Here is a 50,075-nt window from a genome sequence, read left to right as displayed (position 1 = left end):
ACTGCGTTTTGCGCCCGTATCCATTGCACCTTCCTGATAAGAAGTCAGAAGGTGTAAACCTTATTCAGGACGAGACAGTTGAATGAAAAAAGCCCTGTCTCGAAAGAGATGGGGCTTTTTTTTGTCCGAAGGTTTTGTGGTGTCTGGTCGGGCCTCTTCGCGGGCAAGCCTCGCTCCTACAGGTTTTGTGTCGAACGCCGATTTTGTGGACACCCGCAATCCCTGTAGGAGCGAGGCTTGCCCGCGAAGAGGCCATCAGCCTCAGTACTGTAACGAGGTCTTTTATCTACAGATTATTCGCTGAAGTGAAGATCGATCACTTGGTAGAAGCAGTTTTCCGTGTTGGCTACTTCCCAGAGTGCCAGCAGAACGTGGTATCCCTCTCGGGGAGGGAGCGTCACCTGATGTATGTGCATGATAGGTGGGATGAGTTCCTTATCGGAATCCTCTCCCCAATGGGGCTGATATTCGTTCAGATAAGTCTTGATCGGTTCTGCCTCGAAATGGGCTCTGGCCAGAGGTTCTCTGTGGTTCCAGCCCGGCTTGGTGATCAAGTACTTCCATCGGCGTGTTTTATGCGTTTGGCTATATTCCCATCTGAGGTCCAGTATTTGACCGGATTTGACAGTGTGCTTTTTCCAATGGGCACCTGGGGCGTTCAGCAAGTTACGTTCATCATCCGTGTGCCCCCCGCTGGCAATGGTGCCATTGGCAGGCGGGGCACGGTTCCTTGAGTCCTGTGGTGCAAACGGATCCTTCAGGTTACCTTCGGTCTCGGGAAAGAACTTTCCGCCTTCCAGTGCATTGACCTGACCGGCGTCCAGCTTGCCCGCTTCGAAAAGAAATTGGGCACGGGATTCCGGCTTGCTGATTCGGCCATGTTTTGGCTTGGCCGCCTTTTTTTTTGCGATTTCCTTTCGTTTTTTTTCAGACAGGTGTTCGTTCGTAGAAGCCATGGTCTTGATACTCCATCTCATGAACCACAAGGATCATTCCGGTGCTTTTCCCGGCGATGAAGGTGCATTTGAGGCAGGTGATCAAGGTCTGTCTACTGCCATAGTTGACAGTAGACAGACTCTGAAAAATCAGCTCTCCAAAGGAATCAACACTTTCTCATCCGGCGCCAACACCATGAACACCAACAACTTGGCGGGTTGGGTGGCGCTGGCGTTTTTCGAGATTAGATGTTCAGAGCCGGCGGGCTCGTACCAGAATTCGCCGGCCTTGTAGGTGATCGCTTTTTCACCTTTGACTTGCGAAATGATCTCCCCCGAAAGCACATAGGCCATGGCCGTGCCCTGATGTTTATGGGCGATGGACGATTGGCCCGGCAGGTAGTCGACTTCGATCATCATGGCTTTTTTGTCGGGTACGTTTTTCAGCATCTGGTCCTGCAGGATGGTGACTTTTTCTGAAGGGGCTGCGGTGTCGTGGGCGAATGCCGGGGCTGAAACGCTCAGCGTCAGGGCGGCGAAAGGGGCAGCAAAAAAGCGAAGCGCATTCATGGTTGATTACCTGAGGTGATGAGTCGTCAGGGACCACGGTAAGCCGTGCTATCGGGCAATCAAACAGCCAATTTTCGGGAAGGTGAGGGGGCCAATCAACGACGGTACATTACCCGTAGCAGCTGTCGAGCCTGCGAGGCTGCGTTCGGCTGCGAAGCAGTCGTGAATCCGGCTGACGCGGTCCTTCTGACGCACCGCAAGTTCTGATTTGACGACTGCTGCGCAGCCGAACGCAGCCTCGCAGGCTCGGCAGCTGCTACAGCGAACGCAGGCTCGGCAGCTGCTACGGGGCTGCGATCTTTTGATCTTGTTTTAGACGATTGGAAAGCTGTTGAAGTCGACGGCGTTGGCCAGTCGGCTGTCGATCAGGCCAATAAAGCCTTGCACTTGGGGGCAGTTGAAATGCGCGTGCATGGCCGCTTCCGATTGCCAGCGGGCGCTGACTGTCCAGCGGGTATCGTCCTCGGGGCAGCGGTCGACCATATAGGAGTCACAGCCCGGTAGTTCGCGCAGGGTGTCGACAATCTTTTGCAGTTGCTTACCCAGTTCGTCCGAGCGGCCGGCGGCGGCCTGCACCTTTACGGTGTTGATCACTTCATTGGACATTGCTCACACTCCTGAATCAGGCCGGACGAATCCTGCTCATTGAGGGATAACGCCCAATCAGGATAGGCCTGCACCCCCAGACCGCCAATAGCCAATCACTGGATAAAGCCGCAGACCAATCTGTCAGGCGACCTGCTGCAATATGTCCCGCAAGCGGTCCAGGGCGATGTCGATGTCCAGGGTTTCGATCGCGCCGAACCCCAGGAAAAGCCCGGCCCGTGGCGCTTGCTGGTAAAAAAAGCTATCCAGGGCATAAAGCCCCACTTCGACTTTTTTTGCCAATTCGATCACCAATGGAATATCGACCGGCACCTTGCACAGCACCACCATGTGGAACCCGGCCGTGGTCGGCACCGCTTCGAACCACGGCGAAAGGTCGCCCGCCATGCGCGCCAGAATCCGTTCGCGGCGCCCGGCGTAAATCGTGTGGCAGCGCCGAATGTGTTTGAGCAGACAGCCTTCGGCGATGAACTTGGCGAGCGCCCATTGCGGCAGGGTGGAGGTATGCAAGTCGGTGAGCTGCTTGGCGCGGATCACCGCTTCGAGAATCGCTGGCGGCAAAATCGCGTACCCGAGCCGCAACTCCGGCAACAAGGTCTTCGAGAAGGTGCCGACGTAGGCGACGATACCGCGCTCATCCAGGCTTTGCAGCGAGTCGGTGGGTCGGCCTTCGTAGCGGAATTCGCTGTCGTAATCGTCCTCGATGATGATCGCCCCCAGCTCATAGGCCCTTGCGAGCAGGGCTTCGCGGCGAGCCTGGCTCATGGGCATGCCCAAGGGGAACTGGTGGGACGGGGTGACGTAAATCAGCCGGGTGCCATCGGGAATGTGCTCGACCTGAATGCCTTGCGCATCCACCGGCACGCCGACTACCGTTGCGCCATGGCTCCCGAACAACAGGCGCGCCGGCGGGTAGCCGGGGTCTTCCATGGCGACGAGGCTGCCCGGTTGGGTCAGCACCCGGGAAAGCAGGTCCAGCGCCTGCTGCGCGCCGTTGCACACCACCACGTCTTCGTCCTGACAATTGACTCCGCGCGAAAACGCGATATGCCGTGCGATCGCATTGCGCAGCGCCGGCAGGCCTTCGGGCAGGCTGTAGAAGCCCTTGGAACCGGCAATCTGGCGCAAGGCATGAGAGGTGCAGCGGCGCCAATCGTCCTGCGGAAACTGCCCCTTGCTGGTCGCGCCACCGATGAACTCGTAACGCAACGAGCCTTCCAGCGTCGGGTGGCGCAAGAACGTCGGCAGGTTGCGCCAGCGTTCGATGACCTCAAAGCTCGCCAGCTCCGAATGGCTCTGCTTGGGAACGGTTTTCGCTGCTCGGGCATTGACGTAGGTGCCTTTACCGATCACCCCAGTGAGGAAGTTCTCGTAGGTCAGTTGCGAATAAGTGTCGGAAATGGTCTTGCGCGAAATCCCCAGTTGTTCGGCCAGCAAGCGGCTGGGCGGCAGCTGTGTCCCGGCTGTCAGGCGGCCGGACTCGATGGCGTCGCGCAATTGCCGGTACAACTGGCCCGCCAGGTCCTTGCGGCCGTCGATGACAACATGAAGTTCCATACCGGCGGGGCTCTTGAGGCGACTGTACGTCGCGCCAGATTACCCGCATGAGCGACTGCGCAGAAGTTGCGTGGGTGAAAAACCGCCGATTGGCCTTCTGCGAGGCGGTCCACGGTTTTTTCGACAAATTGGAGCTGTGACGCCGGTGGGTCTGCCTCTACCTTGGAGTCATCTATCCGATCCCTGAGGTCGCCCCATGAACGCCCGTCTTGATTACTACAGCGCATCGCCCAAAGCGATGAAAGCCATGATCGCCCTGGAGGCCCTGACCAGCGACCTGAGCATCGAACCGGCCTTGTTGCACCTGATCAAAATCCGCGCCTCGCAGCTCAATGGCTGCGCCTTCTGCACCGACATGCACTCGGTGGACGCGCGCCGCTTCGGCGAGAGCGATCGTCGGCTGTACGCGATCGTGGTCTGGCGCGAAAGCAGCTTCTTCAACCCACGGGAGCGGGCGGCCCTGGCTTGGACCGAAGCAGTGACCCTGCTCTCGCAAAGCCATGTGCCGGATGACGTTTACGCATTGGCCCGGGAGCAATTCAGTGAAGGTGAACTGGTCGACCTGACAATGGCGGTCAGCACCATCAACAGCTGGAATCGTCTGGCGGTGAGCTTTCGGCAAACGCCCGGCGGTTAATTCAAGCGCAAACCTTGTAGGAGCGAGGCTTGCCCGCGAAGAACGATGACGCGTAATACCTGAAAAACCGCGGTGCATTCTTCGCGGGCAAGCCTCGCTCCTACAGGCAGTGCCTGATCACTTGCCAATCAGCAGCGGCGAAGTCGCGGGCGCCGGCGCCGGTCGCTGCGGTTTCACCGACGTGCCAAAGGTATTGCCCATGCGCGTGCTGGTGGCGGCCGGTGTCGCCAGGCCAAGCTGATGGGGCGGCCGTTTGTTGATCGGCACGTTCATCGCCTGCTGATTTTTCTGCGCAGCGACAGCCCCCTCGGGGTTGTTGCCCATTTGCTGACTGAGGCAGTTGTAGTCCGGCGCCTTGTAGCCACCGACCGTCACTTCGACGCAACCTAGCGGCTGTTCGGCGTAAGCCAGCGACAGCCCGCTCATCAGCAACACGCCCGTTACAAGGTTCGACAGATGTTTCATTGAAGGCCTCCTGGCCGGCCACAAAGGGGCCGCTCTGGAGCGTGAGTCTAGAGCAAAGCGCTTTAACGGCGCGTGATGGTTTTTTTGCACCAACCGTCACATCAGATTCATATACAGCCCTCAGGATGACGGTTTTCAGGGGTACGTCAGCCGTGCAGCGAGGCAGAGCCAGGGACGGGCGCCAGTTTTTAATGACTCACGTTCGCCAGGCTTGCCTGGCGTTGCTGTTTTGGTTGATGTCCTCGACGGCGTCCGCTGGTCCGGTCGATCCGCACACACCGCTGGAACTGGACATCCCGGCCCAGGCATTGGCCAGCGCGCTTGAACGGTTCAGTCGCTCCACCGGCATGGCTGTTCTGGTGGATCGCCAACTGACCCGCGGTCGTCGTTCGGTGGCCGTGAAAGGACACTTGAATGCAACCGATGCATTGAGCCTGATGCTCAGTGGCAGCGGGCTGATGGCGCGGTATGCCCGAGCGGATGCGTTCACTTTGCAGGTGGCGCAGGTCGCCGAGGTGTCCGTAAGTCCTGATGCGGTTGCAAACAATGCGCCGCTGGCGGGTGGCAGTTATGCGACGGCGATTCAAACGGCGCTCGAACGTCGCTTGTGTCGCTCGCCGTTGACCCGGCCGGGCAGTTTTCGGGCGTTGTTGCAACTGTGGATCGGTCGTGACGGCGTGGTGCAGTACAGCCGCCTGGTCCGTTCCACAGGTGATGTTCAGCGCGACTCGGCGCTGGTGGAAAGTTTACGCAACCTCAGAATAGAACGCCCGGCGCCCAGCTCCTTAGGCCAGCCGGTCACGCTGCTCTTGCTACCGCAATCGTCAGGAACACGCATGGAATGCACACAATGGGAAGGAGTTTCCGGGGGATGAAAGACACCGGGCAAAGTTCGATGGTCAGGCTGTTCCTGACGTCCTATGACGATTTCAAGGTGCGCTTGCGCAGGCGCCTCGGTTCGGAGGATCTGGCCAACGACGTCCTGCACGAAACCTACCTGCGGGTCGACCGCATGGAAGCCCCGCCGAACATCGCGCAACCCAATGCCTACCTCTATCGCATGGCCCTGAACATTGCTGCCGACCGGCGCCAGTCGGATGCCCGGTTGCTGACCGGCAGTGAGGTGGAGGAGCTGTTGCAGGTGTCCGACGAAGCGCTCGACCCGGCGCGGGTGGTGGGCGGTCAGAAGGAAATTCAGTCGCTGCTCAAAGCGCTGTACGAACTGCCGGCGCGGCGGCGCAAGATCTTTATCGCCGCGCGTCTGGAAGAGGCGCCGCACCTGGAAATCTCCCGGCGTTTTGGTATTTCGACACGGATGGTCGAGAAGGAAATCAAAGCCGCCTTGGGCCATTGCGCCGCTCGCCTGGAAAGAAAAGTCATTCAGCGGTTCGGTCCCGGCGCGGGAAAACCGTCTTGATAGAAGAGTCCAGATTAATCCGTGAGTACCCCCGCGCTTGAACATCTTCCGTATGTCATTCCCTGAGGCGACACCCCAGGATCGGCTGCAAAGCGAAGCCCAGGACTGGTTGATCCTTTTGACCTCGGGCCGGGCGACCGTCGCCGATGCGCGTGCCTTGCGCGAGTGGTGCGCGCAAAGCCCCGAACACGCCCGTGCATTCGAGCAAAGCAAGCTGTTGTGGCAGCAGTTGCAACCCGCCGCCGAAGGTTTGCGGGCGCCGCGGCATCTGGGGCGTCGGGCATTTCTTGGCGGCGCCATCGCGGCGTCCGCGGCGTTTTTTATGATTCGTGGCACCGTGCCGGGTGGTTTTTCGGGATTGGGCGCGGACTACATCACGCAAGTCGGCGAGCAGCGACGGGTCGATCTGGCGGACGGCGTGAGCCTGGAGCTCAATACCCAGACGCGGATCAACCGCCGTGACAGTGCCAATTTCGAACTGGTCAGTGGCGAAGTCGAGGTTCTGACCCGTGCTCAGGCGCCGCTCAAGGTTCAGGCCGGGGCAGGGTGGTTGAGTGCGAGCCAGGCCCGTTTCAATCTGCGCAATACCGATCAGAGCGTGTGTGTCACTTGTCTGGATGGCGCATTGCAAATCGATGTGCAGGGTCGCAGCATTCGCCTGGAATCAGGCCAGCAATTGACCTATGACGCCCAGCAAGTCGGCACGCCGCAAGCGGTCGACACCTCGGCGGTGATTGCCTGGCGCCAACAGGTATTGGTGTTCAACGACGCCACGCTGTCGACGGTGATCGACGAGATCAACCGCTACCGTCCCGGGATGTTGCTGTTGCTCAACAGCGAGTTAGGCAAGCGCAAGGTTCAGGCACGTTTCAGCCTGGATCAACTGGCGGGCGTGGCGTTGTTGATTCGCGATGCGTATGGGGCCAAATGCACAGAGTTGCCGGGTGGGGTGGTGGTGCTCAGTTGATGTGAGGGTGTCTGTGCTGATGCCATCGCGAGCAGGCTCGCTCCCACATTGGATCTCATGGATACACAAAATCCATATGTACTGAAGAACCCTGTGGGAGCGGGCTTGCCCGCGATGAACGATAACGCGGTCCCCCCTGACTCACTCCAACGGCCCCAACACCTGCCGATATCGCTCAACCCCTTGAGGCGTCTGCCGCTTCAGGCTGATCTCGATCCCCAGCGGATTCTCCCGCCGGTTACCGCTCAGTTTCCTCCAGCCCTTATCCACCTCCCACACCCGCAACGCGGCTTCGCTGACGTCATTGAGCACGGCGACTCCACCGGTGGGGGCCGGCAGCGGATAGTGACTGCGCGATGGCGCCTGAGCCCGGTAGAGCGTGTCGCCCTTGAGCCACCAGCGCACGCGCTGCAACTCGCTATTGTGGTTGGGCGCGACGCGGATTACGTCCAGACGAAAGCCTTGGCCATCGGTGCTGCGCACGATCAGCGCAGGCGGGGCGCTGGAGGGTTCGTCGTCCACGCCAGGCTTTGCCGGCTCGGACAGCTCGATGCTGGCGCGCATCGCGACGTCACGCTCCAACTGGTTCAGCGCCCGCAGCAGGGCTTCGGTCTGTTCGGTGCTGGCCTGCAAATGAGCATCGGCGCGGGTGACGCTGTCCAGCCCGCGCCAGGCGATCAAGCTGACCACGGCCATCAGCATGATCGCGACCATCACTTCGATCAGGGTAAAACCTTGTTGAGCCTTCATTGGACGCTCACCTGGCCGGCGGCGTTGCGTTGCACGCTGATGCTGTTGAGCCCGTCCGACAGCTTCAACTGCAAGGGCGGGTTGATCCACTCTGCGTTCAACACGACTTTTTGCCTGGGCTCTATGCGCACTTCCATCCCCGGCGTCTGCCAGGGGCGGGGGCGCAGTTGTGGGTCGTTGTTGAAGTGATCGAAACCTTTGTCCTGGTCATTGCGGCGACTGAAGCGAAAGCCCTTGGCGTCAGCCAGCCAAGTGATCGGCCGGCCATCGGCGCGGGCTTCGGCCTGAGCCACCTGGAGCAATTGCGCGACACGTTCGGCGTCCTTGCGCAGCAAATGCAACGGGTCCGGTTTGATGCTCAGGCTGATCGCCGCGCTGGCGATGCCGATGATCACCAGCACCACCATCAACTCGATCAGGGTGAAGCCCTGTTGTTTGAAGCCATTCATCGACTGCGCGCTCCTTTGCGTCGTTTTTTATCCTGCACGGCAAAGATGATGGGTGTGTGAAATAAAAACGTGAGAATTAAGCGGTAGGCTCAGGGCAGGGACTAAAAGGAGATTCAGCCCATGTCGTTCACCGATCGGTTTTCCCCGGCACAATGCGTGCAGGCTGTTGCCTTGCTGGCGACTCTGGCCGGTGTCGTCACCTGGTCATCGCTGCTGCTCACCCGGGCCGAATCCCGAACCCCGGAGGCGGCACCGCAATTGATTGCCGAGCGCTCCAGCAACCCGGCCCTGCAATGGTTTTCCAACCAACCGGCGCCGGTCGATATCAAGGTCGGCGGCGTGTTGGCGGGCAGCCGTGGCGCGGTGGCCATCCTCAGCCTTAACGACGGCCCGCCACGCAGCTTTCTGGTGGGCGAGCGCGTGAGCCAAGGGGTGAAAGTCGTGGCCATCGACGGCGATGCCGTGGTGATTGAACGGGGTACAGAACAAACCCGGTTGGTGCTCGAAAAGCTACCCGGATCACCTTCGCTGCCCGTGTTGACCCAACCCTGAAACTACCCCCTGTAGCAGCTGTCGAGCTTGCGAGGCTGCGTTCGGCTGCGAAGCAGTCGTGAATACGGCATCCACGGTTTGATTGATGCACCGCGCCGTCTGGTTTTGCGACTGCTTCGCAGCCGAACGCAGCCTCGCAAGCTCGACAGCTGCTACAGTCGAACGCAGCCTCGCAGGCTCGGCAGCTGCTACACGGACCGCGTTTATTTCGTTATTGGTCGACTGAGCAAGGTATCGAGTCTAGCCAGCGGCGGCGCCTCGCGACTGCGGTCGAACACTTGCAGATCGACGCGCACCAAGCGGCCATTCTGCGCATTGCCAATCGCCTGTTCGCAGCGCAACAGCAACCGCCCCTGATCGCATTCGATCGCTTTCGCCCCCAACGGCAAACGGCCCTCAAGGCGCAGCTCGGCCAAACGACTCTGTGCCGCCAGCAGCGCGATGGATTTGTCACGCAACAGGCCGTTGCTCTGGGTCATCAACCCGGCTACCCGCACCGCGGCGGACATCGCGACGGCAATGATTGCCAGCGCCACCAGCACTTCAATCAAGGTAAAACCGGCTTCTCGGTGAGGGCGTCGCATCAGGCGCTCGGGCAGTCTGGACAGCGCTTGACGGTAGCGCCCGTGCTTGACGGCTTGACGACCAAAGCTCCCGAGGATTTTCAACATCACTGACATATCTTCTTGCAACACTGCGCGTCGAATCGAATCAAGCCAGGGAATGTCGAGATGGATATCGCGCGCTTCAAGTTGCTGAATCAGCGGCCCCGCCTGCCTCGGGGGCAGCAAGGTTTCACCCTGATCGAGATCATGGTGGTGGTGGTGATTCTCGGGATTCTGGCGGCGATGGTGGTGCCCAAGGTGCTGGACCGTCCGGACCAGGCGCGGGCCACGGCCGCCAAACAGGACATTGGCGGCTTGATGCAAGCCTTGAAGCTGTATCGCCTGGACCACGGCACCTATCCGAACATGACCCAGGGTTTGAAAGTGCTGGTCGAACGCCCGGCGGACGCCAAGAACAGCAACTGGCGCTCATATCTGGAGCGCCTGCCGAATGACCCGTGGGGCCGTCCCTACAATTATCTGAATCCGGGCGCGAATGGCGAAGTCGATATCTTCTCCCTCGGTGCCGACGGCCAGCCTGATGGCGAAGGCGTAAATGCCGATATCGGCTCCTGGCAGTTGTAAGCGCGGTCATGAAAGCCTATTCGCTGGCAGTGGCGAAGCAACGCGGCATGGCGATCATCAGTGCCTTGCTGATCGCCGCGGTGGTGGCGGTGATTGCCGGCGGCATGCTCACCCGGCAAACGGTGTTTACCCGAAGCCTTGAGGCTGAGCAGTTGCGGGTGCAGGGCGCCTGGGTGCTGCACGGTGGCATCGAGATCAGCCGACAGCTGCTGTGGGATGCGCGCCGGCGTGACCCGTTGACGCGTCTCGATCAGCCATGGGCGCAGCCCTTGGTGATGGCGCGTTATGACGGTCGTGACTTGCCTTTCGAAGGCCGGCTGGAAGACGAACAGGGCAAGTTCAACCTGCGCAACCTGGTCGCCAATGAACGAATCGACGAGGAACAACTGGTGAACTTCCAGCGCCTGTGCCAGTTGATCGGAGTCAACGGAACCCTGAGCCAACGCATCAGCCAGCGGGTGATCGCCTCTTACCCACGCCTGTTGAATCCTGAGTTGGCGGACAAAGCACCGCCCAACAGCGGCTTTGACAGCGGCCGCGATACCTCGCCGAATGCCGTGCGCAAACCTCAATTGCCCACGCGCCCGATGCTGCGCAACCTCGACGATCTGCGCAGTGTCGAGGGCATGAATGATGTGCTGCTGGCGAAGATCACGCCTTACCTGACCATCCTGCCGGCCAATACCTGGCTCAACGGCAACACCGCCAGCGCACCGGTGCTGGCCGCTTACGTGCCGGGGCTGTCGACTGAGCGCGCTCAGGCGCTGATCGCGGAGCGTGACGGCGGCCAGTGGTTCATCAATCGCGGGGATTTCGTCAACCGTCTGCGCATGCCAAATCTGGAGCTGGCGACCATCAAAGTCGGGATCACCAGCAACTGGTTCCGCTTGCGTGGCAAGACGCGTAGCGATCAGCGTCGGGTCAGTCTCGATGCCTTGCTGCACCGCAGCGAAGACCGCTTGCCCGAGGTGATCTGGTCACGGGTGGGCGTATGAGTCAGCTGCGCATCGCCTTGCCGTCACTGGCCGGCCTGACTCTCGACAGCCCGCTGGAATTCGCCTGGCTGGACCGTCAAGGCCAGGTGACCCGCGAGGGCCAAAGTACCTTGCTGCAATTGGGCCAGAGCGGGAAAACCCCGGCGATAGCATTTTTTCTGCACCCTCAGGACAGCCTGTTGGCGAGCATCGACCTGCCGATTTTACCGGCCAGCAAAACCACCGCGGCGGTGCAGTGCGCGGCGCAGGCGCTGATTCTCGGGGCCTGCGAGCAGATGCACATCGCTCACAGCCCACGGGACGGGCAGGGCCGCGTGCACATCGCGTGGTTGTCCCGGGAATGGCTGAGCCAGTTCGGTCAGCTACTGCGAATGGCGCGATTGACCCTGCACGGTGTGTACTCGGGTGCGTATTGTTTGCCTGTCGCGGATGGCCCGGTGGCCTGCGTTCGGGACGGGCATCTGTTGGTGCGTCACAGCCTTCAGCACGCGGTCGTACACCCGGCGGTGGATGAGGCATTAAGTGATCTGTTGCTGGAGCACGGCGCCAGCGTGCAATGGATCGGCGAAGTGCCGCCGGAGGCGACGATCACCTGTTTACCCGCCGAACAACGCTGGACCGGTGCCTTGCCCGGCTGGGGTTTGCACGGCGGCATTCAACAACGCAGTGCCGGCCAACCAGGCTGGGGGCGAGCGGCGGCCTTTTGTGCGATGGCCGTGGCGGTCTGGACCTTGGGGCTGAATCTGTACGCGGCCCGTGAAGCGACGCAGGGCCAGCGACTCAAGACGCACATGAACCAGCGGGTGAAGCAGGCCTTCCCTGAGCTGCCGGTGATCCTCAATCCGCTGCAACAGACGCGTCAACAATTGGCCGCCCGCCAGAGCGGCGCCGCGACCGACCCGACCCAGCGTTTCGCCAGCCTGGTGCTGCAAGCCGGCAGCGGCATGCCCTTCATCGCCGGCAGCGTGCAACAACTGGTGTTTGAACAGGGCGAGTTGCAGCTGAGCCTACTGAGCGATGCGCGCAAAACCGGCAGCGACAAGCAATGGCAAACCGCGCTGACCCAGGCCGGTGTTGCCATTAACGCCACCGATGACGGCTGGACCTTGCGCCCGGCCGCCGAGGCAGCAGCTAGCGACGCAGACAACGCCAGCGGAGCCGACGATGAGTAACTTTTCCCTGGGGAGTTACCGTGCGCGCTGGCAGCACTTCAACGCCCGTGCCCAAGTGATCTGGCAAGGTTTGGCCCTGCGCGAGAAACGCATGGTCGCCGGCACGGCGCTGGTGCTGGCAGGCTTGTTGACCTGGCTGTTGCTGATTCAACCGCCGCTGAAAAAGATCGAATACTGGCAGGCTGAAACGCCGAAGCTGCGTTCCCAGGCCGAGGCATTGGAGGTCTTGCTGCGTGAGGTGGCGCGACCGCCCACCGCACAGAGCCTCGAGCAATCCCTGCGCCAGAGCCTCGAAGCCAGCGGCCTGGCCGGGCATTACCAATTGCAGGCGCCGGACACCGCACCCCCCCAAGCTTGGCGCTTGACGTTCGACGAGGCCCCGGCCGATGCCGTGGTCGGCTGGCTGCTGGTCAATCCCCGGCAATTTTCCCTTGAGGTGGTCGAGGCCCGTTTGCAGCGCGCAGGCGAACCTTTGCCCAATGACACGGCAGGCACTCTGTCCGGAACCGTTCGCATGGATCAGGCGCTTGGCGCTAAGGAAGCTTCATGAAGTGGTCAGGTTCTCTGTATGCGCGTCAGTGCCGCATGGTCGCGCCGTTTTTATTGCTGGCACTGAGTGCGTGCAGCAACACCGCCACCACGACGCAACAGCCGCCGTTGCTGGTGGACAGCGAATTGGGACGCCCGTTGGCCGACACCAACCGTAGCGGCGATGTATTGGCGGATCGCCAGAAAAACCAGGCGCAGTCGAAGCAGCCGCCAGGCGTGCAACACAAAATCAGCAGCCCCGGCCGCAGCAATGTGGTGACCGCCGGTAGCGCGCCAACGAGCAATCCGCTGGGCAACCAACCAGTGACGCTGAACTTTGTCGACGTCGATATCCCGGCGGTGGTGCGTGCATTGTCGCGGTCCACCGGGCGCCAGTTTCTGGTCGATCCACGGGTCAAAGGCAACCTGACGCTGGTCTCCGAAGGGCAGGTGCCGGCGCATCAGGCCTACGACATGCTGTTGGCGACCCTACGCATGCAGGGCTTCAGCGTGGTCGATGTCGGCGGGGTTTCCCAGGTGGTGCCGGAGGCCGACGCCAAGTTACTCGGCGGGCCGATTTACAGCGACGACAAACCCGCCGGCAACGGCATGCTGACCCGCACCTTTCGCCTGCAATACGAAAACGCGGTGAACCTGATTCCAGTGCTGCGCCCGATCGTCTCGCCGAACAACCCGATCAACGCCTACCCCGGCAACAACACCATCGTCGTCACCGATTACGCCGAGAACCTGGCGCGCGTGGCGCAGATCATTCAGGGCATCGACAGCCCCAGCGCCATCGACACCGACGTGGTGCAGGTGCAGAACGGTATCGCCGTGGACATCGCCGGCATGGTGGCGGACTTGCTGGAGGCGCCGGGCAACGATCCGACGCAGAAGATTTCGGTAATTGGCGATCCGCGTTCCAACTCGATCATCATCCGTGCCGGCAGCCCGGAGCGCACCGAGCTGGCCCGCAACCTGATCTACAAACTCGACAACGCCCAGAGCAACCCGAGCAACCTGCACGTGGTGTACCTGCGCAACGCCCAGGCCGGCAAACTGGCCCAGGCCCTGCGCGGCTTGCTGACCGGGGAAAGCGACAGCGGCGGCAGCGACGGCGCGCGTTCGGTGCTCAGCGCGATGGGCGGCAACACCAGCGGTGGCCAGAACGGGCAGAGCGGCAGCCAGAGCAGCAGCGGCACGCAAACCTCTACGTCGGGCAGCAGCACCACGGGCGGCAACGGTTACGGGCAGAGCACCAGCGGCTCCAGCGGCCAGACAGGTAGCGGTCAGCAGAGTGAACAGAACGTCGCCTTCAGTGCAGGTGGGGTAACCATTCAGGCCGACGGCACCACCAACACCTTGCTGATTTCCGCACCGGAACCGGTGTATCGCAACCTGCGCGAAGTCATCGACATGCTCGATCAGCGTCGCGCGCAAGTGGTGATCGAAAGCCTGATCGTCGAAGTCGGCGAGGACGATGCCAGCGAATTCGGCGTGCAATGGCAGACCGGTAATCTGGGCGGCAACGGCGTGATCGGCGGCGCCAACCTCGGTGGTTCGGGGATTAATACCAACGCCAATACCAGCATTGACGTGCTGCCTCAGGGCCTGAATCTGGGCTACGTCAACGGCACGGTGGACATTCCCGGCATCGGCAAGATCCTCGACCTGAAAGTGCTCGCCCGCGCCTTGAAGAGCAAGGGCGGCACCAACGTGCTGTCGACGCCGAACCTGCTGACCCTCGACAACGAAGCCGCGAGTATTTTTGTCGGCCAGACCATTCCATTTGTCAGCGGCAGCTACGTCACTGGCGGTGGCGGCACCAGCAATAACCCGTTCCAGACCGTGACCCGTGAAGAGGTCGGTTTGAAGCTCAATGTGCGGCCACAGATTTCCGAAGGTGGCACAGTCAAGCTCGACATTTACCAGGAAGTCAGCAGCGTCGACGAGCGTGCGTCCAACAGCGCGACCGCCGCCGGGATCGTTACCAACAAACGCGCGATCGACACCAGCATTCTGCTCGACGACGGGCAGATCATGGTGCTCGGTGGCTTGCTGCAGGACGGCTACAGCCAAAGCAACGACGCGGTGCCATGGCTGTCGACCATTCCCGGAATCGGTGCGCTGTTTCGCAATGAGCGCCGGGCGATCACCAAGACCAACCTGATGGTATTCCTGCGCCCCTACATCATTCGCGACAGCGGCGCCGGGCGCGCGATTACCCTCAACCGCTACGACTTCATGCGCCGCGCCCAGGGCGGGATGCAACCGGAACGCAGTTGGGCCATGCCGGACATGCAGGCGCCGCAACTGCCGACGGCGGCTCAGGGTGTGCCGGTATCGAATGCGCAGCCACGAGCCACCATTCGCGCGGTGCCAATCCAATGAGCACACCAACCCCCGTAGGAGCTGCCGAAGGCTGCGATCTTTTGATCTTGATCTTCATCAGTTCCAATAAAGCAAAAATCAAAAGATCGCAGCCTTCGGCAGCTCCTACGGGGGGATTGTGTAGGGGGTTATGGGTATGAGCGCTTTGCCCTACGCCTGGGCAAAGGCCCAACGCATCCTGCTACGCACCGGCGAGGAGGGCGCGGTATTGACGGTGTGCCCGTCGACGCCGGGCTGGTCGATCAGTGAAGTGCGGCGCCAATTCGGCCCGGCACGGCTGGAGCGGGTGCGCGATGAAGAACTCGACGGCTTGCTCGCCAGCGCTTACGCCGACACCGGCAGTGCGGCGGCGGTGGTTGGCGCGGCGGAAAACGAGGTGGATCTCGATCGCCTGATGCAGGACATCCCGGAAATCACTGACCTGCTGGACACCCAGGACGGCGCGCCGGTGATCCGCATGATCAACGCCTTGCTCACGCAAGCGGCGCGGGACGAGGCCAGCGACATTCACATCGAGCCCTATGAAAGCCATTCGGTGGTGCGCTATCGGGTCGACGGCACGCTGCGCGATGTGGTGTCGCCGCGCAAGGCGCTGCATGGTGCATTGGTGTCGCGGATCAAGATCATGGCGCAGCTCGACATCGCCGAAAAACGCCTGCCCCAGGACGGCCGGATTGCCTTGCGCGTGGCCGGGCGGCCGATCGACATCCGCGTCTCCACGGTACCGACGGGTCATGGCGAACGAGTGGTGATGCGCCTGCTGGACAAACAGGCCGGGCGCCTGCAACTGGAAACCCTGGGCATGGACCCGCAGGTGCTGGCCAAACTCGACAACCTGATCCGCCAACCCCACGGCATCGTGCTAGTCACCGGGCCCACCGGCAGCGGCAAAACCACCAGCCTCTATGCCGCGCTGGCACGGCTGGACGCCAGTACCAGCAACATCCTCACGGTTGAAGATCCAGTGGAATACGACTTGCCGGGCATCAGCCAGATTCAGGTCAACGCCAAAATCGACATGACCTTCGCCCTCGCGCTGCGAGCGATTCTGCGGCAAGACCCGGACATCATCATGATCGGCGAAATCCGCGACCTCGAAACCGCGCAAATCGCCGTGCAAGCCTCACTCACCGGACACTTGGTGTTGGCGACGCTGCACACCAACGACGCGGTGTCGGCGGTCAACCGGCTGATCGACATGGGCGTCGAACCGTTTCTGCTGGCGTCATCGATGCTCGGGGTACTCGCGCAACGCCTGGTGCGACGGCTGTGTCAGCACTGCAAGCAAGAAGACCCGGCCGCGCCCGGCACCTGGCGACCGCTCGGTTGTTCCGCGTGCAACCACACCGGCTACAGCGGTCGCACCGGCATTCACGAATTGTTCTGCATCGACGATGACATTCGCACGTTAATCCATCAGGGCGCTGGCGAGCAGGCCTTGAGAGCTGCCGCCCGAACGGCGGGGATGTTCAGCATGCGAGAAGACGGCGAGCGTTGGGTTCGCAGCGGTGCCACCGCGCCGGAAGAAATACTTCGTGTGACACGGGACGCCTGATGAACCGCTACCGTTTTGAAGCTGCCGACGCCAACGGCAAGATCGAGGCCGGCCATCTGGAGGCCGACAGCCAGAGCGCGGCGTTCGGCGTATTGCGCAGCCGTGGCCTGACGGCGTTGTTGGTGCAAGTCGAGAGCAACACGCCGGCGGGCGGTGGCAGCGGACTGTTCAGCGCCAAACTCTCGGACAACGACCTCGCCTGGGCCACTCGGCAACTGGCGAGTCTGCTGGGTGCAAGCCTGCCATTGGAAGCCGCGTTGAGCGCGACGGTGGAGCAAGCCGAACGCAAGCACATCGCCCAGACCTTGAGCGCAGTGCGCGCCGATGTGCGTGGCGGCATGCGCCTGGCCGAAGCGTTGGGGGCGCGACCACGGGACTTCCCTGAGATCTATCGGGCGTTGATCGCGGCGGGCGAGGAGTCCGGTGACCTGGCCCAGGTGATGGAGCGACTGGCCGATTACATCGAAGAGCGCAATAACCTGCGGGGCAAGATTCTCACCGCGTTTATCTATCCAGGTGTGGTGGGGCTGGTGTCGATCGCCATCGTGATCTTCCTGCTCAGTTACGTGGTGCCGCAAGTAGTCAGCGCGTTTTCCCAGGCGCGGCAAGATCTGCCGGGGCTGACCTTGGCGATGCTCAATGCCAGTGACTTCATTCGCGGTTGGGGCTGGTTGTGTTTCAGTCTGATGGCGGGCGGTTTCTGGGGTTGGCGCCTGTACTTGCGCAACCCGGCGGCGCGTTTGAGCTGGCACAGTCGAATTCTGCGTTTGCCGTTGATCGGCCGATTCGTGCTGGGGCTGAACACCGCGCGTTTTGCCTCAACCTTGGCGATTCTCGGTGGCGCCGGGGTGCCGCTGTTGCGTGCACTGGAAGCGGCGCGCCAGACTTTGTCCAACGACCGCTTGAGCCTGAGCGTCAGCGACGCCACCGCCAAGGTTCGCGAGGGCGTTAACCTGGCCGCCGCGTTGCGGGTCGAGAAAGTCTTCCCGCCGGTGCTGATCCACCTGATCGCCAGCGGCGAGAAAACCGGCTCCCTGCCACCGATGCTTGAGCGCGCCGCGCAAACCCTGTCCCGCGACATCGAACGCCGGGCCATGGGCATGACCGCGTTGCTGGAGCCATTGATGATCGTGGTCATGGGCGGGGTGGTGCTGGTGATCGTCATGGCGGTGCTGTTGCCGATCATCGAGATCAATCAGTTGGTGCAGTGAAAACATCAAGCCGCAACACGACCTGTAGCAGCTGTCGAGCCTGCGAGGCTGCGTTCGGCTGCGAAGCAGTCGTGAGTCCGGCTGACGCGGTCTACCTGACGTACCGCAATTTCTGAATCTACGACTGCTGCGCAGCCGAACGCAGCCTCGCAGGCTCGGCAGCTGCTACAAAGGGTGCAGAGTGGCTGAAATTTCGGCGAAGACGGCCTCACAGTCGACAAATTCTTCAAATTTTTTCCCCCTCCTGAACATCACCCGAGCCTCAATCCCACCATCCTCGGGTTCGTCGTTCTGTCATCTGCAACGACCCATCAAGCCCTCTAGCCGACCTTCGGCCAAACCGCCCAAAGTCTTGCGCCAAACACCGCGAAAAGCCCCCTCGAACACCCGAGAATTTGCCGAAAAATCAACGCCTGGCTCCCGAGGTTTTTTCCTTTATCTGTCACTGGAAGCTGCGAACTTCTGACCCATGGCCTCACCCCATACGCCGTTCGACCCACGCGGTTCCGGGCACAGGACTTGAGCGCCATGGCGTCATGCACGAGCAACTCACCCAACGTACGAACACGATGAAAGGAGATTCTTCATGTTTAAGCGCAACGTTCTCGCGGTATCCCTGACCCTCGCTGCACTGTGCTCGGCACAGGCTGCAATGGCTGACATCAACGGTGGTGGCGCGACCTTGCCACAACCGCTGTACCAGACCACTGGCGTACTGACCACTGGCTTCGCCGCCTACATCGGTGTCGGCAGCGGCAACGGCAAGGCTGCCTTCCTGAACAACGACTACACCAAGTTCGTGGCCGGCACCACCGGCAAGAACGTGCACTGGGCCGGTAGCGACTCCAAACTGAGCGCTACCGAATTGAGCAACTACGTGTCGGCGCATGGCGCTGCCTGGGGTCCGTTGATCCAGGTGCCTTCGGTGGCCACTTCGGTCGCCATTCCGTTCAACAAAACCGGTACTGCCAATGTTGATCTGAGCGTCAACCAACTGTGCGGCGTGTTCTCCGGCCGTCTGACCGACTGGAGCCAGATCACTGGTTCCGGCCGTACTGGTGCGATCAACGTGGTTTACCGTGGTGAAAGCAGCGGTACCACCGAGTTGTTCACCCGCTTCCTGAACGCCAAATGCGCCGAGACCGGCACCTTCGCCATCACCACCAACTTCGCTTCCAGCTACAGCGGTGGCCTGCCGGCCAATGCTGTGTCCGCGGTTGGCAGCCAGGCTGTGATGACGGCCTTGAACGCTGCTCAAGGTCGCATCACCTACATGAGCCCGGACTACGCTGCGACCACCCTGGCTGGCCTGGACGACGCCACCAAAGTGGCCAAGGTTGCCGGTGTGTCGCCAGCACCTGCCAACGTGTCGGCAGCCATCGCGGCCGTCGCTGTGCCTGCCGCTGCCAACCGCGCCAACCCTAACGCCTGGGTCCCAGTGTTCGCTGCCACCACCAGCCCGACTGATCCAAGTGTCGTGGCTTACCCAACCACCGGTTACCCGATCCTGGGTTTCACCAACGTGATCTTCAGTCAGTGCTATGCCGACGGTACCCAGAGCACGCAAGTGCGTGACTTCTTCACCCGTCACTACGGTGCCAACGCCGCCACCAACAACGACGCTGCCATCACCGCCAACCGCTTTGTGCCGCTGCCAGCAGCCTGGAAAACTGCAGTACGCAGCAGCTTCCTGACCGCGACCAGCGCTCAAAGCATCGGCAACACCAACGTCTGCAACGCCATCGGTCGTCCGCTGTAACCCTCGCTTCAACGACCCGCAATACCCGATCAGCAACGGCGCAAGCCGTTGCTGATTTTTTGCGTGTGACCTGTGCAAAACAGCCAGATGAATATTGCGTGACAGAAGTTCGGTCGCGCCTTTGCGAAACCGCCTATCCCCTATAAGCAACGCTGGCCGCTTGATAGCACGGCGTTGCAGACCTTCTGCAAATCGAAAGGATGAGTAGTGATGCTGCGCTGCAAACCTCTGGCAAAACCGAGTGCCCCGCGTCGTGATGGCGAGCTGTCGATACTGCGGCTCAAGCCGTTGGCCCAGGCCATTGCGTTGTTGATGGTTGCCGGCAATGCCCACGCGGCGACCGCATTCAGTTCCGGCTGGTTTGCCGCCAAGGGCGCGGCACAGTCTGCTGGTGCAGCGCGGCCAGGGGCGACAGTGCCAGGCATGCCGCCACCACTGGCGCAGCAGCAAAAGGCCAATCAACAGTTGCAGCGTTCACTGACCAACCTCAACAACACCGTGGCCGCGATTGCCGCGCAGCAAGCCGCGCAAGCGGCGGGGCGTCAGGCAGCGTTCGGTCGGGTACAAACGTTGCCGGATGGTTTGGGCGAGGGCGGTTTGAAAGTCGACAACAGCCTGACCCAGGGCTGGGCGAATGCCCAGGCACCCGAGCAAACCCAGGCCGATGGCAAGACCACGGTGAAGATTCAGCAGACCGCCGACAAGGCGATTCTCAACTGGGAAACCTTCAACGTCGGGCGCAACACCACCGTGGATTTCAAGCAGCAATCGAATTGGGCGGTGTTGAACCGCATCAATGACCCGAGTGCGCGCCCGAGTCAAATCCAGGGGCAGATCAAGGGCGACGGCACGGTGATGCTGATCAACCGCAACGGCATCGTCTTCAGCGGCACCAGCCAGGTCAACGTGCGCAACCTGGTGGCCGCCGCCGCGACGATCACTGACGAACAGTTCAATCAGCGCGGCCTGTATGTGGACACCACCGGCAGTCAGCCGACCTTCACCGATGCGGCCGGCAAAGTGCTGGTGGAGCGCGGTGCCTTGATCGAAACCCACAAGGCGGCATCGTCCACTGATGCTGGCGGGTATACCTTGCTGCTCGGCACCGAGGTGGAGAACGCCGGTTCCATTGTCACTGCCAAAGGGCAGACTACGTTGGTGGCCGGCGACAGCTTTTATATTCGTCGCGGTGTCGGCACCAGCGGCAACCAACGCTCTACCACCCGTGGTAATGAAGTCGCCACCGCACTCAAGACCGGCAGCAGCGCGGGTACGGTGATCAACAACGGCCTGATTCAGGCGTCCACCGGCGACATCACCCTAACTGGGCATCAGGTGCAGCAAAACGCCGTGGCCGTGGCCAGCACCTCAGTCGATATTCGTGGCACCGTGCACCTGCTTAACTCGGCCACCGACAGCACCGGCAGCGTGACGCTCGGCCAGGGCAGCACCACGGCAATCCTGCTCGATGCCGCCAGTGGTTCGGCCCTGGACAGCCAGCGCAATGCGGCGCTGGCGGGGCTCGACGGTTTATCAAACACGCTGAATACCGGGCGCTTCAACAACCTCAGCGCTGTCGCTGACCGCACCGATCAGTCGCGGGTCGAGATCGTCAGCGGCGGTAGCGTAGATTTCCAGAACGGCTCGATCACCTTGGCCACTGGCGGCCAGGTCGCGGTCACTGCCGGCCGTCGTAGCCTGGTGCGCGATGGCGCGGTGATCGACGTGTCCGGTGCCATTGGCGTCAAGGTGGCGATGGAATCCAACAGCATCAAGATCAACGTCCAGGGCAACGAGCAGCGCGACGCCTCGGTCAACCGCGATGGCGGCAAGCTCAGCAACAGTGACGTCTGGGTTGACTTGCGTGAACTGGTGCACGTATCCGCCGGCACCAACGGCTACGCCACTGATCGCTGGTACACCGCTGGCGGTTTACTGGAAGTGGGTGGCTACCTCGGCACGCAAAATCACAGCGTTGGCGAATGGATGGCCCAAGGCGGCACCTTGACGTTCACCGGCAATGACGTGGTGACTCAGCAGAACGCGCAACTCAACTTGTCGGGTGGCACGCTGGATGTGCAGAGCGGTTACGTGCGCCAGTCCTGGCTCAAGGGCCCGAATGGCCGTTTGTATGAGTTGTCGCGCGCGCCGGGGGACATTCTCTATTCCGGGCTCTACAACGGCTACGAAGATCATAGTGAGCGCTGGGGCCAAACCAACTATTACTACAGCCCGCTGATCGCGCCGAAGCAACGGTATGAGTACGGTTACACCGTGGGCCGCGACGCCGGCAAACTGGTGATCGCCACCACCAGCGCGGTGCTCGAGGGGCAGATCGTCGGTGAAGTGTTCAAGGGCGAGCGCCAGACACAAGCACCGATTTCCGGTCTCGACGGATACCGGCAATCGCAAACCGCTGTGGCTCGACGGGCGCAATTGTTGGTCGGCAACTACACACCGATTTACGACACCTCCGCGGGTTCGCTCAACAGTGGCTTGAGCCCGACCCTGAATCAGGTGCTCATTGACGATGTCAAGCAGAAGATCGCCGCCGGGCTTGACCTGACCTCTGTAGTTGCCAGTGATCGGCAGGGCAAACTGCAACTGGATGGCGATCAACTCAATGGCTTCCAGCTCGGGGCGCTGAAGGTCGCGGCGCGGCAACAGGTGCAAGTCGATGCGCCCCTGACCGTGGCTGACGGCGGTGAAATCACCCTGTATGCCCCGCAAGTCAGCGCCAACGCTGACATCACCGCTCGCGGTGGCAGTATTCGTCTGGGCAACGTGCTCAAGCAGGTCAATGTCGACAGCAATCTCGTGGTCGGCGATGTGATCCTGGCACCCACCAGTGATTTCAAGGCCCAGGTAACGGTGGCCGATGGCGTGCGGCTGAACACCGCCGGTCTGTGGAGCAACTTGCTGCTTGATGCCAGCGACAGCACGCGTTTGCCGTACCTCAATGGCGGCACGGTGTCGTTGCGCAGCAGCGGTGATATCGACTTACAGGCGGGCAGCCTGATCGATGTGTCTTCTGGCGGCGCGGTCATGGCAGACGGCAAGACCCGCGGCGGCAAGGGCGGTGATCTGACCCTGGCGGCGGGTGACAGCAGCCCGTCAGGTTCGGCTTCGTTGACCCTGGGGGCTGAATTGCGCGGCGAAGGCGTGACCGGTGGCGGCACCTTGAAAATCCAATCCCATAAGGTGCAGATCGGCGAGACGGACGCTACCCCCGCGAGCGGCACGCTGCAGTTGGCCGCAGACTTTTTCAACAAAGGCTTTTTAGCCTACGACATCACCGGCAATGAAGGTTTGATCGTCGCTGATGGCGCTCAGGTAGACGTGATCGCACCGGCTTATCGCTTTGGCGAAGATGCCGCGCACACGGCCACTGGCGCGGAACCGGCGACGGCGCTGGAGCGTTGGCTGCCGACCCTGTATCAGGAAAATCCGCTCAAAGGCGTGCTGACCCAGCGTAAAGGCGCCAGCCTGAGCTTGAATGCCGGCACCGCACAATCCGCTCCTGCCGACATGGCCACTACCGCGTTGACCCTTGGTCAAGGCTCGGTGATCAGCGTTGACCCTGGCCAGTCAATCAACCTGCTCAGCATCGGCCAACTGACCGCCAACGGCACGTTGAATGCCTGGGGCGGGCAGGTCACGTTGGTCGGGCTGAATGTCACCGGGCAGGCGGCCGACGCGGTAAACGCCATCGGTCATGGCCGTTCCATCTGGCTCGGTGAACAGGCGTTGATCGATGTCGCGGCCCGCGCGGCGACGGCGATCGATGCCCGTGGCAGGACCTATGGACAGGTGCGCAACGGCGGCCAGATCGTGATCGGTGGCCAGATCGACAGCAAAACCGGGATGGCGACGGCGTCCGACCTGTTTGTGGTATTGCGCGAAGGTTCGCGCCTGGAGGCCTCGGGCACCCAGGCGCTGCTGGACATCCCCGGCCAAGGCAAAACCTGGGTGTCGAGTAATGGCGGCCACATTTCTCTGGGCTCCAATAATGGCTTGTACCTGGACGGTCGCTTCAACGCCAAAGCGGGCGGCGCGGGGGCGGCGGGTGGCAGTTTGTCGGTCGCGCTGGAGACGCCTTATTACCTGAAAAACACCGTCACTGATCGGGTGCTACAGGTTCGTGAGCTGATCCTCAGCCAGACGCATGTGCCCGGCATGGTGGAAGGTTCGCCTGACGAGGCCGCCGGGTCGCTGGTCTACGGTCGCGGTCAACTGGGTGTCGATCAAATCCAGGCCGGCGGTTTCGACAACGTGGCGCTGCTCAGTAATGGCTTGTTGAGTGTGGCTGGCGATGTGTCGCTGACCACCGGCCAGAGCCTGAGCCTGTATTCCCGAGACATTGGCCTGGCCAAAGACGCGGCGGCCAATAGCCGGGTTGAGCTGAACGCGCCACATGTGCTGTTGGCGGGGATACTTACCCCGGATGACCCAAACAAGACTGTTTACGTCCGACCGGTGCTCGACGCCACTGTGTCCACGGCGAACAACCAGGCGCTGTTCGCGGTCAATGCCGATCTGCTGGATGTTCAAGGCAGCGTACGCTTTAGCAGCAAAGGCACGCTCACGCGCGCCGACGAGTCCATCGTCACCGTCGAGCGCGAGGGCTTCGATCAGATCGAGCTGAACAGCCGAGGCGATCTGCGCTTTCTCGCGGGCATTGGTGGACAGGGAATGCCGGACGGCATTACCACGCAATTGATCACCCCAGGCGATATGACCTTGCGCGCTGCCCAGTTATACCCGGCCACCGGGGTCGGCGCGCGGGTACTGGCGGGTTATGGCTGGGGCCACGATGCGGGGGCGCTATACGATCCGACGCGAACACTGGTCATCGGTCGCGCAGCCAGCGTGACACCCGATGTACCGTATTCGGCGTTCGGTCGATTGCAACTCGGCGCAGGCAGGATCGAACAAGGTGGTGTCGTGCGGGCACCGTTGGGACTTCTTGAAATCGGCACCACCGACGGGCCGGGTCGCACGGCCAAGGTCCAATTGCTCCCCGGCAGCCTGACGTCCGTCAGCGGCCAAGGTTTGATGTTGCCCTATGGCGGTACTGTCGATGGCGAGACCTACAGTTATTCGGGCAAGAATGTGGTCCTGGTCGGCCAAGGATCCGTGCTCAATGAGAACGGTAATCTGACGGTCGGAGTGATATTGGGCGGTCAGTCGATCACGGCACAGGAAGGCTCCGTACTGGACCTCTCCGGTGGCGGTGATTTGTTGGGGGCCGGGTTTATCTCCGGCCGTGGCGGTTCGACCGACGCCCGCTACAACCCGTTGGTGCAAATCGGCGCCAACGGTGGCTTTACCTTACCGGGCCTTGCCACTAACCCGGTGTACGCCATCGTGCCGGGCAATCAGAGTGCTTACGCACCAGTGGCCGCCGAAGGCGGTGCGGTCGACCCGGTGATCGGGCGACAAGTCACGATTGCTGCGGGAGTGCCAGGGCTGGCAGCAGGCACCTACACGTTGATGCCTTCCACCTATGCCTTGTTGCCGGGGGCGTTCCGGGTCGAGGTCAACGGCTTGGCGGGATTGGGCAGCGTGGCTGGCGCGCAACGAATGCGCAATGGTTCGTGGACCACCGCCGGTACGCTTTCGGTGGCCAATACCGGGCTGCGCGACAGCATCGCCAGCCAATTGATCCTGACCTCCGGTGATGTGTTACGTCGTTATTCGCAATACAACGAAACCAGTTACGCTCAGTTTGCGGTCGCTGATGCCGCACGCTTGGGTATCCCGCGAGCGATGCTGCCGGTGGATGCGAAAACGCTCAAGCTGGCGATGCTCAAGGGTGCCAAAGAAGAGGCGTTTTCATTCAACGGCACCGGTAAATTCGACGCCGCACCGGGTGGGTATGGCGGCACTGTCGTGGCATTGTCGGCCATCCCCAACGTTGACCTGGAAATCGTCGGCGCGGATCAACCGGCTACCCCGACCTTCTCCGGCATCTCGCTGAACGCCGACAGCCTGAATGCCTTGCAGGCGACGCGGTTGATGGTTGGCCGACTGCCTTACGTGCTCTATGGCCAGGGCGGTAACTACATCAATTTCACCGGTGTCGGTGCCAGTTCGAACATTACCCTGCGCCAGGGTGCAACCCTCTCTGCCCCGGAAGTCTTCCTGGTGACCGGCAACGGCAATCTGGTGGTGGAGCAGGGGGCGATGATCAATACCATTGGCCGAGGCGCTGCATCGTTTGATGCCCGGGACGGCTTCGTTTATCAGGCGACCAACCTGCTCGCGGCCTCCAATGGCCTGCTCAACGTGCAGTTAGCGCCCAATACCCTCAGTGGTTCGATCAGCGTGGGCGGTTGCGACAGCATCTGCGCTGGGCAGACACGGCTTTATTCCGAAGGCAGCATCGTCGCGGCGACGGGCACGACCCTGGAGCTGGGCGATCAGGTGCGCTATGGCACCCGCCACCTGACCCTGGCCGTGGGTAACATCAATGTCGGCAGCAGCCAGGCACTGAACGATGCGGCGGCGCGCAACGTATTGCCCACCGGTTTGAGTTTGAGCCAGCCAGTGCTTGAACGCTTATTACAGGGTGATACCGAGTACGGCGCTCCGGCACTGGAAACCCTGGAGTTATCGGCCCGCGAAGCGCTGAATTTCTATGGCAGCGCCAGCCTCGACACCTACGATGCCCAGACCGGTCGCTCGCGGCTGAGCAACCTGATGCTCACCGCCCCCGCGATGTATGGCGCTGGTGGCGCGAACGACGTGGCGACGATTCGCACCTCCAACCTGATCTGGAACGGCGCCCAAGGCGCCCCCGGCACAGTGATCGCCGGCGGTGCCGGTACCGGCAGCGGACGCCTGGATATTCAGGCCGAGCGCATCGAGTTCGGTTATGGCGACTTTGCCCAGCCCAATTCTGTCGATAGCCTTGATCGTCTGGCGCTGGGCTTTGCCAACGTCAATCTGACGGCCAGCGAGCGCATTACCGCCAATCACAAAGGCAGCCTCGCGGTGTACCAGTCCCAAGGCGCCTTCGACGCGCAAAAGGGTTTCAGTTACAGCAGCGGCAACCTGAACATCCTCACACCGTTGATGACCGGTGAAGGCGGTTCGGTCAATCGCATCACTGCCGGCGGCGCCATTGACGTCAGCGGCAAGGCCAACGCCGCAGCGAACGCTGTCGGTCTCGGTGCTGAACTGTCATTGAGCGCCAGCCGCATCAATCTGGCGAGTGTGGTGGTATTGCCCAGCGGCAAGCTGACCCTCAACGCTACCAACGACTTGACCCTGACTGACGCCGCGCTGATCGATGTGGCCGGACGTGCCATTGTCTTCAATGACGTGACCAAGTACAGCGGCGGCGGTGAAGTCATTTTGCAGAGTCGAAACGGCAACATACTTCAGAGCGTCGGCTCGCGGATCGATCTGTCGGCACGCAATAACCGCGCCGGGCAACTCAGTGCCGTGGCATTGGGCTCGGCGGCTGGAATGGTCGACCTGCAAGGCAGCATTTTGGGCCGCAGCAGTGGTGACTACGACGCCGGTGGCACCTACATGCCGTATCAGGCCGGTGAGGTCGAAATCCAGGCTCAGCGCTTGGGTGGCACTGGTCATTTGAGTGAACAATTCGCCGCGCTCAACCAGCGTTTGAATCAGGGTGAAGTGTTTGGCTCGCGCAGTTTCCAGCTCAAGCAGGGCGACCTGGCAATCGGTAACGACCTCAAAGCCTCTAACATCACTGTGTCGCTGGATAACGGCAGCCTGTGGGTCAATGGCACGGTGGACGCCAGTGGCGAGCGGGTCGGCAGCATTCGCCTGTCGGCGAAAAACAACCTGACCCTGGGCAACGGCGCAGTGCTCGATGCTCACAGCCGCCGTCTGCGGGTGGACAGCTACGGCAAGATCATCGACTCGCCGAACCGCGCCATAGTCGACCTGACCTCCCGCGAGGGCGTATTGACTCTGGCCAGCGGTGCGCGCATCGATCTGCGTCACGGCACTGATGTCGCGGTCGGCAGTCTCCCGGGCCAGAACGATGGCCGTGCTCGCGGCACCCTGGAACTTAATGCCCGGCGCATGGGACTCAATGCTCCCGATCCGGTCTACGGGGACATCGCCATTGATGCCAGCGGCAATCTGGATATTCAGGGGGCGCGCTCCATCGCGCTGAACGCCACCTGGCAATACGACGATGCGCCGCCAGGAACTGACCCGGCGGCCAGTGGCCGACCGTATCAAGTGATCGATCAGGCTTATCTGGACGGCAAACATCAACAGAGCATCCAGTTCATCAACGCCGCGCTGGCCAACAACGACTTGATGCAGCGCAAACTGGCGGGGCTGAATAGCGCCCGTTATGCCGACGTCTTCCATCTGCGACCCGGTGTCGAAATTGTCAGTGCCACCGCCGATGGCGATCTGGTGGTGCAGGGTGATCTGGACCTGTCGGGTTATCGCTATGCCAGCGTCAATCCGCACACGCAATTGACCTCCGTTTACGGCTCCGGTGAATCTGGCAGCCTGACACTGCGCGCTGGTGGTGACCTAAGTATCTACGGCAGCATCAACGATGGCTTTGCACCGCCGCCGGATACCCAGGACGACAAGGGCTGGGTGCTGTTGCCGGGGATCGATTTTACCGGTGGCGATATCGTCGTGCCGGGCGCGGGCGTTACCCTGGCCGATGGCACCACGTTTCCGGCCGGGACGATTTTGAACTACGACGTACCGCTCAAAGGCGTGACGGTAGTCGCCGGCACTCGTTTACCGATGGCCGTGACACTCGCTCAGCCGCTGGTATTGCCGGCGGGCACGATTCTGGCGGCCGACGTGCGCGATAACGTGGGCAACCTGTTGTTCGCCGCCGGTACCTTGTTGCAGCAAAACGTGACCCTGGCCATCGATTCTCAACTGGGCGCCGGGAGTCTGTTGACCAGCACTGCGTCCTTGCAAAACTTTACCTGGCCCAAGGGGGTACCGTTGCCGAGCGTCGCGGGGGCGATAAATGCTCAGACCAATGTGTTGAGACTTATCGGCAATCTGGCACTGACCCGTGGCTCACTGATTCCGTCCGGCACCGATGTGAAACTGCCCACCGGGGTGGATTCGGTGCAGTTGCGTCCGGAAGTCGCCGGGCGACAGGGGCGCAACTGGGCCATCGCGCCGATGCTGGCCGAAGGTTCGCAATCCTGGTCGCTGCGTCTGGTGGCCGGTGCTGATACCGATGCAGCGGATAGCCGCATCGTGCAGCCGCTGCCGGTCAGCGGGGACTTGCACCTGGCCGACAGTCACTACGGCATGTTTGGCAAGGCCAAGGCTGGGGGGATGGTGTGGACCGAAGAGGGGTCGATCAACTGGGCCGGCGATACCAGTCTGGTGGGGCAACCGATCGATGAAGATGCGCTTGGTTATCCGGGACTTTGTTCCGATAACCCGACGTTCTGTAAGGCCAGCAGCGGCTTTGTCTGGACCGAAGACGGATCAATCAACTGGGTTGGCGATACCAGTCTGGCGGGCCAGCCGATTGACTTTGACGCCATTGGCTATCCCGAGCTATGCACCGACAATCCGACGTTCTGTCAGGCCAGCGGTCAGTCTGAGTACAAGCCCGGCAGCCAGCGCTGGAGCGTGATTCGCACCGGTGCAGCGGACCTTGAGCTGCTGTCGGCAGGTGATTTGAAAATGGATTCGCTGTACGGCGTCTATACCGCGGGTACATCGGCGAGCGCCACCGACGCCAATGACCCTTATAACCAGCCCAAGGCGCGGGGGGGCAATGACACGGTGCTCAATGACGCGTTCGGCGAGAATGAAAAACTGGTGGATGGCGGCACCAGCAGCCTCTACCGCGCCTGGTACCCTGAGCTTGGCGGCAACCTGACACTGAAGGTCGGCGGCAACCTGACTGGCAACAGTATGGATGTGGTGCCCTCTGGTTTTGGGCGCCCCAACACAGGTGATCTGGGTTATGACACGGTCAATGTCGGCAATTGGTTATGGCGCCAGGGCAGTGGTTCAGTCGCCACCGGCACCCAGGCACAACCGACCGCCTGGTGGATCAACTTCGGCAGTTACACCGCCAGCGCAGTGACTGGCAAGGCCGATCTGATGGTTGGCTTCACCGGTTACGGTACCCTGGGCGGTGGCGACCTGAATGTTCAGGTGGGGGGCGATGCCGGGGTGTTGAATACCCTGGCGGGCAGCACGTTCAATTCCAATATCAACCCACGTAGCCAAGGTCTGGTACTGGCAGTGGGCAGCACCGGGCGTGTGGGCGCCGATGGCAACGTGCAACTGACCGGCGGTGGCGATCTTGATCTGCGCGTCAGCGGCGCAATCAATCCGGCCAGCACCATCGTTGACGGGCATCTCAATGGCGCAGTGGTCGATCTGCGCGGTCATGCTCAACTCGACAGTGCGTCTATGGGCAGCCTCAACCTTCATTACGGCAGTGTGTTGAACGACCAGTCTCCTGGTGAAACCCGTGCCTATGACGTGTTCCGAGCGACCCGTGGTAAAGCAGCCGGCGGACTGACATTGATGCCCGGCGATGCCACGTTTGGGCTGTCGACGCTGGGTGATCTGGTGGTGCAGGATGTCGCGGATCCGGGGCGTGCACCGTTGATGAGCGGTTCGGCGTTTACCTCTGGCGCTGGCGTCCGGGGGCTGGGGCTTAGCTGGTTCACGTTGTGGACCGAGCGCACCGCCATCGATCTGTTCTCGGCGGGCGGTAACCTCACGCCTTACACCCAAGGTATGGAGACGGACCTTGCGGTGGTTTACCCCTCCATTCTTCGTGCCGTTGCGGCCAGCGGCAGTCTTTACTATGGCGAAGCCAGCAAGCTGGGGACCGGTGCTGGTGTGAGCAACCTCCGTCCTGCATTGGTACTCGCACCGTCGACGAGCGGGGAATTGCAGTTTCTGGCCGGTGACTCCATCTACGGCGGTGATCTGACCGTCACTCAATCGAGTGCATCCGGCAGTGCGATGGCCACCCCGCAACGACCGGCATTTGTCGCAACCGTCACCACAGGAATCACCCCAGCCATCGTCAGCAGCAATCTTTCCGAAACCGGCAATCGTTATAGCGCCAACTCTGATCGCTACCCACTGTTCGCCTTTGGTGCAGACAGTGCGGCCGGTGAAAGGGGCGCTAATGCCAACCCGGCGCGTTTTTACGCCGTGAACGGTGATTTGCTGGCGGTCAGCAGCGGTCGGGCGATTACCTTCACGACACCAGGTGATGCTCGTCTGGGGCAAACCTGGTACGAGGGCGGCGGGCCGGTCTGGATGATGGCCGGGCGAGACATCGTCAGCAGCGGTACCGGGTTTAGTGGTGGTCAGGGTGGCGATTCGAACGTGGGGGCTTATACCCACGCAGGCAACCTGTTCATCCACAACAACCCGAATGACATCTCCATCGCCTCCGCTGGACGCGACATCCTCTACAGCAACTTCAACGTCGCCGGTCCCGGCACGCTGGAGCTCAGCGCCGGGCGAAATCTGCTGATGGAAGACAAGGTCAGTGTGACCAGCACCGGTGGGGTGGTGCCGGGGGACTCCAGAGCCGGGGCGAGCATTGTGATGCAAGCCGGGGTTGGCGCCGGCGGGCCTGACTACGATCGCTTCATCACCCCCTATCTGTCGTCCGCGAACCTGGCTCAGACCGGTATTGGGCTCGCCAGTCAGGATGGCAAAGTCGCCAAAACCTACGAAACCGAACTGGTCAGCTGGCTGGCGGCTCGTTATGGCTTCATTGGCACCCCGGAGCAGGCGCGCAACTTCTATGCAGCCTTGCCGGCCGAGCAGCGCCGGGTGTTCGCCCGTGAGGTGTACTTCGCCGAACTCAAGGCCGGTGGCCGCGAGTACAACGAAGAGGGCGGCCTGCGTCAGGGCAGCTACGTGCGGGGTCGCGAGGCGATTGCGGCGTTGTTCCCCGAGAAGGACGTGGCCGGGAATCCGATCACTTACAAGGGCGATATCACGATGTACGGCGGTGCTGGTGTCCACACTGATTTTGGTGGTGGCATCCAGATGCTGACCCCCGGTGGTGGCCAGATTTTCGGCATCGAAGGCACGGCGCCACCGTCCACGGCGGGCGTGATCACTCAGGGTGAAGGCGATATCCAGCTCTACGCCAAGAACAGCATCCTGTTGGGCCAGAGCAGGATCATGACCACCTTCGGTGGCTCAATCATGGGCTGGTCCGCCGAAGGCGACATCAACGCCGGTCGCGGTTCGAAAACCACCGTTGTCTACACGCCGCCCAAACGTCTGTACGACACCTGGGGCAACGTGACCCTGTCGCCATCGGTGCCGAGCACCGGAGCCGGTATCGCCACGCTCAATCCGATTCCGGAAGTGGCGCCCGGCGATATCGACCTGATCGCACCGCTGGGCACCATCGATGCTGGCGAGGCGGGGATTCGGGTGTCGGGCAACGTCAACATCGCGGCATTGACGGTGGTGAACGCGGCGAACATTCAGACCCAGGGCAAGTCGACCGGTGTGCCAATGACCGCTTCGGTGAACACCGGGGCGATCACCTCTGCCAGTTCCGCGGCGTCGTCGGCCACCCAAGCGGCGGAGGACGTGGCGCGTCAGCAACAGGCCGCGTCGCGGCAGAATCAGGCGTCGGTGTTTACCGTGCAGGTGTTGAGTTTCGGCTCCGAACAATTGGCACCGACCCGCGATGGCGCGAGCCGGGCGCCGGAGGCCGGGTACAACCCGAACAGTCCGGTGCAGGTGTTGGGTGCCGGGGCTCTGGACGAATCGGCGCGGCAGCGGTTGACTGAAGAGGAGCGGGGCAGCCTTACCTTATAGAACTCTCGTTGTAATTTTGGGCGACCTTTGGGTCGCCTTTTTTTTGCTCTTGGTGTTTAGGTGTAGCTCGGCATGGGCCGGATTCCTTATTGACTACACGACCGCCATCGCGAGCAGGCTCGCTCCCACAGGATCACCGCTGTCCCTGTAGGAGCGAGGCTTGCCCGCGAAAGCCGTGTATCAGCCAACATCAATGCTGGATTTGAAACCGCCTTCGCGGGCAAGCCTCGCTCCTACGAGGGATCTGCGGCGTTCGCAAAAAGTGAATACACAAAAAAATCCCCTGTGGGAACGAGCCTGCTCGCGATGAGGCCGGTACATCCAACAGGGAAGTGACTGACAGACCACCAGCGCGGGCAAGCCCTAATGCCAGTCAGTTAAGCAATTTCAGCCGCGACGCACTCTTTGTAGCAGCTGGCGAAGCCTGCGTTCGGCTGCGAAGCAGTCGTAAAATCAGAGATCGCGGTATGTCAGGCAGACACGCAATTCCCATCTCCAGAATGAAGCTTTTGTGACAAAAGTTCGGTAGCACATCGCCATTCCGGTCATGCCTATGTGACGTGCTTGAGGGGGCCGCGAGGCCACTTTTCCAGCCGCGGGCGGGAGCCGGGAGTGAGGCAATGGGGACTATGGAACGCTACTCGAAAGTGGGCATGCAAGAACTCGATCAACGCCTGTCGAAGATCGTCGAAGCCGCGCGCAAGAAGCCGGTTTCGGTCTATCGCTACGGCGCGCCGTGGGTCTGGATCGTGTCTCAGGATGACTGGCAGGGCGCCTTGAGAGAAGTGTCCAGCTACATCCCGCCGGGCCATTCACTGGTGTTGCTGCGCCCACAAATCGACGACCTGCTCGAAGAGCACCGCGACATCCTGCACGGCCTCAATGCCGAGCCCGGCATGCTCATCGCCCCGCAAACGGTCATGCACATCCTGCTGTTGCAGTTGCTCTATTCGGTGCCCAGCGAGCAGCAACTCTACGAGCAGCTCAATTACAACTTGCTGTTCCGCTGGTTCGTCGGCCTGGACCTGAACCAGAAGGTCTGGAGCTTCAACGTATTGAGTCGCGACATCGCCACGTTGCTGAACAACCCGCGGGCGGTGCAGCTGATCCAGAAAATCATTGGCGAAGTGTTCTGCGGTGCCTTGCTGCAAATGCCTGAGTTCTCCTTGAACTTCGCGCTGCTGCACACCTGGCTGGGCAAACACGCAGCGACGTCGACAACAAGCAATTGAGTGGGCCGAACGCTGGGCAAACAGCGACGGTCATTTCGAATTCAGGGGGTGGTGTGGAGCATCTTTTCAAGTCACGGCTGGCGCTGTGGGGCTGGCTGCTGGTGGCGGCTGGCGCGCAGCCGGTATTCGCCGAAGACGCGGCAACCGCGGCGCCGACAAAACTGGTCGATGTGAACGAATACTTCGTGCGCGGTAATACCGTGCTCGACGCTCGGGCGATCGAAGAAGCGGTGTACCCGTTTCTCGGCCCGCAAAAGACTTTGAACGATATCGAAGGCGCCCGTGAAGCCTTGCAAAAGGTTTATCAGGCCCGTGGTTATCAGTCGGTGTTCGTCGAGTTGCCGGAGCAGAAAGTCGAGGACGGCATCGTTTATCTGCAGGTCAGCGAAACCAAAGTCGGCCGGGTGCGGGTGGTTGGCGCCAAGCACTATTCGCCAGTAGACATCCGCGAAGACGTGCCGGCCCTGAAGGAAGGCGAAGTGCCGGACTTCAGTAAAGTCCAGGGCGAACTGGCGCAACTCAACAAGACCCCGGGCCGGCAGGTGATGCCGCTGGTGCGTGAAGGTCAGCGCCCCGGCACCATGGACGTGGACTTGCAGGTCGAAGACCAGAACCCGTGGCAGGCCAGCGTCGGGCTGAACAACGATTACAGCGCCGACACCGAGAAACTGCGCGCCGTTACCAGCCTGGGTTACAACAACCTCTGGCAACTGGGCCACAGCATTTCGCTGACTTACTTCACCGCGCCCCAGGACACCGACAACGCCAAGGTCTGGTCCGGTTCCTACACCGCGCCGTTGAACGAGCGCTGGAGTGTGCAACTTTCCGGTTACCAGTCCGACAGCAACGTCGCGACCATCGGTGGCAGCAACGTGTTGGGCAAGGGCCACTCTTACGGAATCTCGGCGATTTACACGCTGCCGTCCAGCGGCAATTGGTCCAACTCGTTTTCGGCCGGCATCGACTTCAAGGACTTCGACGAGCGCCTGACCCTGGCCGGCGAGAGCGACAACGTGCCGCTGCAATACGCACCGTTCACCTTCGCCTACAACGGCTTTCGCTACACCGAAAACTCCCAATGGAGTCTTGGCCTGAGTCTGGTCGCCGGCACTCGCAGCCTGTTCGGTTACGGCAGCTCCGACGAAGACTTCGACTACAAACGCTACCGCGCCAGCCCCAGCTTCGCTGTGCTCAAGGGCGACACCAATTACACCTTCACCTTCGGCAACGACTGGCAGACCGCGAGCAAAGCCGCGTTCCAGTTGGCGTCCGGGCCGTTGGTTTCCAACGAGCAATTCTCGGCCGGCGGTGCGACTTCGGTGCGCGGTTATCTAGCCGCCGAGCGCACCGGTGATGACGGTTACCTGTTGTCCCAGGAGCTGCGCACGCCGTCCCTCGCCAAGTACCTGGGCAGTTACGTCCAGGAATGGCGCTTCTACGCCTTCGCCGAAGGCGCCCAGCTGTACCTGCGTGACGAGCTCCCCGATCAGGACGCCGATTACGCCCTGGCCAGTGTCGGCCTGGGCACCCGCGCGAGCTTGAGCAAATGGCTGTCCGGCAGCGTGGATTGGGGCTACCCGCTGCTCGAAGGGCCGAACACCTCGAAACAGGAATCGCGCCTGCACTTCAACCTGCAAGCGACGTTCTGAACCTACGGAGTAATTTTTCATGCAGCGCTTATTCATCGCTTTCCTGATCTGCCTGGGCTTCGTGCTCCCGGCCACCGCCCAGGCCTGGTGGCAGGACGACTGGCATTACCGCAAACAGATTTCGGTGGACACCACGCCCCAGGGCGCGGCGATCAACGAGACGCTGGGGCGCACGGCGCTGCTGGTGCGCCTGCACACCGGCAACTTCACCTTCGACGGCGTCAAGGAAGACGGCTCGGACCTGCGTTTTGTCGCTGCCGATGACAAAACCGTGTTCAACCACCAGATCGAAAGTTTCGACCCGCTGATGGGCATGGCGCTGATCTGGGTCGATGTGCCTGTCATTACCGGCGGCCAGCGGCAAGACATCTGGATGTATTACGGCAACCAGAAAGCCCCGGCCACCGGCAATGGTCAACTGACCTTCGACACGAACTTCACCGCGCTCTATCACTTCGACGGCGCCAACGGCACACCACCCAAGGACACCACCGCCTACGGCAACACCGCGCAAAGCGCCACCGGCGCGAGCATCGACGGCGTGATGGGGCGGGCATTGCAGTTTAGTGGCCAGCCATTGCTGCTGCCAGGCAGCCCATCGTTGCAACATAACGCCGGCGGCGCGTTCACCTTCAGTGCCTGGTTGCGTCTGGATCAGGCCAATGGCGAACAAGTGGTTTTGGCAAGACGGGAAGGGGTCAATAACCTCTTGCTGGGTCTGACCCAAGGCATGCCGTTCGTGGAGATCGACGGCCAGCGTGCCGTATCCACCCAACCGTTGAACCCCGGTCAATGGCAGCACCTGGCGCTGACCGCCGAGGGCAGCAAGGTCTCGCTGTACGTCAACGGCCGTGAAACCGCGAGCCTTGCGGTCGCGATGCCGGCGTTCAATTCAGTCATGGCCATCGGCGCCGATCTGCCGAGCGAAACCGCCGGCACTTACCAGCCATTCGCCGGCGCCATCGATGAACTGCGTTTGTCCAAGGTTGCCCGACCTGCCGCGCAGTTGCTGGCAGACGCCAATGCCCAGGGCGCCGAGTCGAAACTGGTGGCTTACGGCGTCGACGAAGAACAGTCGGGTTACGGCTTCGGCAGCCTCGGTTTCCTGCTCAATGCCGTGCCGATGGACGCCTGGGTGATCATCGCGGTGCTGGTGCTGATGATGTTCCAGTCGTGGGTCATCATGATCCGCAAGAACCGCATGGTCAGCCGCCTCAGCGCCGCCAACGAAGCATTCCGCGAGCAGTTCGCCAAGGTCGGTACGCGCCTGGAGATGTTCGCCGACGATCAAGACCTCGCCCAGCGTTTGCAGCACTCATCCCTGTGGCGCTTGTATCAAGTGGCGGTGAAGGAAATCCGCACCCGCCGCGAGCAGGGCGCCGACACTTCTTCGGTCTCGGCGGCGACCATCGAAGCGATCCGCTGCTCCATGGACGGCGTGCGCACCCGCGAGAATCAGGCGCTCAGTTCCAAACTCTCGACCCTGTCCAACGCCATCGCCGGCGGCCCGTACATCGGCCTGCTCGGCACGGTGCTGGGGATCATGGTGGTGTTCCTCGGCACGGCCATGGCCGGTGACGTCAACATCAACGCCATCGCCCCGGGCATGGCCGCCGCGTTGCTGGCCACGGCCATGGGCCTGTTCGTCGCGATTCCGGCGCTGTTTGGCTACAACCGGCTGATCACTCGCAACAAGGAAGTCAGCGCCGACATGCGCGTCTTCGTCGATGAGTTCATCACCCGCCTGGCGGAGATGCACGGCGAAAGCCAGTTCAGTGAATCGGCCCATCGCCGTGGCAACCACACCAACGCCTCCGTACCGGCCTGAGGAGCACTGACATGGCTAGCGTCAATACCTCCCACGACGATGACGATGATGCCGCGGTAGACAGCATCAACATCACGCCCCTGGTGGACGTGCTGATGGTGGTGCTGGTGATGTTCATCCTCACCGCCACCGCCCAGGTTTCCGGCATTCAGATCAACCTGCCCAAGGCCAGTGCCTCGGTGTCGCTGTCCGAAGCCAAGACCAAGGCGATCTCGGTCAACGATGGCGGCCAGGTGTTTCTCGATGCCTACCCGGTGACCCTGGCGGAGCTCGAAGACCGCTTGCGTATCGAGAAGGCGCAGAACCCTGACTTTCCGGTGATCGTGCGTGGCGACGCCACGGTGCAGTACCAGAAAGTCATTGAGGTGCTGGACCTGTTGCGCCGGCTTGAACTGTCCCAGGTCGGTCTCGTCACCGGCAAACCGACCCAGGGCTGACCATGACCGCACAACAACCCTTTAACCCGATACCGGTAAAACCGTCGCCCCTGCGCTTTGTAAAGTGGGGCGCCGGTCTGCTGCTGGGCGCTGTGGCCGTGTGGTTTATCTGGCAGTGGGCCAACGACATGAGCGGCGTGCGCCGGGAAGCACCGAAAGTGCCGACGATTATCCCGTTGCCGCCACCGCCACCTCCGCCGCCGGAAAAACCGCCGGAGCCGGAAACCCCCGTGGAAGAAAAAATGGTCGAGCCCGAACCGACGCCCGAGCCCGAAGAGGTCAAGCCCGAAGAAGAGGCGCCGCCATCGCCCGTCGATGACCTGGCCAACCCGATGCAAATGGACGGTGACGCCCAGTCCGGCAACGACGCCTTCAACATCGGCGCCGGCAAGGGCGGCGGCATGGCCGGTGCCGGAGGCGGGCGTTTGGGCAACGGCACGTACAGCCAGTTTCTGGCGTTCACCTTCCAGCGCTTGCTGCGGGAAAACCCGGACCTGCGCAACCTGGCTTTTTCGCTGCAGACCGACGTCTGGCTGAGCAGCGTGGGTGAGATCACCCGGGTCGAGCTGGTGAAGTCCAGCGGCAACCCGGAAGTCGACGCCCAGGTGCTCGCCGCGTTGCGCGGCGCACCCCATTTAACCGAACGGCCACCGGCCTCCATGACCTTGCCTGTGCGCTTGTCCCTGCAAGGGCGGCGTCCGGGTTAACCGAACATTTTCAGGTTTTGCCAAAAGGAGTTGTGTGCAGATGATTTCCAACGTGAATCGATTGTCCCTGGCGGTCGGCATGGTCATTGCGACCCTGGTCGGGCACGCAGTGGCAGCCCCTGCGCCCTCGGAAAACGCCACGATCAATCTGATCCGCTTGCTGGTGCAGCAAGGTGTGTTGAAGCAGGAACAGGCCGATGGCCTGATCGCTCAGGCGGAAAAAGAAGCGGTGCAGGCGCGTCAGGCCAGCACTGCGGTCGCGGCCGTCCCTGCCGGCCCGGCAGTTGCGCCCGGCGATGTGCGCGTGCAATACGTGCCGGCCGCGGTTCGCGATCAGATCCGCGACCAGGTCAAGGCTGAAGTCATGGCCACCGCCAAACAGGAAAACTGGGCCCAGCCCAACACTTTCCCGGACTGGGTCTCGCGTATCAGCTTCGACGGCGACATTCGCCTGCGAGACGAGTCGCGCTACTACTCGGGCACCAACAGCAACGAAATTGTCGACTTCGCCAAGCTCAATAACAATGGCCCGTACGACGTGAACCCCAACAGCAGCACCAGCCTGCCGCCGTTGCTCAACACCCGCGAAGACCGCGAAAATCTGTTCCGCCTGCGGGCGCGGCTGGGCATGAAAGCGGTAATCTCGCCCGAATGGACCGCCGGCATTCGCATCGGCACCGGTTCGGACAACAACCCGGTGTCCACCACCCAGACCCTCGGCGGCGGCTTCGGCAAAAAAGACATCTGGCTCGATCAGGGTTACTTGACCTGGAAACCGTCCGATGAGTTGACCCTGACCGGCGGGCGGATCGCCAATCCGTTTTTCTCCACCGACATGCTCTATTCCACCGACCTGAATTTCGACGGCGTGGCGGCGATTTTCGACCACAAGCTCAACCGTGATTGGGGTCTGTTTGGCACCGTCGGTGCGTTCCCGGTGGAGTACACCAACGACACCAGCAGCAGCAACGGTTTTGACAAGGAAGAGAGCGACAACAAGTGGCTGTACGGCGCGCAAATCGGCGCCAACTGGGCGATCAATTCCAGTAACCGCTTGAAAGGCGCGTTGGCCTACTACCGTTTCGACGACATCGAAGGCCAGCGCTCCAGCCCTTGCGAACCCTGGGCCGGCGCACCGGGCTGCGACAGCGATGGCAGTCGCTCGGCGTTCATGCAGAAGGGCAACAGCGTGTTCCTGCTGCGCGACATCACGCCGAACCCGCTCAACCCGTCCACCACGCCGCAACCGCAATTCGTCGGCCTGGCCTCGGAGTTCAATCTGCTGGACCTCAACGTTGTCTGGGACACCGACCTGCCGGAAGACTTCAAGCTGCGCAGCCAGGCCAATTACGTGCACAACCTCGGTTACGACGAAGACGAGATGCGCACGCGCTCGGCCGGGCAGATCGTCAACAACCTCGACAGCGATGGCAACATCGAAAGTGGCGCCAATGCCTGGATGGTCCAGTTCACCCTCGGCAGCGCTCTGGAGCTGAAGAAGCAGGGCGACTGGAACTTCTTCGCCGGCTACAAGTACATCCAGCCGGACGCCTTGCCGGACGGTTTCAACGACTCCTCGTTCCACTTGGGTGGCACCAACGCCAAGGGCTATTTCCTCGGCGGCAACTATGGCCTGGCGAAGAATGTGGTCGCCACCGGTCGCTGGTTGAGTTCCGAAGCGGTATACGGCGCGCCGTTCGACATCGACGTCATGCAGCTTGAGATCAACACGCGCTTCTAAGGCGCCGGGAGAGGGTTATGAACACTCGATTTTTGCTGCTGGGGCTTGGCTTATTGATTGCACAGGGGGCGAGCGCCGAAGGCATGGAAGAACGCCTGCGTACCCAGTTGCGCAGCACCACCCAGCAGCTGCAAACCCTGCAAAGCCAGCAGGCTCAGGCCAGCGCCGCGCAAGTGGCGGCCGAGAGTCAGGCCAAGGCCGCGCAGGCGCAAATCAAGCAACTGACGGCGGAACTGGCCAAGGTCAAAGGCGTGGCCGAACAACTGGCCGGCCAGCACGACAGCCTGCAAAACCAGGCCCAGGCGCAAGCGGCGGCCAGCAGCGAGCAGATCGGCAAGTTCAAGAAAGCTTACGAAGAATTGCTGGTGATGGCCCGGGGCAAAGAAGCCGAACGCGCCCGGCTCGAGACGCAACTGGCTGAACGTGACACACAAATGCAGCAATGTTCAGTCAAGAATCAACAGATGTACGGCGTGGCCAAGGAGATCCTCGCGGCCTATGAAAAGATCGACGTTGCCGAGGTGATGAAGATCCGCCAACCGTTCGCAGGCGCAGCCAGGGTCAAGTTCGAAGAGCTGGCCCAGGGCTTTGGCGACGAACTCTACAAAACGCAATTCGACGCGCCCCAGGCCGCGATCGCTCATTGAATGACAGGGAAGACTTTCACATGACTCAATTGATCAGCCACGTATCGCCACAATCCCTCACCGACGTGCTGCAAGCCGCCGGTTACCGGGTCAATCAAACCGAACAGAACGGCATCGTGCAGTTGCTCAGCGCCAGCCAGGGCATTGGTTACGCAGTGCGTTTCGGCAACCCGGCGAGCGAGCAGGGCAGCTACGTCGACTTCACCTTCAGCTGCGCCTTGCGGGTGCAGGGCGAGTTGCCGGCCGGGCTGGCGGAGCTGTGGAATGCGTCGCGACGCTTTGCCCGGTTGTCGGTGCAGGGCGAGTTTCTGGTGATGGAGATGGACATGGTGGTCGCCGCCGGGGTGAGCGACGATCACCTGCGCGGCAACCTTGAACTGTGGGATCGCTTGCTTCAGGAGTTCATCGTTTACCTGCGTGAATACAGCCAGAACGCTGCGCAGTTGCAGGCCCAGGCTGAAACCGTCGAGGCGCCCGCGCAAGAGGTGCCAGCCCTGTGAAAAAACGTACGGTAGTGGCCGGCGCAGGTGCGTTGGCCGTGCTGGTGATTGCCGTTGCGTTGGGACTGCGTCCGGGGAATGACCCGATCGCCGCTCAGCAGCCGGCGCCATCGGCGGGATTGGCAGCGAATGAGCCTGCGGTCGCGCGACTGGGTAATCAGCAGGTCGCCCCTGAAGAACTCAAAGCGCTGCTTGCCACGTTGCCGGTGGAAGCTCGCGAACAACTGCGGGCCAATCGTGGGGCGCTGGAAAGCTGGATTCGCTCGCGCCTGGCCGAAAAAGCCGTGCTCGAACAGGCCGACGCCCAAGGCTGGCGGCAGCGTCCGGAGGTCGAACGACAAACCCGCGCCGCTACCGAGCAGATCGTCTTTCGCGACTACTTGCAGTCGGTCAGTCAGGTGCCGGCCGACTACCCCAGTGCCACCGAATTGCAGCAGGCGTATGAGGCCGGCAAGGCAGGTTGGGTGACGCCGCCGATGTACCGGGTCAGCCAGATTTTCCTCGGCGTGGCCGATCCGCAGACACTCGAAAGCGTGCGCAAGCAAGCGCTCGAACTGAGCAAAAAAGCCCAGGTCGCGCCGACGGAATTTGCGGCGTTGGCGAATCAGTATTCGCAGGACCGAGCCAGCGCCGAACGGGGCGGCGACACCGGGCTGCAACCGTTGCAGCAACTGGTGCCGGAAGTCCGCGGCGCGGTGTCGCGACTCAAGGTTGGCACGGTGTCGGAGCCGGTGCAGAGCGCGGCGGGTTTCCATGTGATCAAACTCACCGAGCAGCAACCGGCCCGCACCGCAACCCTGGACGAACTGCGCGAACGCCTGACCCAAGCCTTGCGTGCCCAGCGTCAGGAACAGATCGCCAAGGCCTATCTGGAAGGGATGCTCAATACGGCGACGTTGAGTATTGATGGGGCGGTGTTGAATAAGGTTCTGGAGGAGAAACTTTAGATTGGCGGTGTGGCGCGGGACGCCTTCGCGGGCAAGCCTCGCTCCTACAAGAGCCTATCCCGTAGGAGCGAGGCTTGCCCGCGAAGGCGTCATCACACTCGCCACCGATCAACCCATCTACCCCAATCGCAACGCACGCTCAAAACCAACAAAGATCGACAGGGAGTCATCGATGTCATTCATAGAACCCACAGGACGTCAGGGTGTTGTCGAATACCGATCACCGCAGAGGGCATCCGAATCCTGGCTGGCACTCGCCGCCGGAATCGATGCCGAGGTGGCGCAATATTTTATGGTCAGCGCCCGTTGTGGCTGTTTCATGCAGGCCGCGCGCAGCCTCAATGTGCGGGCAACCTTGCTGCGCAAGCACCTGGCGCAGCTGGAAGATCAGTTGCAACGTTCGCTGTTCAAGTTCCAGGGCAGCGCGCTGACCTTGAGTCGTGACGGGCAGCAGTTGCAGGCGCAGTTGATTGCGCTGGTGCACGAGCGCAAGTTGCCGGTGATCGAACAGCCGCTGATTCGCCTGGCCGTCGCCGAGTCGATCCTGCACGACATCCTCGGCCGCGACCTGGTCTCGCTGCTGCGGCGCAACGCCAGTGTGCGCCTGGACATCATTTCCCTGGACAGTGAACTGTCCCTGCGAGCGATTAGTGCCGATGTGGTGGTATGGCTGGCGGGCACCGATTCCCCATTGCCAGGCCCCAGTTTCGCCATCAGCGAACCCCAGCGTCTGGCACGGCTGGACTATCTGCCGCACATCGCCAAAAGGTATTCACGGGTTGCGGCGCGGCCGGACAGCTTGGGTGACCTGGCCGATTTCATGCTGGTGCAATGGCAGCGCGACCGCCACGTCGGCGCTTTTGGTCCATGGAACAGTCTGGTGGAGCAGCGCCTGGCGGGGATGGTGCAGTTGCATTCCTATGAGCTGATGCTAGAGATGATCCGTTGCAGCGCCTGCATCGGTTTGTTGCCGCACTACATGAGCCAATTCGACCGGGGACTGGTGGCATTGCCCGGGCTCTTCAACCAACCAATGCAGCGCCAGGTGTGGATGGCGGTCAATGCCGACTCCACAAATGAGGTCGAGGTGCAGGGAATCGTCGAGCTGATCCACAACACCTTCAACGAGCGGCGGGAGTGGTTTGAGTAACCTGCCATCAAAATCAAAAGATCCCAGCCTTCGGCAACTCCCAGCGCGTTGTTAAAAAATCCAGGCCGACAAACACGATCACGGATGAGCCGTATGGGCGAGAGGACAGGAGAGAGGACAGGAGAGAGCGCGACGCAGATCACTGCAGTCAACCGCCGCAAAAATCCTTGGTACTACGCCAATCCAGGGAGGCAAAAAAGCTAGAAAGCGCAGTCTTTGCCAGCTCTAACATTGAACTTTGGAGCTGCCGAAGGCAGGTGCTCATCTTTGGAGGGTCATGGCGGGCCACGGGTGTGTATTGGTTCCGATTGTATGCTTGATGTATTGGCCATTGGGATATAGGGCGTAATCGGCAACGATAACTGTCCATGGATAGGCTGAGTTATCGATAGTTGTTCCTGTGTAATGGAGGGAGCCGAGCTTGGAGAAGTATTTGGTTAATAGGGTTTGGAGCATTTGAGTATTGGTGGTAAGTAGTCGTGTTCCATTGGTGTCGATCCATGCAAGAGCTGATGATGGGACCATTTGGTTAGGGCTAACAAGAATTCTCCTAACGTTGGTGCATGTGACAGCGATTGTTTTTGTTTGACCCATAGCGTCGGATATGGTGATTATGGCTTCTCCATTTCCTTCGCTTCGGATACATCCGGCACTGTCGACTGACGCGATTTCGGGCGCGCTTGTGGTAAATGAGTAGGGTAGTACGCCTCCGCCCACGGTCCGTGTTTCGGACGTGCCCGCTGGATCGTTGCCGGTCCTCAACCAACCGGCGGCTGTTAGGTCGATCGAGTAATTCAGCTGGTTCAAGAGCAGAGGTGACGTATCTACGATCAGCTCACTGATTACGGTCAAGTTGCGAACATTCGAATACACCGCCGTGTTGTGATACAGCGACTTGGCATACAACCGCCGAGCACCCAGCGGTACGGTGATGGGGTGTTCCCAGATCCGGGTTGCATTGTGGGCGGTCGCGGTTCCCTTGGACACTGCGCTAGCACCGTTGCCGTCAAAAATCTCAACCTGCAGCCCTTCGTTGGCGGTCCCTCGCAGCGTCAACGTGGAGCTGACTGTCACGCCCGCTTGAAGCACTTCATTGCCAGCAGAATCCAATACGTTGTCCAGCGTCGGCACCGCCAACTCCACCGCTTTGATGGTGTACACCCGGTCCGGAAAGACCACCGCATTCGCTTCGACATTGCTCTTGTCCAGCGCCACTTTGTATTTGATCGTCAGCGTCGTGCCGTGCCCCAATTGCTTGAGGTAGCTGTTGACCAGCCCCTCGGGCCAAAAGCCTTGATTGATCCACGTGGCATTGACCTGGTACGGCAGCCCTGACCAAATCGCCAGGTCATGTACCGAACCGTCTGACTTTTTCCCCTCCAGCCGCAGCCAGCACGGTTGGCCTGCTTCAATCAATGTGTGCAGCAACGCATGAATGGTCGCGTTGTTTGTACCCAGCGCCAATACATCCAGATAGTTATTGGCATCGGCTTCCACAATCTTCGGTGGGGTCAATGCTGTTTCCGGCAGTGTCAAAATGTTCAACAGCAAAGGTGGTGATTCGGTGGCGATTCCGTTGCGCTCGAACACATAGGTTACGGTTACTTGTTGTCCCAGGCTGTACGCCAATACCGAGCGTGGCACCGCAATCTCCAGTCCAGCGCTGACCAGTCGCGGCGGGCTGGTGTAGGAACCCGCCGCTACGTCCGTGGCGCCTTTCCACTTCACCCATAACTTGTCGCTTGAAAGTAATGGGCCCTGCGGCACTATTACCCGGACTTCCGAATTGACGGGACTGAATTGATTGCCGTTCATGCCCCGCACGGTGGGTGCCAGCAAGGTCAGACGACCGAGGTGAATATCCAGACGCTTTTCGGGTGACCTGACGACGTTGCCCAACTGGTCGAACACTTTGAATTCCACCACTGCACTCGGATTGTCACCGGCTCTTTGAAAGGCATCGGTAAACAGCGTGTGGGTGATCGGTGTCGGCGCGTCGGGCACATCGAAGCGAAATGTCGCATCTCCCACAGAAAATTCGATTCGGTCAAAATTGCGTCGGTTGTTATAAGTGAACCCGAAGGGCACACCCCGCGCCGCACGCTCCGGCCCGACCCCGTCCTGAATCACGTCCGGCGGGATCTCCACATCCAGCGTATCGGGAAGGCGCAGGTGGTACAGAAGCCGCAAATCCCGGGATTGTTCAACGTTGCCGCTTACACGGATGACCTTGTAATACAGGCCATTAACGCCTTGATCCAACCACCCGTGAGGCAAGTACAAACGGATGCGCAATTGCTCTTCACCTGGCGCAACGGTTTTGCCGGTAATGGGTGTGGGGTGACCTTGTTTGTAAAGATCGACGCGGTCATCGGCCGCCATGATCCAGGAGGCGAGCTGAAGCTCTGTCCACGGATCGATCAGAAGTTCGAGGCCTTGTGGCTGGCCATCGTAAAGCACCTTGGGAATCCCGCCATCGGCGATGCCATCCGGTTTCACCGGCCTCACCCCGCCCTGGATGATGATTGGATACAACGCAAACAATTGGTTAAACGCCGAAGACTGGATATCCATGAGGTGCTCCTGGAGCGGCTGGGCTTTGCCCAATCGGGCAAGGCACATCTCACACCAGGGAGCAGAAATGCGCACCTGTCAGATCTGACAGGTGCGGGTGGTTTTGCGACGAGCGGTCGGGTCGTGGTCAGAGGTTGCGCTGCGCTTCCATCCAATCATGCAGGACTCTGATGATCGCTATCCCATACACAGTGATTCGAAAATAGATCATGTGCCGCTCCACGCTACAGCGTCGATAACCGGGACGGACAGCGTCGCAGGCTGGCGCTGTTTTCGGGCGCAGAGCTAACTGCTCAAATGCTGTGGTAATGATGTCGATGTAACGATTGGCCTGATCCAGACCCCATTGTTGCGCCGTGTAACTCCAGATCGCCTCAAGGTCGCCCTCAGCGGCGGGGGTAAGACGATATTCAGCCATGCGCGGTCAACATTCTCTTTTTGAACGCCTCGGGATCGAACGGGCGAGGTTTTCCACTGGATTCACCTTCCCGCAGGGCGGCGCGAATGGTTTCCAGCTCGGCGTTTCGCTCCTGTTCACGGCGGATCAAATCGCGGATGTATTCGCTGTCGTTGGTGTAATGACCTGCTTCTATCTGGGCTTTAATCCAGTGGTCTTGCTGGTCGGTGACGGTAATGGTTTTGCGTACGGTTCCCATGATTGGGCCTCCGGATAGGTGGGCGCGTGCTCGCAAGCTATCATACTATTGGTGCGTTAACGAGCATTGAGCCCGTTGAACGCAGGCACTAGCCCCGGCACCTTTAAAAGCAAAAGATCGCAGCCTTCGGCGACAAATCCCATGTAGGAACTGCCGAAGGCTGCGATCTTTTGATCTTGCTCTTATCAGGCGCGCAAACGAATCTGCCGCCCCAACACATCCATCACATCACACCCATCACGCAATAACATCGCCGCCGCATGGGCCAGTTGCTGCACATCGGCACCTTTGGCGGACGAGATATCCAGACTGGCGAGACTCTCCATCATCTGCGTCACCGCCAGAAAGCGACTGGCTGCGCTGCTGTGCAAGACGTCCAGCGGTGCTTCGGTGGAGACCAGCAATACCGGCATGTTGTCTTCGTTGTGGGTCATCGAGATGTGCGAACTCATGCCTCACCTCCGGCCTGAGCCGCGTGCAACCCATCGACCGATGCCTGCACCAACGCGCGAGCAGTGCTGAGCATTTGTTGGCTGGCCCATCGCAAAGAACCGCTGTGCTCCGGGCGAGTGGCGGTGGGGGCTTGATGGGCGAGGGCTTCGGCGCAGCTGAGGTAGACCGAGGCGTGCTCCAGGGCGTCGAGTAACGGGATGCCGGGTTGTACGGCGAAGAGGTGATGGTCGACGTGGTCGCAGCGGGCGAAGGGGGTGGATTTTGTGGTTGGGTCCGTCATGGTTGTAGCTCCGTGAGATTCAAAAGAGCCGCCACAAAAAAACGCCGTCAAACGAAATTGGGTGGCAACTGTGCGTGGGTTGACGGACCGGCTCTCACGAACACCGGCGCACCCGAAGGTGCCCCGCGCACAGTCGCCATAAAGAAATGCAGCGGGCACAAAAGTGCTCGAGCAGAGAAAGGCTATGCGCGTCGTAAGAAAAATACAGGCCGTCAAACCCGATCACGAATGAGTCGTGACAGGCGCGAGGATAGGGAGTGAGGGCAGGGCCGTCAACCGGCGAAGCGCTGCTTTGCATGTAGGTCTGTGCCGGTATGAATTCCATTCGTTCATAACCTCAACAAACCACCCCAACCTCGTAGGAGCTGCCGAAGGCTGCGATCTTTTGATCTTGTGTTTTCCAGGTACAGCAAAAGCAAAGTCAAAAGATCGCAGCCTTCGGCAGCTCCTACAGTAAGGATGCATTCGCCGGATCTGGCAGAGGAAGGGTGCGGCGGTTTAGAGTGACCGGCCACACATCGATCCAGGAAGGATCCGTCATGCCCGACCACAACCCCGCCATTCACCTCGAACGCTTCGCCGAACATCACATCGAGGGCGTCACCGCGCTCTACAACGACCCGGCCGTGGCCCGGCAGGTGTTGCAAATGCCGTTTCAGTCCACCGAGGTCTGGCGCCAACGCCTGATGGCGGACAACGAGCGGGCGGTGAAACTGGTGGCGCTGCATCAGGGAACGGTCATTGGCAACATTGGCCTGGAACAGTTTTCGCGGATCCGCCGCAGCCATGCCGGCAGCCTCGGCATGGGTGTCGCCGTGGCGTGGCAGGGCAAGGGCGTCGGTTCGAAATTGCTGGCAGCAGCGCTCGATGTCGCTGATAACTGGATGAACCTGCAACGGGTCGAGCTTTCGGTGTACGCCGACAATGAAGCGGCCATCGGCCTGTACCAGAAATTTGGTTTCGAAACCGAAGGCCTGTTTCGCGATTACGCCGTGCGTGACGGTCGGCTGGTCGATACCTTGGCCATGGCGCGCCTGCGTCGCACGCCCGAGGCCCAACGCCGGTAAGCCAAGAAATATGAGCGATGAAAATCCTGTAGGAGCGAGGCTTGCCCGCGAAGAATGCACCGTGGTTTTTCAGGCATTACGCGTCATCGTTCTTCGCGGGCAAGCCTCGCTCCTACAGGTCAGTCATCCAACGCGAACGCTACCGCCGCCTGCGCATGCAGTTCGGTGGTGTCGAGCAAGGGCAGGGCGCTGTGCTCGGGTTTGATCAGCAGGCCGATTTCGGTACAGCCGAGGATGATCGCCTGGGCGCCGCGCTCGGTCAGGGATTCGATCACACGTTGATAGACCTGGCGTGAGGCCTCGCTGATCACCCCGACGCACAGCTCGTCATAGATGATCCGGTGCACGGCCTGGCGCTGCTCGGCATCCGGCACCAGCACTGTAAGGCCCTTGGCCGTCAGACGTGCCTTGATAAAGTCCTGCTCCATGGTGAAGGCAGTCCCCAGCAAACCCACTCGCAGCGCACCGGCGTCCAGTGCCGCCTGACCCGCAGGATCGGCAATGTGCAGAAACGGAATATCGACGGCTGCCTGAATTTGCCCGGCCACCTTGTGCATGGTGTTGGTACACAGCACCACGCACTCAGCGCCGCCGGCTTCGAGCCTGCGCGCGGCATCCACCAGAATCGCCGCCGCGTCGTCCCAGCGCCCCGCATGCTGGGCCTGTTCGACAGGGCCGAAGTCGACGCTGTACATCAGCAACTTCGCCGAACGCAACGGCCCGAGGCGATCGCGCACCTGCTGGTTGATGAGACGGTAATACTCGACGCTGGACTCCCAGCTCATGCCGCCGATAAGGCCGATGGTGCGCATTGGATTTCCTCAGGTTTTGGCCTGTGTCGATAGGCCAGGCCTGAAGGGAGTTTCCGTTTGTCCAATGGCGGATACCAGCGAAATTCAACTGTACTGCTCATCTTTCGGTGAAGTGTCATGGTGCCTTTTTATCTACCGAGCCTCTGTAGCCGTTCGCACCTTTTCTGTACGCGAGCGGTCGGCATCTGCCATGCTCAAAGTCCGCAGCAACGCTTCAACCAAAGGAACACCGCAATGGACGACGTACAGCAACTGGGCGAGATGCTTCGCCACTATGCAGATACCGAAGCGCACAAGAAGCAACTGTTTGAGTCGCAATCGGCCGTGTGGGCGACGCGCATTGGTGAGTTGTTCGATCAGATCCAGCAATGGCTGGCACCCGTTCTGGCGCCGAATCTGTTGGAAGTGAGCCGCGAGGCGTATGTCGCGTCGGGGCCGAGCGTGCCGCTCGAGACGTCGCCGTTCAAGACCGAGAAACTGTCTATTGTGATTGCCGGCAAACCAGTGGAGTTCGTGCCGGACGTGATGGGCGCGGGTGGGCAGATTTCCCTGTCAGTGATGGGCTTGACCGCCGCGCGTTATGGCAGCATTTCGCTGGTGTGCCTGCCACCGTCCAGCAATTGGCAGTGGCGCAAGACCAATGGCTTGAAAGACCCGGACACCTTTGCCTTCGATGCGAATTTCCTGGCGCAGCAGTTGCAGAGCCTGATTCCCCGCGAGCGCGGCTGAACACGGAGTAATCGACACCAACCCTGTGGGAGCGGGCAAGCCCTAATGCCAGTCAGTTAAGCAATTTCAGCCGCAACGCACTCTTTGTAGCAGCTGGCGAAGCCTGCGTTCGGCTGCGAAGCAGTCGTAAAATCAGAGATCGCGGTATGT

The 50,075-nt window shown here is 61.1% G+C and carries 40 protein-coding genes; 26 read left to right on the top strand and 14 right to left on the bottom strand.

Going from position 1 to position 50,075, the window contains the following annotated elements:
- Positions 1–293 precede the first annotated feature (293 nt).
- The 4 genes from NHU87_RS26295 to NHU87_RS26280 all read right to left on the bottom strand — a co-directional run bounded on the left by NHU87_RS26295 (position 294) and on the right by NHU87_RS26280 (position 3,668).
- Complete coding sequence (locus NHU87_RS26295) at positions 294–956, bottom strand: lytic polysaccharide monooxygenase auxiliary activity family 9 protein (protein ID WP_253553865.1); 663 nt, start codon at positions 954–956, stop codon at positions 294–296.
- 129 nt (positions 957–1,085) lie between these two features.
- Positions 1,086–1,505, bottom strand: a complete 420-nt coding sequence (locus NHU87_RS26290; protein ID WP_253553862.1) for a cupin domain-containing protein — start codon at positions 1,503–1,505, stop codon at positions 1,086–1,088.
- A gap of 312 nt (positions 1,506–1,817) precedes the next feature.
- Complete coding sequence (locus tag NHU87_RS26285) at positions 1,818–2,111, bottom strand: antibiotic biosynthesis monooxygenase family protein (RefSeq protein ID WP_253553859.1); 294 nt, start codon at positions 2,109–2,111, stop codon at positions 1,818–1,820.
- Positions 2,112–2,234: 123 nt separating this feature from the next.
- Positions 2,235–3,668, bottom strand: coding sequence for a PLP-dependent aminotransferase family protein (locus tag NHU87_RS26280; protein WP_253553856.1), 1,434 nt, complete (start codon positions 3,666–3,668; stop codon positions 2,235–2,237).
- Positions 3,669–3,864: 196 nt separating this feature from the next.
- On the opposite strand from NHU87_RS26280, the gene NHU87_RS26275 reads away from it, so the two are divergent.
- On the top strand, positions 3,865–4,305 hold the full coding sequence (locus NHU87_RS26275; protein ID WP_253553853.1) for a carboxymuconolactone decarboxylase family protein: 441 nt from the start codon (positions 3,865–3,867) through the stop codon (positions 4,303–4,305).
- Between the two features lie 117 nt (positions 4,306–4,422).
- On the opposite strand, the gene NHU87_RS26270 is transcribed toward NHU87_RS26275, so the two are convergent.
- Entirely contained in the window at positions 4,423–4,770 is a 348-nt protein-coding gene (locus tag NHU87_RS26270) for a hypothetical protein (RefSeq protein ID WP_253553850.1), read from the bottom strand.
- A gap of 191 nt (positions 4,771–4,961) precedes the next feature.
- Between NHU87_RS26270 and NHU87_RS26265 the strand changes: the two genes are divergently transcribed.
- The 3 genes from NHU87_RS26265 to NHU87_RS26255 are packed head-to-tail and all read left to right on the top strand — an operon-like array spanning position 4,962 to position 7,154.
- A complete protein-coding gene (locus tag NHU87_RS26265; RefSeq protein ID WP_301271576.1) occupies positions 4,962–5,645 on the top strand; it encodes an STN domain-containing protein in 684 nt (227 codons plus the stop codon).
- Positions 5,642–6,187 carry an RNA polymerase sigma factor gene (locus tag NHU87_RS26260; RefSeq protein ID WP_095053779.1) on the top strand — a complete coding sequence of 182 codons (546 nt, stop codon included), beginning with the start codon at positions 5,642–5,644 and terminating at the stop codon, positions 6,185–6,187. Before NHU87_RS26265 ends, NHU87_RS26260 begins: the two co-directional genes overlap by 4 nt.
- A gap of 37 nt (positions 6,188–6,224) precedes the next feature.
- Positions 6,225–7,154: a FecR family protein gene (locus tag NHU87_RS26255; protein WP_301271575.1), complete on the top strand. Its 930-nt coding sequence runs from the start codon at positions 6,225–6,227 to the stop codon at positions 7,152–7,154.
- Between the two features lie 141 nt (positions 7,155–7,295).
- On the opposite strand, the gene NHU87_RS26250 is transcribed toward NHU87_RS26255, so the two are convergent.
- Positions 7,296–7,904, bottom strand: coding sequence for a PulJ/GspJ family protein (locus tag NHU87_RS26250; protein WP_253553844.1), 609 nt, complete (start codon positions 7,902–7,904; stop codon positions 7,296–7,298).
- Positions 7,901–8,353, bottom strand: a complete 453-nt coding sequence (gspH, locus tag NHU87_RS26245) for a type II secretion system minor pseudopilin GspH (protein ID WP_253553841.1) — start codon at positions 8,351–8,353, stop codon at positions 7,901–7,903. Before gspH ends, NHU87_RS26250 begins: the two co-directional genes overlap by 4 nt.
- Before the next feature lie 120 nt (positions 8,354–8,473).
- On the opposite strand from gspH, the gene NHU87_RS26240 reads away from it, so the two are divergent.
- Positions 8,474–8,905: a type II secretion system protein N gene (locus NHU87_RS26240; RefSeq protein ID WP_253553838.1), complete on the top strand. Its 432-nt coding sequence runs from the start codon at positions 8,474–8,476 to the stop codon at positions 8,903–8,905.
- Between the two features lie 203 nt (positions 8,906–9,108).
- Here NHU87_RS26240 and gspI read toward each other — a convergent pair whose 3' ends face one another.
- Positions 9,109–9,489 carry a type II secretion system minor pseudopilin GspI gene (gene gspI, locus NHU87_RS26235; protein ID WP_253553869.1) on the bottom strand — a complete coding sequence of 127 codons (381 nt, stop codon included), beginning with the start codon at positions 9,487–9,489 and terminating at the stop codon, positions 9,109–9,111.
- 147 nt (positions 9,490–9,636) lie between these two features.
- Between gspI and gspG the strand changes: the two genes are divergently transcribed.
- The 19 genes from gspG (at position 9,637) to NHU87_RS26140 (ending at position 43,354) form a co-directional block, all read left to right on the top strand.
- Positions 9,637–10,095, top strand: coding sequence for a type II secretion system major pseudopilin GspG (gspG, locus tag NHU87_RS26230; RefSeq protein WP_253553836.1), 459 nt, complete (start codon positions 9,637–9,639; stop codon positions 10,093–10,095).
- Positions 10,096–10,103: 8 nt separating this feature from the next.
- Positions 10,104–11,090 (top strand): type II secretion system minor pseudopilin GspK, encoded by a 987-nt coding sequence (gene gspK, locus NHU87_RS26225; protein WP_253553833.1) that lies wholly within the window; start codon positions 10,104–10,106, stop codon positions 11,088–11,090.
- Positions 11,087–12,262, top strand: a complete 1,176-nt coding sequence (gspL, locus tag NHU87_RS26220) for a type II secretion system protein GspL (RefSeq protein WP_253553830.1) — start codon at positions 11,087–11,089, stop codon at positions 12,260–12,262. Before gspK ends, gspL begins: the two co-directional genes overlap by 4 nt.
- A complete protein-coding gene (gspM, locus tag NHU87_RS26215; RefSeq protein ID WP_253553827.1) occupies positions 12,255–12,812 on the top strand; it encodes a type II secretion system protein GspM in 558 nt (185 codons plus the stop codon). The genes gspL and gspM overlap by 8 nt, the downstream gene beginning before the upstream one ends.
- Positions 12,809–15,184, top strand: a complete 2,376-nt coding sequence (gspD, locus tag NHU87_RS26210) for a type II secretion system secretin GspD (RefSeq protein WP_253553824.1) — start codon at positions 12,809–12,811, stop codon at positions 15,182–15,184. Before gspM ends, gspD begins: the two co-directional genes overlap by 4 nt.
- A gap of 136 nt (positions 15,185–15,320) precedes the next feature.
- Complete coding sequence (gspE, locus tag NHU87_RS26205; protein WP_253553820.1) at positions 15,321–16,739, top strand: type II secretion system ATPase GspE; 1,419 nt, start codon at positions 15,321–15,323, stop codon at positions 16,737–16,739.
- Entirely contained in the window at positions 16,739–17,950 is a 1,212-nt protein-coding gene (gene gspF / locus NHU87_RS26200) for a type II secretion system inner membrane protein GspF (RefSeq protein ID WP_253553800.1), read from the top strand. Before gspE ends, gspF begins: the two co-directional genes overlap by 1 nt.
- Positions 17,951–18,536: 586 nt before the next feature.
- A complete protein-coding gene (locus NHU87_RS26195) occupies positions 18,537–19,709 on the top strand; it encodes a substrate-binding domain-containing protein (protein WP_253553798.1) in 1,173 nt (390 codons plus the stop codon).
- 210 nt (positions 19,710–19,919) lie between these two features.
- Positions 19,920–32,516, top strand: coding sequence for a filamentous haemagglutinin family protein (locus NHU87_RS26190; RefSeq protein WP_253553795.1), 12,597 nt, complete (start codon positions 19,920–19,922; stop codon positions 32,514–32,516).
- A gap of 620 nt (positions 32,517–33,136) precedes the next feature.
- Positions 33,137–33,748 (top strand): transposase, encoded by a 612-nt coding sequence (locus tag NHU87_RS26185; protein WP_253553793.1) that lies wholly within the window; start codon positions 33,137–33,139, stop codon positions 33,746–33,748.
- A gap of 53 nt (positions 33,749–33,801) precedes the next feature.
- A complete protein-coding gene (locus NHU87_RS26180) occupies positions 33,802–35,397 on the top strand; it encodes a ShlB/FhaC/HecB family hemolysin secretion/activation protein (protein ID WP_253553790.1) in 1,596 nt (531 codons plus the stop codon).
- Between the two features lie 19 nt (positions 35,398–35,416).
- The gene (locus NHU87_RS26175; RefSeq protein ID WP_253553788.1) at positions 35,417–37,225 is read left to right on the top strand and encodes a DUF2341 domain-containing protein; all 1,809 of its coding nucleotides are present in this window, start codon (positions 35,417–35,419) and stop codon (positions 37,223–37,225) included.
- Between the two features lie 11 nt (positions 37,226–37,236).
- Entirely contained in the window at positions 37,237–37,662 is a 426-nt protein-coding gene (locus tag NHU87_RS26170) for an ExbD/TolR family protein (protein WP_007901242.1), read from the top strand.
- Positions 37,663–37,664: 2 nt separating this feature from the next.
- On the top strand, positions 37,665–38,369 hold the full coding sequence (locus NHU87_RS26165) for an energy transducer TonB family protein (protein WP_253553783.1): 705 nt from the start codon (positions 37,665–37,667) through the stop codon (positions 38,367–38,369).
- 40 nt (positions 38,370–38,409) lie between these two features.
- Positions 38,410–40,110: a putative porin gene (locus NHU87_RS26160; RefSeq protein ID WP_253553780.1), complete on the top strand. Its 1,701-nt coding sequence runs from the start codon at positions 38,410–38,412 to the stop codon at positions 40,108–40,110.
- 17 nt (positions 40,111–40,127) lie between these two features.
- The gene (locus tag NHU87_RS26155; RefSeq protein ID WP_253553777.1) at positions 40,128–40,757 is read left to right on the top strand and encodes a DNA repair protein; all 630 of its coding nucleotides are present in this window, start codon (positions 40,128–40,130) and stop codon (positions 40,755–40,757) included.
- Between the two features lie 20 nt (positions 40,758–40,777).
- Positions 40,778–41,257, top strand: a complete 480-nt coding sequence (locus NHU87_RS26150; protein ID WP_253553774.1) for a YbjN domain-containing protein — start codon at positions 40,778–40,780, stop codon at positions 41,255–41,257.
- A complete protein-coding gene (locus NHU87_RS26145) occupies positions 41,254–42,204 on the top strand; it encodes a peptidylprolyl isomerase (RefSeq protein ID WP_253553771.1) in 951 nt (316 codons plus the stop codon). The genes NHU87_RS26150 and NHU87_RS26145 overlap by 4 nt, the downstream gene beginning before the upstream one ends.
- A 172-nt stretch (positions 42,205–42,376) precedes the next feature.
- A complete protein-coding gene (locus NHU87_RS26140) occupies positions 42,377–43,354 on the top strand; it encodes a LysR family transcriptional regulator (protein WP_253553768.1) in 978 nt (325 codons plus the stop codon).
- 261 nt (positions 43,355–43,615) lie between these two features.
- On the opposite strand, the gene NHU87_RS26135 is transcribed toward NHU87_RS26140, so the two are convergent.
- The 5 genes from NHU87_RS26135 to NHU87_RS26115 form a co-directional block, all read right to left on the bottom strand.
- Positions 43,616–45,928 carry a hypothetical protein gene (locus NHU87_RS26135; protein ID WP_253553765.1) on the bottom strand — a complete coding sequence of 771 codons (2,313 nt, stop codon included), beginning with the start codon at positions 45,926–45,928 and terminating at the stop codon, positions 43,616–43,618.
- A gap of 127 nt (positions 45,929–46,055) precedes the next feature.
- Positions 46,056–46,346 (bottom strand): type II toxin-antitoxin system RelE/ParE family toxin, encoded by a 291-nt coding sequence (locus NHU87_RS26130; protein WP_253553762.1) that lies wholly within the window; start codon positions 46,344–46,346, stop codon positions 46,056–46,058.
- Positions 46,339–46,584: a type II toxin-antitoxin system ParD family antitoxin gene (locus NHU87_RS26125; RefSeq protein WP_253553759.1), complete on the bottom strand. Its 246-nt coding sequence runs from the start codon at positions 46,582–46,584 to the stop codon at positions 46,339–46,341. Before NHU87_RS26125 ends, NHU87_RS26130 begins: the two co-directional genes overlap by 8 nt.
- Before the next feature lie 185 nt (positions 46,585–46,769).
- Positions 46,770–47,036, bottom strand: coding sequence for a short-chain dehydrogenase (locus tag NHU87_RS26120; RefSeq protein WP_253553755.1), 267 nt, complete (start codon positions 47,034–47,036; stop codon positions 46,770–46,772).
- The gene (locus NHU87_RS26115) at positions 47,033–47,317 is read right to left on the bottom strand and encodes a DUF3077 domain-containing protein (RefSeq protein ID WP_253553752.1); all 285 of its coding nucleotides are present in this window, start codon (positions 47,315–47,317) and stop codon (positions 47,033–47,035) included. The genes NHU87_RS26120 and NHU87_RS26115 overlap by 4 nt, the downstream gene beginning before the upstream one ends.
- Positions 47,318–47,856: 539 nt before the next feature.
- Between NHU87_RS26115 and NHU87_RS26110 the strand changes: the two genes are divergently transcribed.
- Positions 47,857–48,384, top strand: a complete 528-nt coding sequence (locus NHU87_RS26110) for a GNAT family N-acetyltransferase (RefSeq protein ID WP_253553748.1) — start codon at positions 47,857–47,859, stop codon at positions 48,382–48,384.
- A 119-nt stretch (positions 48,385–48,503) separates the two neighbouring features.
- On the opposite strand, the gene NHU87_RS26105 is transcribed toward NHU87_RS26110, so the two are convergent.
- Positions 48,504–49,196 carry an aspartate/glutamate racemase family protein gene (locus NHU87_RS26105; protein ID WP_253553746.1) on the bottom strand — a complete coding sequence of 231 codons (693 nt, stop codon included), beginning with the start codon at positions 49,194–49,196 and terminating at the stop codon, positions 48,504–48,506.
- Between the two features lie 234 nt (positions 49,197–49,430).
- Here NHU87_RS26105 and NHU87_RS26100 point away from each other — a divergent pair, with 234 nt between their 5' ends.
- The gene (locus NHU87_RS26100; RefSeq protein ID WP_253553744.1) at positions 49,431–49,925 is read left to right on the top strand and encodes a hypothetical protein; all 495 of its coding nucleotides are present in this window, start codon (positions 49,431–49,433) and stop codon (positions 49,923–49,925) included.
- Positions 49,926–50,075 lie beyond the last annotated feature (150 nt).

Source organism: Pseudomonas mandelii (genome assembly GCF_024138395.1).
In the GTDB taxonomy this organism is placed as follows: Bacteria; Pseudomonadota; Gammaproteobacteria; order Pseudomonadales; family Pseudomonadaceae; genus Aquipseudomonas; species Aquipseudomonas mandelii_E.
The sequence above is the reverse complement of the archived record's forward strand: the minus strand, read 5'-3'. Positions and strand labels throughout refer to the sequence as shown.

Excerpts from the sequence above, each read along its gene's own strand:
- NHU87_RS26140 (WP_253553768.1), top strand. The coding sequence starts at position 42,377 with ATGTCATTCATAGAACCCACAGGACGTCAGGGTGTTGTCGAATACCGA.
- gspG (WP_253553836.1), top strand. The coding sequence starts at position 9,637 with ATGGATATCGCGCGCTTCAAGTTGCTGAATCAGCGGCCCCGCCTGCCT.
- NHU87_RS26150 (WP_253553774.1), top strand. The coding sequence starts at position 40,778 with ATGACTCAATTGATCAGCCACGTATCGCCACAATCCCTCACCGACGTG.
- NHU87_RS26195 (WP_253553798.1), top strand. The coding sequence starts at position 18,537 with ATGTTTAAGCGCAACGTTCTCGCGGTATCCCTGACCCTCGCTGCACTG.
- gspH (WP_253553841.1), bottom strand. The coding sequence starts at position 8,353 with ATGAATGGCTTCAAACAACAGGGCTTCACCCTGATCGAGTTGATGGTG.
- NHU87_RS26100 (WP_253553744.1), top strand. The coding sequence starts at position 49,431 with ATGGACGACGTACAGCAACTGGGCGAGATGCTTCGCCACTATGCAGAT.
- NHU87_RS26270 (WP_253553850.1), bottom strand. The coding sequence starts at position 4,770 with ATGAAACATCTGTCGAACCTTGTAACGGGCGTGTTGCTGATGAGCGGG.
- NHU87_RS26265 (WP_301271576.1), top strand. The coding sequence starts at position 4,962 with ATGACTCACGTTCGCCAGGCTTGCCTGGCGTTGCTGTTTTGGTTGATG.
- NHU87_RS26125 (WP_253553759.1), bottom strand. The coding sequence starts at position 46,584 with ATGGGAACCGTACGCAAAACCATTACCGTCACCGACCAGCAAGACCAC.
- gspI (WP_253553869.1), bottom strand. The coding sequence starts at position 9,489 with ATGCGACGCCCTCACCGAGAAGCCGGTTTTACCTTGATTGAAGTGCTG.
- NHU87_RS26175 (WP_253553788.1), top strand. The coding sequence starts at position 35,417 with ATGCAGCGCTTATTCATCGCTTTCCTGATCTGCCTGGGCTTCGTGCTC.
- NHU87_RS26190 (WP_253553795.1), top strand. The coding sequence starts at position 19,920 with ATGCTGCGCTGCAAACCTCTGGCAAAACCGAGTGCCCCGCGTCGTGAT.
- NHU87_RS26135 (WP_253553765.1), bottom strand. The coding sequence starts at position 45,928 with ATGGATATCCAGTCTTCGGCGTTTAACCAATTGTTTGCGTTGTATCCA.
- NHU87_RS26110 (WP_253553748.1), top strand. The coding sequence starts at position 47,857 with ATGCCCGACCACAACCCCGCCATTCACCTCGAACGCTTCGCCGAACAT.
- NHU87_RS26185 (WP_253553793.1), top strand. The coding sequence starts at position 33,137 with ATGGGGACTATGGAACGCTACTCGAAAGTGGGCATGCAAGAACTCGAT.
- NHU87_RS26285 (WP_253553859.1), bottom strand. The coding sequence starts at position 2,111 with ATGTCCAATGAAGTGATCAACACCGTAAAGGTGCAGGCCGCCGCCGGC.
- NHU87_RS26280 (WP_253553856.1), bottom strand. The coding sequence starts at position 3,668 with ATGGAACTTCATGTTGTCATCGACGGCCGCAAGGACCTGGCGGGCCAG.
- gspF (WP_253553800.1), top strand. The coding sequence starts at position 16,739 with ATGAACCGCTACCGTTTTGAAGCTGCCGACGCCAACGGCAAGATCGAG.
- NHU87_RS26260 (WP_095053779.1), top strand. The coding sequence starts at position 5,642 with ATGAAAGACACCGGGCAAAGTTCGATGGTCAGGCTGTTCCTGACGTCC.
- gspE (WP_253553820.1), top strand. The coding sequence starts at position 15,321 with ATGAGCGCTTTGCCCTACGCCTGGGCAAAGGCCCAACGCATCCTGCTA.
- NHU87_RS26250 (WP_253553844.1), bottom strand. The coding sequence starts at position 7,904 with ATGAAGGCTCAACAAGGTTTTACCCTGATCGAAGTGATGGTCGCGATC.
- NHU87_RS26165 (WP_253553783.1), top strand. The coding sequence starts at position 37,665 with ATGACCGCACAACAACCCTTTAACCCGATACCGGTAAAACCGTCGCCC.
- NHU87_RS26130 (WP_253553762.1), bottom strand. The coding sequence starts at position 46,346 with ATGGCTGAATATCGTCTTACCCCCGCCGCTGAGGGCGACCTTGAGGCG.
- NHU87_RS26120 (WP_253553755.1), bottom strand. The coding sequence starts at position 47,036 with ATGAGTTCGCACATCTCGATGACCCACAACGAAGACAACATGCCGGTA.
- NHU87_RS26155 (WP_253553777.1), top strand. The coding sequence starts at position 40,128 with ATGAACACTCGATTTTTGCTGCTGGGGCTTGGCTTATTGATTGCACAG.
- NHU87_RS26290 (WP_253553862.1), bottom strand. The coding sequence starts at position 1,505 with ATGAATGCGCTTCGCTTTTTTGCTGCCCCTTTCGCCGCCCTGACGCTG.
- gspL (WP_253553830.1), top strand. The coding sequence starts at position 11,087 with ATGAGTCAGCTGCGCATCGCCTTGCCGTCACTGGCCGGCCTGACTCTC.
- NHU87_RS26170 (WP_007901242.1), top strand. The coding sequence starts at position 37,237 with ATGGCTAGCGTCAATACCTCCCACGACGATGACGATGATGCCGCGGTA.
- NHU87_RS26105 (WP_253553746.1), bottom strand. The coding sequence starts at position 49,196 with ATGCGCACCATCGGCCTTATCGGCGGCATGAGCTGGGAGTCCAGCGTC.
- NHU87_RS26295 (WP_253553865.1), bottom strand. The coding sequence starts at position 956 with ATGGCTTCTACGAACGAACACCTGTCTGAAAAAAAACGAAAGGAAATC.
- NHU87_RS26115 (WP_253553752.1), bottom strand. The coding sequence starts at position 47,317 with ATGACGGACCCAACCACAAAATCCACCCCCTTCGCCCGCTGCGACCAC.
- NHU87_RS26275 (WP_253553853.1), top strand. The coding sequence starts at position 3,865 with ATGAACGCCCGTCTTGATTACTACAGCGCATCGCCCAAAGCGATGAAA.
- gspD (WP_253553824.1), top strand. The coding sequence starts at position 12,809 with ATGAAGTGGTCAGGTTCTCTGTATGCGCGTCAGTGCCGCATGGTCGCG.
- gspK (WP_253553833.1), top strand. The coding sequence starts at position 10,104 with ATGAAAGCCTATTCGCTGGCAGTGGCGAAGCAACGCGGCATGGCGATC.
- gspM (WP_253553827.1), top strand. The coding sequence starts at position 12,255 with ATGAGTAACTTTTCCCTGGGGAGTTACCGTGCGCGCTGGCAGCACTTC.
- NHU87_RS26160 (WP_253553780.1), top strand. The coding sequence starts at position 38,410 with ATGATTTCCAACGTGAATCGATTGTCCCTGGCGGTCGGCATGGTCATT.
- NHU87_RS26240 (WP_253553838.1), top strand. The coding sequence starts at position 8,474 with ATGTCGTTCACCGATCGGTTTTCCCCGGCACAATGCGTGCAGGCTGTT.